General features: G+C 64.0%; 61 protein-coding genes and 2 pseudogenes. 14 read left to right on the top strand and 49 right to left on the bottom strand.

The window, feature by feature from the left end; translation table 11 throughout:
- Positions 1-99: 99 nt before the first annotated feature.
- From EDF69_RS18225 to EDF69_RS18205, 5 genes are read right to left on the bottom strand one after another with little or no spacing between them, the layout of a single operon-like run.
- Positions 100-294, bottom strand: a complete 195-nt coding sequence (locus EDF69_RS18225; protein ID WP_010409232.1) for a hypothetical protein — start codon at positions 292-294, stop codon at positions 100-102.
- Positions 269-421 (bottom strand): hypothetical protein, encoded by a 153-nt coding sequence (locus EDF69_RS18220; protein WP_007406311.1) that lies wholly within the window; start codon positions 419-421, stop codon positions 269-271. The genes EDF69_RS18225 and EDF69_RS18220 overlap by 26 nt, the downstream gene beginning before the upstream one ends.
- 47 nt (positions 422-468) lie before the next feature.
- On the bottom strand, positions 469-750 hold the full coding sequence (locus EDF69_RS18215) for an HU family DNA-binding protein (protein WP_010409234.1): 282 nt from the start codon (positions 748-750) through the stop codon (positions 469-471).
- 44 nt (positions 751-794) lie between these two features.
- Complete coding sequence (locus EDF69_RS18210) at positions 795-1,460, bottom strand: SOS response-associated peptidase (protein ID WP_269747821.1); 666 nt, start codon at positions 1,458-1,460, stop codon at positions 795-797.
- Between the two features lie 26 nt (positions 1,461-1,486).
- Positions 1,487-1,852 carry a hypothetical protein gene (locus EDF69_RS18205; RefSeq protein ID WP_241231411.1) on the bottom strand — a complete coding sequence of 122 codons (366 nt, stop codon included), beginning with the start codon at positions 1,850-1,852 and terminating at the stop codon, positions 1,487-1,489.
- A gap of 107 nt (positions 1,853-1,959) precedes the next feature.
- Between EDF69_RS18205 and EDF69_RS18200 the strand changes: the two genes are divergently transcribed.
- A complete protein-coding gene (locus EDF69_RS18200) occupies positions 1,960-2,214 on the top strand; it encodes a hypothetical protein (protein WP_029623254.1) in 255 nt (84 codons plus the stop codon).
- Here the strand turns inward: EDF69_RS18200 and EDF69_RS18195 are convergent.
- Genes EDF69_RS18195 through EDF69_RS18095 form a run of 21 tightly spaced genes read right to left on the bottom strand, consistent with a single transcriptional unit; the run spans position 2,195 to position 22,619 of the window.
- Positions 2,195-5,452, bottom strand: a complete 3,258-nt coding sequence (locus EDF69_RS18195; protein ID WP_010409239.1) for a conjugal transfer protein TraG N-terminal domain-containing protein — start codon at positions 5,450-5,452, stop codon at positions 2,195-2,197. The two genes, EDF69_RS18200 and EDF69_RS18195, sit on opposite strands and share 20 nt — an antisense overlap.
- A 24-nt stretch (positions 5,453-5,476) precedes the next feature.
- Complete coding sequence (locus tag EDF69_RS18190) at positions 5,477-6,919, bottom strand: conjugal transfer protein TraH (RefSeq protein ID WP_132884331.1); 1,443 nt, start codon at positions 6,917-6,919, stop codon at positions 5,477-5,479.
- Positions 6,919-7,827, bottom strand: a complete 909-nt coding sequence (gene traF, locus EDF69_RS18185; RefSeq protein ID WP_010409241.1) for a conjugal transfer protein TraF — start codon at positions 7,825-7,827, stop codon at positions 6,919-6,921. The genes EDF69_RS18190 and traF overlap by 1 nt, the downstream gene beginning before the upstream one ends.
- A gap of 1 nt (position 7,828) precedes the next feature.
- Positions 7,829-8,236 carry a hypothetical protein gene (locus tag EDF69_RS18180; protein WP_007406345.1) on the bottom strand — a complete coding sequence of 136 codons (408 nt, stop codon included), beginning with the start codon at positions 8,234-8,236 and terminating at the stop codon, positions 7,829-7,831.
- A complete protein-coding gene (locus EDF69_RS18175) occupies positions 8,233-10,368 on the bottom strand; it encodes a conjugal transfer protein TraN (protein WP_010409243.1) in 2,136 nt (711 codons plus the stop codon). Before EDF69_RS18175 ends, EDF69_RS18180 begins: the two co-directional genes overlap by 4 nt.
- A 3-nt stretch (positions 10,369-10,371) precedes the next feature.
- The gene (gene trbC, locus EDF69_RS18170) at positions 10,372-11,115 is read right to left on the bottom strand and encodes a type-F conjugative transfer system pilin assembly protein TrbC (protein WP_010409245.1); all 744 of its coding nucleotides are present in this window, start codon (positions 11,113-11,115) and stop codon (positions 10,372-10,374) included.
- 9 nt (positions 11,116-11,124) lie between these two features.
- Entirely contained in the window at positions 11,125-12,138 is a 1,014-nt protein-coding gene (traU, locus tag EDF69_RS18165) for a conjugal transfer pilus assembly protein TraU (RefSeq protein WP_010409247.1), read from the bottom strand.
- Positions 12,135-12,581 (bottom strand): hypothetical protein, encoded by a 447-nt coding sequence (locus tag EDF69_RS18160; RefSeq protein WP_007406338.1) that lies wholly within the window; start codon positions 12,579-12,581, stop codon positions 12,135-12,137. The genes traU and EDF69_RS18160 overlap by 4 nt, the downstream gene beginning before the upstream one ends.
- A complete protein-coding gene (locus EDF69_RS18155; RefSeq protein WP_007406328.1) occupies positions 12,578-12,865 on the bottom strand; it encodes a hypothetical protein in 288 nt (95 codons plus the stop codon). Before EDF69_RS18155 ends, EDF69_RS18160 begins: the two co-directional genes overlap by 4 nt.
- Positions 12,862-13,521 carry a type-F conjugative transfer system protein TraW gene (gene traW, locus EDF69_RS18150; RefSeq protein ID WP_024310619.1) on the bottom strand — a complete coding sequence of 220 codons (660 nt, stop codon included), beginning with the start codon at positions 13,519-13,521 and terminating at the stop codon, positions 12,862-12,864. The genes EDF69_RS18155 and traW overlap by 4 nt, the downstream gene beginning before the upstream one ends.
- Complete coding sequence (locus tag EDF69_RS18145; protein ID WP_024310620.1) at positions 13,518-14,111, bottom strand: S26 family signal peptidase; 594 nt, start codon at positions 14,109-14,111, stop codon at positions 13,518-13,520. Before EDF69_RS18145 ends, traW begins: the two co-directional genes overlap by 4 nt.
- Positions 14,095-14,775, bottom strand: a complete 681-nt coding sequence (locus EDF69_RS18140; RefSeq protein ID WP_024310621.1) for a TrbI F-type domain-containing protein — start codon at positions 14,773-14,775, stop codon at positions 14,095-14,097. The genes EDF69_RS18145 and EDF69_RS18140 overlap by 17 nt, the downstream gene beginning before the upstream one ends.
- Positions 14,768-15,142 carry a hypothetical protein gene (locus tag EDF69_RS18135; RefSeq protein WP_024310622.1) on the bottom strand — a complete coding sequence of 125 codons (375 nt, stop codon included), beginning with the start codon at positions 15,140-15,142 and terminating at the stop codon, positions 14,768-14,770. The genes EDF69_RS18140 and EDF69_RS18135 overlap by 8 nt, the downstream gene beginning before the upstream one ends.
- The gene (traC, locus tag EDF69_RS18130; RefSeq protein ID WP_132884330.1) at positions 15,139-17,703 is read right to left on the bottom strand and encodes a type IV secretion system protein TraC; all 2,565 of its coding nucleotides are present in this window, start codon (positions 17,701-17,703) and stop codon (positions 15,139-15,141) included. The genes EDF69_RS18135 and traC overlap by 4 nt, the downstream gene beginning before the upstream one ends.
- A 5-nt stretch (positions 17,704-17,708) precedes the next feature.
- Complete coding sequence (locus EDF69_RS18125) at positions 17,709-18,494, bottom strand: conjugation transfer protein (protein ID WP_010409254.1); 786 nt, start codon at positions 18,492-18,494, stop codon at positions 17,709-17,711.
- Positions 18,491-19,303 (bottom strand): DsbC family protein, encoded by an 813-nt coding sequence (locus tag EDF69_RS18120; RefSeq protein ID WP_132884329.1) that lies wholly within the window; start codon positions 19,301-19,303, stop codon positions 18,491-18,493. Before EDF69_RS18120 ends, EDF69_RS18125 begins: the two co-directional genes overlap by 4 nt.
- Positions 19,304-19,323: 20 nt before the next feature.
- Positions 19,324-20,646 (bottom strand): TraB/VirB10 family protein, encoded by a 1,323-nt coding sequence (locus EDF69_RS18115; RefSeq protein WP_007406327.1) that lies wholly within the window; start codon positions 20,644-20,646, stop codon positions 19,324-19,326.
- Positions 20,643-21,455, bottom strand: coding sequence for a type-F conjugative transfer system secretin TraK (locus tag EDF69_RS18110; protein WP_007406304.1), 813 nt, complete (start codon positions 21,453-21,455; stop codon positions 20,643-20,645). Before EDF69_RS18110 ends, EDF69_RS18115 begins: the two co-directional genes overlap by 4 nt.
- A complete protein-coding gene (locus EDF69_RS18105) occupies positions 21,452-22,039 on the bottom strand; it encodes a type IV conjugative transfer system protein TraE (RefSeq protein WP_064312054.1) in 588 nt (195 codons plus the stop codon). The genes EDF69_RS18110 and EDF69_RS18105 overlap by 4 nt, the downstream gene beginning before the upstream one ends.
- Complete coding sequence (gene traL, locus EDF69_RS18100; RefSeq protein ID WP_007406330.1) at positions 22,040-22,324, bottom strand: type IV conjugative transfer system protein TraL; 285 nt, start codon at positions 22,322-22,324, stop codon at positions 22,040-22,042. It lies immediately after the preceding gene.
- Positions 22,325-22,364: 40 nt separating this feature from the next.
- On the bottom strand, positions 22,365-22,619 hold the full coding sequence (locus EDF69_RS18095) for a hypothetical protein (RefSeq protein WP_425336694.1): 255 nt from the start codon (positions 22,617-22,619) through the stop codon (positions 22,365-22,367).
- Positions 22,620-23,010: 391 nt separating this feature from the next.
- On the opposite strand from EDF69_RS18095, the gene EDF69_RS18090 reads away from it, so the two are divergent.
- The 4 genes from EDF69_RS18090 to EDF69_RS18075 all read left to right on the top strand — a co-directional run bounded on the left by EDF69_RS18090 (position 23,011) and on the right by EDF69_RS18075 (position 25,199).
- On the top strand, positions 23,011-23,382 hold the full coding sequence (locus tag EDF69_RS18090) for a hypothetical protein (protein WP_064312052.1): 372 nt from the start codon (positions 23,011-23,013) through the stop codon (positions 23,380-23,382).
- 59 nt (positions 23,383-23,441) lie between these two features.
- Positions 23,442-23,897: a helix-turn-helix domain-containing protein gene (locus tag EDF69_RS18085; RefSeq protein ID WP_064312051.1), complete on the top strand. Its 456-nt coding sequence runs from the start codon at positions 23,442-23,444 to the stop codon at positions 23,895-23,897.
- A gap of 114 nt (positions 23,898-24,011) precedes the next feature.
- Complete coding sequence (locus EDF69_RS18080; protein WP_010409268.1) at positions 24,012-24,215, top strand: hypothetical protein; 204 nt, start codon at positions 24,012-24,014, stop codon at positions 24,213-24,215.
- Between the two features lie 9 nt (positions 24,216-24,224).
- On the top strand, positions 24,225-25,199 hold the full coding sequence (locus EDF69_RS18075) for a GGDEF domain-containing protein (protein ID WP_064312050.1): 975 nt from the start codon (positions 24,225-24,227) through the stop codon (positions 25,197-25,199).
- Positions 25,200-25,224: 25 nt separating this feature from the next.
- Here the strand turns inward: EDF69_RS18075 and EDF69_RS18070 are convergent, their stop codons facing one another.
- Complete coding sequence (locus EDF69_RS18070; RefSeq protein ID WP_024310630.1) at positions 25,225-25,773, bottom strand: recombinase family protein; 549 nt, start codon at positions 25,771-25,773, stop codon at positions 25,225-25,227.
- A 232-nt stretch (positions 25,774-26,005) separates the two neighbouring features.
- On the opposite strand from EDF69_RS18070, the gene EDF69_RS18065 reads away from it, so the two are divergent.
- Positions 26,006-27,349, top strand: a complete 1,344-nt coding sequence (locus EDF69_RS18065; protein ID WP_132884327.1) for a transposase — start codon at positions 26,006-26,008, stop codon at positions 27,347-27,349.
- Positions 27,350-27,818: 469 nt separating this feature from the next.
- Here EDF69_RS18065 and EDF69_RS18060 read toward each other — a convergent pair whose 3' ends face one another.
- The 9 genes from EDF69_RS18060 to EDF69_RS18025 form a co-directional block, all read right to left on the bottom strand.
- Positions 27,819-28,064, bottom strand: a complete 246-nt coding sequence (locus EDF69_RS18060) for a hypothetical protein (protein WP_165890077.1) — start codon at positions 28,062-28,064, stop codon at positions 27,819-27,821.
- A 377-nt stretch (positions 28,065-28,441) separates the two neighbouring features.
- On the bottom strand, positions 28,442-28,981 hold the full coding sequence (locus EDF69_RS18055; RefSeq protein ID WP_010339434.1) for a nucleotide exchange factor GrpE: 540 nt from the start codon (positions 28,979-28,981) through the stop codon (positions 28,442-28,444).
- Positions 28,982-29,055: 74 nt separating this feature from the next.
- Positions 29,056-30,930 (bottom strand): molecular chaperone DnaK, encoded by a 1,875-nt coding sequence (dnaK, locus tag EDF69_RS18050; protein WP_132884326.1) that lies wholly within the window; start codon positions 30,928-30,930, stop codon positions 29,056-29,058.
- Between the two features lie 91 nt (positions 30,931-31,021).
- Entirely contained in the window at positions 31,022-31,966 is a 945-nt protein-coding gene (locus EDF69_RS18045; protein ID WP_132884325.1) for a DnaJ C-terminal domain-containing protein, read from the bottom strand.
- A 150-nt stretch (positions 31,967-32,116) separates the two neighbouring features.
- Positions 32,117-32,863, bottom strand: coding sequence for an HAD-IIB family hydrolase (locus EDF69_RS18040; protein ID WP_075153420.1), 747 nt, complete (start codon positions 32,861-32,863; stop codon positions 32,117-32,119).
- 46 nt (positions 32,864-32,909) lie between these two features.
- Positions 32,910-33,119: a hypothetical protein gene (locus EDF69_RS18035; RefSeq protein WP_132884324.1), complete on the bottom strand. Its 210-nt coding sequence runs from the start codon at positions 33,117-33,119 to the stop codon at positions 32,910-32,912.
- A gap of 137 nt (positions 33,120-33,256) precedes the next feature.
- Positions 33,257-33,688, bottom strand: a complete 432-nt coding sequence (locus EDF69_RS19735) for a universal stress protein (protein ID WP_239556210.1) — start codon at positions 33,686-33,688, stop codon at positions 33,257-33,259.
- On the bottom strand, positions 33,642-34,070 hold the full coding sequence (locus EDF69_RS19730) for a hypothetical protein (RefSeq protein WP_239556208.1): 429 nt from the start codon (positions 34,068-34,070) through the stop codon (positions 33,642-33,644). The genes EDF69_RS19735 and EDF69_RS19730 overlap by 47 nt, the downstream gene beginning before the upstream one ends.
- A 148-nt stretch (positions 34,071-34,218) precedes the next feature.
- Positions 34,219-34,692 (bottom strand): Dps family protein, encoded by a 474-nt coding sequence (locus EDF69_RS18025; RefSeq protein WP_107525133.1) that lies wholly within the window; start codon positions 34,690-34,692, stop codon positions 34,219-34,221.
- Between the two features lie 292 nt (positions 34,693-34,984).
- On the opposite strand from EDF69_RS18025, the gene EDF69_RS18020 reads away from it, so the two are divergent.
- Positions 34,985-35,647, top strand: coding sequence for a BON domain-containing protein (locus tag EDF69_RS18020; RefSeq protein ID WP_132884323.1), 663 nt, complete (start codon positions 34,985-34,987; stop codon positions 35,645-35,647).
- Between the two features lie 115 nt (positions 35,648-35,762).
- On the opposite strand, the gene EDF69_RS18015 is transcribed toward EDF69_RS18020, so the two are convergent.
- Positions 35,763-36,086: a hypothetical protein gene (locus EDF69_RS18015; RefSeq protein WP_239556206.1), complete on the bottom strand. Its 324-nt coding sequence runs from the start codon at positions 36,084-36,086 to the stop codon at positions 35,763-35,765.
- Between the two features lie 427 nt (positions 36,087-36,513).
- Here EDF69_RS18015 and EDF69_RS18010 point away from each other — a divergent pair, with 427 nt between their 5' ends.
- Complete coding sequence (locus EDF69_RS18010; protein WP_239556205.1) at positions 36,514-37,218, top strand: redoxin domain-containing protein; 705 nt, start codon at positions 36,514-36,516, stop codon at positions 37,216-37,218.
- Positions 37,202-37,498, top strand: a complete 297-nt coding sequence (locus tag EDF69_RS18005) for a glutaredoxin family protein (protein ID WP_239556204.1) — start codon at positions 37,202-37,204, stop codon at positions 37,496-37,498. Before EDF69_RS18010 ends, EDF69_RS18005 begins: the two co-directional genes overlap by 17 nt.
- Before the next feature lie 278 nt (positions 37,499-37,776).
- Here EDF69_RS18005 and EDF69_RS18000 read toward each other — a convergent pair whose 3' ends face one another.
- Positions 37,777-38,427, bottom strand: a complete 651-nt coding sequence (locus EDF69_RS18000) for a hypothetical protein (RefSeq protein ID WP_132884320.1) — start codon at positions 38,425-38,427, stop codon at positions 37,777-37,779.
- A gap of 113 nt (positions 38,428-38,540) precedes the next feature.
- Here EDF69_RS18000 and EDF69_RS19985 point away from each other — a divergent pair, with 113 nt between their 5' ends.
- The gene (locus tag EDF69_RS19985; RefSeq protein WP_132884319.1) at positions 38,541-39,059 is read left to right on the top strand and encodes an NADH dehydrogenase ubiquinone Fe-S protein 4; all 519 of its coding nucleotides are present in this window, start codon (positions 38,541-38,543) and stop codon (positions 39,057-39,059) included.
- An 80-nt stretch (positions 39,060-39,139) separates the two neighbouring features.
- On the opposite strand, the gene trxC is transcribed toward EDF69_RS19985, so the two are convergent.
- The 10 genes and pseudogenes from trxC to EDF69_RS17945 all read right to left on the bottom strand — a co-directional run bounded on the left by trxC (position 39,140) and on the right by EDF69_RS17945 (position 49,268).
- Positions 39,140-39,577 (bottom strand): thioredoxin TrxC, encoded by a 438-nt coding sequence (trxC, locus tag EDF69_RS17990; protein ID WP_010339445.1) that lies wholly within the window; start codon positions 39,575-39,577, stop codon positions 39,140-39,142.
- A 60-nt stretch (positions 39,578-39,637) separates the two neighbouring features.
- Positions 39,638-42,247: an ATP-dependent chaperone ClpB gene (gene clpB, locus EDF69_RS17985; protein WP_075153425.1), complete on the bottom strand. Its 2,610-nt coding sequence runs from the start codon at positions 42,245-42,247 to the stop codon at positions 39,638-39,640.
- Entirely contained in the window at positions 42,244-42,678 is a 435-nt protein-coding gene (locus tag EDF69_RS17980; RefSeq protein WP_239556203.1) for a S1C family serine protease, read from the bottom strand. Before EDF69_RS17980 ends, clpB begins: the two co-directional genes overlap by 4 nt.
- A gap of 457 nt (positions 42,679-43,135) precedes the next feature.
- Positions 43,136-43,798, bottom strand: coding sequence for a 6-phosphogluconolactonase (locus tag EDF69_RS17975; protein ID WP_239556202.1), 663 nt, complete (start codon positions 43,796-43,798; stop codon positions 43,136-43,138).
- A gap of 69 nt (positions 43,799-43,867) precedes the next feature.
- Positions 43,868-44,293 (bottom strand): glycine zipper 2TM domain-containing protein, encoded by a 426-nt coding sequence (locus EDF69_RS17970; RefSeq protein WP_047867081.1) that lies wholly within the window; start codon positions 44,291-44,293, stop codon positions 43,868-43,870.
- Positions 44,294-44,615: 322 nt separating this feature from the next.
- Positions 44,616-45,467, bottom strand: a complete 852-nt coding sequence (locus tag EDF69_RS17965) for a class I mannose-6-phosphate isomerase (protein WP_075153426.1) — start codon at positions 45,465-45,467, stop codon at positions 44,616-44,618.
- A 486-nt stretch (positions 45,468-45,953) separates the two neighbouring features.
- Complete coding sequence (locus EDF69_RS17960) at positions 45,954-46,862, bottom strand: YfdX family protein (protein WP_047867079.1); 909 nt, start codon at positions 46,860-46,862, stop codon at positions 45,954-45,956.
- 31 nt (positions 46,863-46,893) lie between these two features.
- The gene (locus EDF69_RS17955) at positions 46,894-47,229 is read right to left on the bottom strand and encodes a DUF5335 domain-containing protein (protein WP_010339455.1); all 336 of its coding nucleotides are present in this window, start codon (positions 47,227-47,229) and stop codon (positions 46,894-46,896) included.
- 640 nt (positions 47,230-47,869) lie between these two features.
- A pseudogene (locus EDF69_RS17950) lies at positions 47,870-48,007 on the bottom strand (transposase); the annotation flags it as partial.
- Between the two features lie 61 nt (positions 48,008-48,068).
- Positions 48,069-49,268 carry an IS256 family transposase gene (locus tag EDF69_RS17945; protein WP_062127390.1) on the bottom strand — a complete coding sequence of 400 codons (1,200 nt, stop codon included), beginning with the start codon at positions 49,266-49,268 and terminating at the stop codon, positions 48,069-48,071.
- Between the two features lie 222 nt (positions 49,269-49,490).
- Between EDF69_RS17945 and EDF69_RS17940 the strand changes: the two genes are divergently transcribed.
- From EDF69_RS17940 to EDF69_RS17925, 4 genes are all read left to right on the top strand, one after another.
- Entirely contained in the window at positions 49,491-50,594 is a 1,104-nt protein-coding gene (locus EDF69_RS17940) for an IS630 family transposase (protein WP_132884640.1), read from the top strand.
- Positions 50,595-50,785: 191 nt separating this feature from the next.
- Positions 50,786-52,273, top strand: coding sequence for an IS21 family transposase (gene istA / locus EDF69_RS17935; protein WP_132884630.1), 1,488 nt, complete (start codon positions 50,786-50,788; stop codon positions 52,271-52,273).
- Between the two features lie 14 nt (positions 52,274-52,287).
- A complete protein-coding gene (istB, locus tag EDF69_RS17930) occupies positions 52,288-53,121 on the top strand; it encodes an IS21-like element helper ATPase IstB (protein ID WP_204991410.1) in 834 nt (277 codons plus the stop codon).
- Between the two features lie 184 nt (positions 53,122-53,305).
- Positions 53,306-54,037, top strand: coding sequence for a helix-turn-helix domain-containing protein (locus EDF69_RS17925; RefSeq protein WP_204991464.1), 732 nt, complete (start codon positions 53,306-53,308; stop codon positions 54,035-54,037).
- 112 nt (positions 54,038-54,149) lie between these two features.
- Here the strand turns inward: EDF69_RS17925 and EDF69_RS17920 are convergent.
- Positions 54,150-54,662, bottom strand: a pseudogene (locus EDF69_RS17920) (Hsp20/alpha crystallin family protein).
- Positions 54,663-54,732: the final 70 nt, after the last annotated feature.

Raw genomic sequence — 54,732 nt, 5'->3', positions numbered from 1 at the left:
CGAAGAACGTGTCTTCTCTAACTGACAGGAACAACAGGAACGTGGCTTGTGCCGGCTTGGCAACAGCGGCTTAACCAGCGGCCGAACTCTTAACTTGGCTCAATAGTCGAGGTTGCGTTTTTCCATCTGTGCGGCCGCGAGGTCCGCGACCGGACCAGCGCCTTCGGCCAGCTCGTAGATCGCTATCACAGCCCTGTCGTCGAGACGCTCGACCATTGCCTGGACCGCTGACCAGTTAGCCACGTCGAGCGCGACCGTCGTGCTTTCGTTACCGGACACGGCGATCGGCCGCATCAGCCATCTTCGACCAGCGATCGGCCGAATGCAGCATACGGTCCCTAGCATGGGGCAGAACGAGCTGCTGGGCCTCGGCAAGGTCGGCCGCTGCCCTCGCGCGGTAGTCGGCTGCGGTATCGGCCATGAAGTCCCCTCAGTTTAGGCCAGCGTTCTAAAACCCTGGCCCGTTTATCACTTGCCGTTCATCCGATCGCGGACCGCCTTCGCCGGCGCGAACGTCAGCTTGCGTGACGCCGCGATCGTGATCGCCTCGCCCGTCGACGGGTTGCGCCCCTGGCGCTCTGGGGTGTCCTTCAGCTTGAACTTGCCGAACCCGTTGAGGCTGACTTCCTCGCCGGTCGCGACAGCCGCGGTGATGTTCGCAAGGATCGCATCGATGACCTTCCTGGCGTCCGCCTTTGCGAGGCCATGGGTATTGGAGAGCTGTTCGGCCAGATCGGATGTCGTCGTCATGAACACGTCCCGGTGGTGAATGATTGGACCGGCCTTAGCCCGGTTCACGTCGCGCCGCCATCGGGAGTTGCCTCCTGCGCGCTCATCTCGCCCTCATAGGGGCGGACGAGCTTCAGGGCGTCTTCATAGCTGCCGTCGAGCCATGCCGTGAAATCGCGAGGGTGAAGGATCGCCGGCATTGCCTTGGGATGCCAGGGATCGACGGTGGCGTTGGGAGAGGTGGTGCAGAAGGCATAGGCATCGCCGCGCTCGGTCGGCCGCCACAGACCGGCGAAGAAGGCGATGGGCTGGTCGGGCAGCGAAAACCACATCTGGCGGGGTTTGCCATCGTCGCCCGTCCCGCCGTCGGGATGCGGCTCGGCGAAGTGCGTGAACGGGACCAGGCAGCGCCGATCGGGATTCGCGATCGACGGCTTCCACATCGACGATGCGAGATTCCGCGCATTGGTGACGAACTTGTCCAGCTTGACCGCCGGGTCGCGCTTGCTCGCTACCTTGGTCGGGAAGCCCCATTCCATCGCGACCGGTTCGAGCGGACGGTTACCCTCCCCTGCCCGCCTGACGACCAGTCCGTAGCGCGCTGTCTTCTTGCCCGTCGGGAAGATCTCGCGCGGCACCGGGTAGGTCTCGTCCTCGGGATAAGGCGGCTCGAATCCGACCGCCCGCATCACCGCGGCCTGTTTGGCGCTCAGGCGATATCGGTTGCAGATCGATCGGCTCCTTCATCGTGCCCAGGTTAGAAGAACTCCCGGCCACCACGATACTCGCGCCAGGCATTATCCCATTTCGTGCCGACGTCGCCACTCACCGGCCGCGCGCCGACGTCGAATCCGGCCATCACGTCGTCGATATGCGGTGCCGGCGCCGGCGTGTTGAACGGCGCGATCCCGCGCGCCTTCAGGTGCCAGACATAGGCGCACTCGTGATCGGTGACCGGCGCGGCCTTCCCCCACGCCACGTCCTGGAACTGGCGCTGCGCCGCGCTCCTCGGCCGGCGCTCGCGCAGACGCAGCGCATCGTAGAACAGCAGATGCTCGCGCAGCAGCGCCTCGTAGCGTTCGATCGTGCGCGGGTTTTCGCCGTCCTGCTCCACCGTGCCCACTCCGTCAGTACGGGTGAAAATCCTCGCCAAACTCAATCCGATATGCTAGGCTTTGCAAGCCTAATTCTGACCAGCACGGTCAGCCACGGATTGAGGAAGGAGCGGCCATGTTGAACCACGAACCTGGCCAGATGGACTGGGATCGGTTCCCAATCGGTGGCTCGTCTTCAAACGGATATATCAATCCTAGCAACATGTACGATCAAATGACGCATGTAGGCCGGGAGGCATTGGCTGAAGCCACTAGACACGATGAATTTGAGCCACCCGAAGTGAGCGACAACTCACATGCAAAGCTTTTCTTTGTGTTTATTGCAATAGTAATGGCTTTCGCCTTCATCTTCACTCCCGGCCATTCCTAAGCTGGAACCGCCTCGGATCGACCGGAGCGCCATCCTTCCATAATTCATAATGAAGGTGCGAACCGGTCGATTTCCCGGTGCTGCCAACACGCCCGATCACCGCCCCAGCTTCGACCGTGCTGCCGACCTGGAAGCCAGACCGATCCTGCATGTGGAAGTATTTGCTCTGCGACCCGTCGCCGTGCTGCAGGACCACATAATTGCCGGCCCCGTTGGCCTGGAAGTCGTTTCGGATGACCTGGCCCGATGCAGGTGCGCGGATCTCCGTCCCTGCTGGCGCGGCAATATCCACCCCTCGGTGATGCCGTCCGGGCTCGCCAGTGACCGGGTCGATCCGACCACCCATTCCCGAACTCAGCCGCCCCGAAATCGGCAGCATCGCACGTTCACCGCGCGGGACTTCGTAAACATGGCTGGTGCCAGCTCCGATCCCGAGATTGTCACGGACCCAGTTGCGCGCGCCCTCAACACCGGGAAGTGTCGTCGTGATCCACGCATCATTGCGCTCTTGGACATGGTCACCTAGCTGACCCGCCGTCCCTCTCGCCTCGTCGACACCGTTGCCGACCTCGAATGCACCACGGGTGATGCGCGCTGACGCATTCGGGATCGCGTCTGCGACATTGCCGGCCAAGTCGAGATCGCGCGAACTTTCGCGGATCGACACGTCCGGTCCTTGTGCCCTGACACCGGCTGCGCGCTGGTTGCCCCATTGGTTTACCGCACCCGGGGTCGCCGATGCGGGGCCATGCAACTGCCCCGACAGACGCTCAGGCACGCTTACACCCAGTTCGTCGCGGACCGATGCGACGCGGCGCTCCATGAATTCGCCAAGCAGGATATCGCGCACCTGTTCCTGTTGCGGCGTGCGCGGCATGACCATGCCTGGCGTCCACCCGAACTGCGACAGCGTGTCGTCGCCGAGAAGCCGCTCCTGGGCATACACGACAAACTCCTGGCTCTCGTTCCGATTGAGCGACCAGCCCCGCGCCGAGGCCTCCCTGACATCGTTGCTGACCCGCTGGAACGTCTCTTCGGCTCGAGTTGCTTCCAACGACGCCGACCGCGATTCCCCGACGCTGACGCCCAGCTTCTGCGACAGCGACCGAACCTCGCTATCTCCGCTCGTGCTAGATTCACGCATGAATTCGTCGCGTGCTGCCCGGGCCTGCGTCGAGTTAGTTTCCTTTGTAATGTAGTCTTGTAATTCCCCGTAGGCGTTATCGGCCGACAGCGTCCTGTTCGTATTTTCGGTCGCGATCGATGCGATTTTACCGCTGAGGCCAGCCCTTCCGGTGACGCCCCACAACTTCTTAAGAACTTCTATGCCGGCGTTCGCGTCGCCTGTGGTCTGCGAAGCACGGGCGACTTGCTGTGCATCGGACTCACTAAGACCAAAGCGATTGCTCAGTCCGGTGGAAAGGCTCCGAGATGCCTCCGTCATTCTGGTGATGCTGTTATTGAACCCCGACCCCGTCTCGGTCGAACTACCACGCCGATGCTCAGCGGCCGTCAACAGATCCGTCGCCGTCGTCGCCGTAGCGTTCCAGGATTGCGATGCCGCGCTGCGGAGCGACTGGGTGTGCGTCTGCCCGTCCGAGAGCGCCCGGCTCATGCTGCTGTCGAACCCGGCGGTCCGCGTCGGCGTGAATGCGAGGTTCGAGATGCCCTGGCGGGTATCGAACGCGTTGGTCCCGTCCGCGAAGCCGTACGTCACGCCACCGTCGGCGTTGGTGAACGTGCCGACCGAATAGCCCGAATTGAACTTGGGCTGATCGTCGAACTTGTTCGCCTGGGTCATGCCCGACGTGAGGTTCTGGAACGAGGTGTTGCCATACGAATAGTTGCCGGTGGTGCGCTCGGTCGCCGCCTGCTCGGCCGCGCTGTGCGCCGGCTGCAGCATCGAGGTCGCATGCCCCGCGATCGCCATCGCGCCGCGCGCCATTCCGCCCGCGATGAACGGCACGCTCATCATCAGGAAGCCGGCGAGAGTCGAGATCGATTCATTGACGCTCGCCATGCCGTCCGAGACCAGCAGCGTCGGCCCGATCGGCGCCGCCGCGTGATAAAGGCTCGCCGCCCTGCTCATCACGAACATGTGCAGGATGACGTAGAGCGGCCCCCAGGAGGCGAGATAGAAGAACCCGGTCGCATATCCCTTGAGCGTCTGCAGGCCGGTCCTGGGAAACAGGAACAGCGGGAAGAGCACCGGGAACATTGCGTAGAACACGACCGTCAGGACGATGCCGAGGAGCGGCACCCAGGTCATCGCCTGCGTCGCGATCGAGGTGTAGGTGTTCTTGGCCTGAGCGTCCGCGCGCTGCGACGCATAGGCGTCCCACCCGGCGTCGGAGAAGCTCTCGCGCGCGGCCAGGAACGCGTCGATCATCGAAATCTGCTTGAGGTACGAATAGGCATCGGTCGAGGTGCCGTGCATCTGGGCGGCGACCACCGGCAGGTCATCGCGGATGCGCTGGGCCGCGATCGTGTCGGCGATGCCGGGATAGGCGTTCCTGGCGAACGGGATCAGATCCTTGTCGTACGCCGTCTGCCACTGACCATCCATCCGCGAATAGGCTTCGTTGCACGGGATGATCGAATTTTCGGTGGTGCCGGGGCCTGTCGAGGTGATCCACCGCTGGCTGCGCGCCGGCGACCCCGGCCCGATCGATTCCCACAGATTGCCGGTCTTGGTGAGATCGTCCATCGCCTTGAAGCCGAGCAGCACGTCATAGAAGGTGCATTGCTTGAGATGCTCGTCGAGGTTCGCGCGGAAGACGCTGTCGGTGATCTGGAACGTGCGCGCCTTGTCCATCAGCCGCGCACCGTAGATCATGCCGTTGTTGGTCAGCGCGAGCGCGTTGGGCATGACGAACACGGTCTCGGCCGAGCGCGTCATCCAGTCGCCGACCTGGCTGGTGAAGGAGGCCATCACTCCCAGACCCAGCGGCACATTGTCCACCACCGCCGGCGCGAGCGCGGGGTTGATCCGGTCGGTCACCTTCACCGTGACGGTCGGGACCATCAGCATCATGTAGATGAGCGTCGACTGCAGGAACCAGTTGAACCACGCCCGCCAGTCGAGCGAGAAGGCGACGACGAACAGCGAGTAGATGAAGCCCATCACCATCACAACCTGGAGCATCGAGCGATAGCCCCCGCCCCCGGTCCATGCCGCGACCGCGTTGAAGACGTTGACGATATATTCGCCCCCGCCGATCGTGAAGACTTCGAGCATCGCCGTCGCTCCCTTGCCGCCGCGTTACCGCAAGCCCTGAGCGCTGAGCCCGCGTCCGAACCGGAGCGATGCCGACAGCTGCGGGCTCATCGTGTTCTTGAGGGTGGATTCCATGAACTGGGTGTATTGGATCACCCGGTAGGTATTGGAGATCTGCCCGGCCATCTTCTCGCTGCGCCGCGACAGCTCGGTCTTCACGCTGTCGACCTGGGCGCGCCACGCCTTGAATTCGTCGGTCGAGACGAACTTCGCGCCCGCCTGCGCCTGCGAGATCGTGTCCAGCATCCGGTCGAGCATCGACATCAGCATGTCGATCGCGACCATCTCGGCGAGCGTCGCGCGATCGCCGCCCGACAGGCCCATGTGCGCCGCCTCGTTGACGACAAGGATCTTGTAGAGCGGGATCGAGGTCATTCCGAGCAGGGCGATCTCATCGCCCGACAGCGCGGCATTTGACCGGATCTTGCCCGACATGCTGTCCATCGCCTTGAGGACGCGCGTACGCAGCGCCTCGTTGGTCGAGATGCTCAGCTTGGTAGGCGTGGGCTTCAGACACCCCTTGTCGTCAGTGGTGTCGCACTGCCACACGTCAGTCGGCGCCGAGGCGGTGCCGTCGAGCAGCGCCTGATAGGTGTCCCAGCTGGCCGGCGCGATGAACTGGAACGCGCCCATGCTGTCCTTGGCCTTGGTCGCATCGTAGATGATCGTACCGACCATCGTCATGAGGAACTCGGCATATTCGCGGGACGGCTTGGTCGCGCTCTTGGCGTTCAGCGCATACCAGGTGTAGTTCTTCGACTGGACCAGCTCGGCATCGTCACCGGCCTTGGCGATCGTCGACTCCCGCTCGCCCTTGTTGGTGCAGCCGTGACGCGCCGCGGCCGCGTCGGAGAAGAAGCCCTTCGCCCCGCCGACCTGCTGACAGATCGTCGAGGACGCCCCGTCCATCGCCGGCCACAGCGAGCCGATCGCCTGCTGCGCCGCCTCGCAAGAGGACATGTTGAACGCGTTCAGCTGCTGCACGCGCTGGCTCATGTCCTTCATCACCCCGCCGATCTGCGCGGAGATGCTGTCGATCGCGAGCTGGAACGCGAAGCCGATCGCGTTGTTGGCGGTCGCCTTCAGCATCGCCACGATCTCATCGGCGTTGATGAACGAGAACGACCCCGCGAACAGGTCGATGCCGCCACAGCCGCCACGCGCGCTGGGAAGCGCGACTCTGACCGGGTTGATCGACTTCTGCGGAAAGCGGCTCCACAGCGAACCACCCGAATAATAGCCCGCCGACTGACCCTGGAAAGCGGTCGGGCCGGTCACGTTCGCGGCCGCGCCCGACTTGTTGAAATAGCTGTTCATCTCGCCCTGGACGTCGGCCATCGCCGGCGTAGCGACGAGACCTCCAATCGCGAGGATCATGCTGGCCTGCGCGAGAACCGCGGCGCAGAAGCGGACGATCGAGCGGACCATCAGAAGTCACTCCCGGGCTTGACGCTGGTCAGTGTGAAGATGCGGTTCATCACTTCGTCGGCCGCCATCACGCCGTAGCCGATCGGCATGGGCTGCTTGGTGACAGTGTCGAACAGCACAAGCGCGGGCACCTGCTGGCCGCGCATGCCCATCGCCTTGTACTGGCCGGTGTCGACCGTATAGTTCGGGAAGGCGCGGGTCGGCCCGCCATCGAGCGAGATTGCCATGACGGTCAGGCCGAAGCGATCCGACACACTGCGCATGATCGGCCCGAAGGTTTCGCACGCAGCACAGGCCGACGAGTAGAAATAGAACACGCCGTACCGCTTCGAGATCTGCGACAGCACGCGCTCTCGATCCGCATTACGGCTATCGAGCCAGGTCCGCTTGCCCAGCTGGTTGACCGGGCGCTGGAGCGTGTAGTCGAGGTCCGGGTTCTGCCAGATCGTACGCTGCCACATGTCCGCGAAAGAGGAGGCACGATCAAGCTGCTCGCGCTGGAAAGCGATATAATGGCTGATGTTCTCGGGCGTCGGCTCGAGGATCGCCCGCGCCTTCAGTTCCTCCAGCTGCTTCGAGATCGCCGCAAGCTGCTCGGCCGAGGACCGCGCGGGCTGCGCCGATCGCTGCTCGGCGGGCTTGGCCTTCGGCTTGTCGCAATAGAACCAGGTGCCGAGCCGCCGCTCGCGGCAGTAGAAGTCGTCCCCGGTCTGCGCCGCGACGCGGTCGGCCGATCCCAGATCGTCCGCGCTGCCATAGCTGTCCTGACCGCCATCGCGGCCGTCGTCACCGGCATCGCGGGTGGAGGACACCGAATCCGGCAGCGGCGTCAGGTCCTGCGCCGTCGCCGGCGTCAGCACGGGCGACGCGACCGAGAGGATGAGAGCGAGGGTCAGGGCCTTGCGCATGTCAGTCGTCCTTCTGTTTCTGCTTTTCGCGATCTTCCTGTTCGCGGCGGGTGAGGTAGGATTTGAGCGTCCCGAGGAGCGACGGCTCCTGAAGCGACACGAGCTGCGCCATGTCGTCTGCGAGGATGCGGAACAGGTTGCCGTACACCCCGATGATGAGGTTGCGGGCGTGCCGGCGGGGATACAGCGTCTCGCCCCGGCGCAGGATGAGGTTGGCGCGGATCAGCCGCGCGATCGTCGGTTCGAGGTCGGCGACGCAGAGCTTCGTATCGAACCAGCTGTCGAGCGTCGGGATGAGGAACCCGGCCGGGTGCGGTCCGGCGCGCAGGAGCGCGATCAGCACCGCGAATTCCGCGACCGAGAGGTCGGGAAACGGACGATGGTCCGACAGTTGCGTCACGCCGGTCATTGGCTTTTCTTCGCCTCGTAATAGGCCTTGATCCGTTCCTGGATCTGGCGCGAGGTTTCGATCTCGTCGGGCAGCTTCGCGGCGTCGACGAACTCGGCATAGACCTCTGTGAAATCCATCACCGACAGGTCGAGGCGCGAGAATTCATCGAGCGTGAACCCCTTGCAGGTTTCCTTCTTGGCGCTGCCCCACGGCTTGTTGATCTGCGGGCGGCCCTGTTCCTGCAGGATGCGCGACAGCTTGCTCTCGAAGCAGCAATAGGCCGTCTTCTTGGAGGTGCAGATGCCCAGCACCTTGTCCGAGCAATATTCGCCCAACTTGTGGCACATCCCCATCCGGTCCTGCACGTCGAGCAGCTTCTCGTCGTTCGAGCACATGAACATCGTGAGGAACGGCGTCGCGAGCGCGGCGATCGCCACCGGCCCGCCCGCGATCGCGGCCGCGCCGGCAGCGGTCGTGATGAGGCCCGAGGCCTTGCCCGCGCAGCAGTTGACCAGTCCGAACACCGGCTTGTGGCAGGTCTGCCGCTTGCCCGAGAACAGGGTAAGCGTATCGGGATCGAACTCGGCATTGGCCTGGCCCAGCGCGTGCAGCCCGACCACGGCGTCCTTGAACTCGGTCGACGCCTCGCGCTCGACCGGTTCGCATTCGCCGTCGATGCAATAGACGTCATCACCGCAGATATATTGCTTGGGATCGGTCGAAGGCGGCGTCGGGACCGGGCATTTGTAGACCTTCGTCGTGACCTGGCACGGACCGGACTGCGGATCGTCGAGGCACTCGTCACGCAGGAAGGTGCATTTCCCGCCGTTCTCCAGATCGCTGCAATCGGACGCCTGGGTGATGCGCTGACAGGTGAACGGGCGCGACCACGCCCAGCACGATGCCGTGACCGACACACCGTCGATGATCCGCGTCTCAGGCCCCTCGGTGCAGACCTCCGGGCCGGTCGCGATGCAGGCGGTGTCGGACACCAGCGCCGGACAGCTTCCCTCATTGCGCGTCAGCGTGACCTCGCGCGTGCCCTCCTTCCTGAGGTACACCGTGCCGGTCGCGTAATTCTGGTGCGCCGGGATCTCGGCCTGGGGGATTTCGGCCGAGCAGGAGTAAAGCTGCGCCGTGGTATTCATCGACGACTGCTTCTTGCACCACTTGCGATAGGCCTCGACGTTGCCGCCGCCCGCCCCCAGTTCGATCTGCGCATCGCAGATATGCGGCGTGCCCGCCTCGACCCGGCACAGACCGGCGCCGACCTTGGCCTGCATCACGCTGTTGCGCGCGAACCCGCCGCCTTCGTTCTGGTCGCGCACGCCATAATAGAAGTACCTGAGCGTATCGACGATTACCGGGTCCATCCTGCCGGTGCAGGTCGCCGGGGTTTCCTCGAGCTTCGCGCCCTTGTTGCAGGTCGCCTCGTAATAATCGGTGGTGCCATTGGGAGGCAGCGGCTTGCAGCTACCGTCGGCGCCGCCCACCGACTGACCGGCGAGATAGCTGTTCGGGTCCTTCTCGACGTCCTGCGCGCGCGTGAGATCGCCGGCAGGCACGGTCACGACCTTGCGGCCCGGATCGGTGACGAGCTGCCACGCCTCGTTCGCGCCAGCGGCAGACCCGCCCGCCGCGATCAGCGCGTCGGGATCGTCGGCATAGGCTTCGCCGGGCTGGGTGCCGCTGCTGAAGCCCGGGATGGTCGAGGGCAGATCGGTCGAGGAGATGATGCCGCCCGAAGCCTGGCGTGCCGGGGTCGCCAGTGCCTTCGCCGCGGCGCGTGCCGCCGCCATGTCCCCTTTGGGATAGGTGTAGGTCGAACTGCTCGACTGCGCGCTCGGCTCGGCCGCGACCGCATTACTCGCTGCCGCAGGCTGAACCGTGCGGGCCATGCTGGCGGTGGTCCGCGCGGGAGCCGCGCTCGGCTCGGCGACGCTGGTCACCGTCGTCTTTGCGACCGGCGCGGATGAGGGTGTGGGGGTCGGGGTGGGTTTGGGGGTCGTGTCGCTGAAGTAGGTGTAATCGCCCAGGCCGTAGAAATCGCCGACGCCCTGCTGGCCCTGCTGGGTCGACTGGACCTGGGCGAGCGCCTGCGCTGCCAGGACCGGCGCCAGAAGACCGATCAGGATACGGCCCCCCCGCATGGTTCAGGGATTCCGGCCGAGGTTGGCGAGCGCGGTCCGTGCGACCAGCGCGCCAGGGCCATTCTCGCCCGCGAACGTCTCCAGCGCGTAGCGCACCGTGACGTTGCCCTCGATGCGATCGAACGGAGGCGGCGTCGTCTTGCAGGTGAGGCCGTCGCACGGCGTGAAGTCGCTCGACGAGACCACCATCGTCGGAACCGCGGTCACATCGAACGCGCGGAACAGGCGCGGGTCGATCCCGATCGAGGCGAACTGCTGGTCCTTCTCGACCACCTTGGAGAGCGCGGCGATGAACGCCTTCCCCGAATTGCCGGGGAAGCCCCGGAACACCACGACGCCGCCAGCGGCCGAGGTATCGGCAATGATCCGCTTCAGCGCCTGTTCGGGCATCGAGGTGGACACGAACACCATGAACTGCGGCGCGGTGCCCTGGTTCTCCTTGAGGTTGGCCGAGGCGGCCTGGATCATCTCGTCGAAGTCGATCGCGCCCGCCGGTCCCCTGGGCAGGCTCGCCTTGTCGATCGTGCGCATCTGCTCCAGCGCGACCGCCTGCACGGTCTGCGCATCCTTGCGGAACGCGTCGCCGCGCCGCTCGACCTCGTTCACGAGCGCGGTCGCGTCCTGTTCGGACTTCGCCGATCGCGCGCGGATCGCGTCGAGGTCGAGCCCCTCGACGGTCTGCGCGAGAACCGCGCAGCCGGTGCCGACCGAGGCGATAGCGAGCGCGGAAAGGAGGAACTTCTTCATGTCAGGTCCTCACAGCATGCAGCAGTTGCGCTTGCGCCAGAGCAGGTAGCCGAAGTCCTCGCCCTTGACGGGGAAGGCCCGGCCCGCGTCGGGCGGGAGCGTCGTCGCGCCGATCGGCGAGCAGGCATATTTGCCGCTCACCGTGGGCGTCGGATTGGTCATCTGGATGCGGTATTGCGACTTCTTCAGGATCGGCATGACGTACTTGTTGCAGAGCGCCTTCGATCCAGCGGTGCCCCAGGCCAGCCCTTGCCGGTGCATCTTGAACAGGAGTCGCTCGGCCGCGAGACGCGACGACTGGACCGGCGAATTGTGCGCCGCGATGTTGCCGTTCATCGGAAACATCGAGCCGTTGCAGCCTGAGCACCAGAACATCGGGTCGATCGGCAGCTTCGCGCTCGCCGCGACGCAGTCAGCCGCGCAGGCGGCGACCGCGATCGGATTGTTGAACAAGGCGACCTCGGGATTGATGAGCGTGGTCAGCACGTCATCGTTCCAGAGCGGATCGATCTCGGTCATGTAGGCTACGTCGAACGAGGCCTGCTCGAAGCACAGGAAGTCGGTCAGGATCTCCATCCAGTAGAGCAAGGGATAGACGTAGTAATGCGCCTGCCAGTTCGCGCTGGCCTGGGTCGAACCGCCCTTGATGAGCGGGCCGGTATACTGCCCCTGCCCGATATCGAGCCCCGGATTGAGGCGAAGCCCGCCCAGGTTCGGGAAGCACCACGGCTTGGTGGTCACATCGACGAGCCGCGCCGGCTCCCAGAAGCCGATCGAGATGCCGATGCGCGGGATCGGTGAACCGCACGCACAGACCGGCAGGCTCGGGTTCTTGGTGTCGGGTCGGCTTCCCGGCCAGATATGCGCGCCGCCCACCGACAGCGGGAACAGGCAAGACCAGCAGACGTCGGTGATCGGGTTGACGAACTTGCCGGTGCAGTTGGCCGGGAGCGCGCTCGCCGGCGCCGGCAGCAGCGCGAACGCGGCGATCATGCCGAGCAGGGTGAGCAGGCGGCGGATCATGCGCCGGGCTCCTCGGAGAAAGCGATGACCAGGGGCACCATCCGGGCGCGGTCGCGTCCATCGAAGCTTATCGACTGATCGGCCAGCGCGCGCACCAGCGCACGGCGTTTGCCAACCGATATCGTCCGCCCGCTTTCGGCAAGGACGACATCGATTTCGTTTCCGATCGACGCGGCGGTCACCGGATCGGCACGGCCCCCGAGAAGCCTTCGTACGAGGGACTCGATCTCGCAATGCACGCGGGACAGGAACAGCAGCGCAGGGACGCTCGAGAGCAACGCCACGGTCGCGATCGATACGACCATCGACAAGGCGACGACGGGAAAGAACATCCAGGCCGGGAACAGCGCGAATATGGCGAGAACATATGTCCACCCGAAGCCGACTGCCGCGACACACAGAAGCGCGTAGCGCGCGATCAGGCTGATGCGCTCAGTCGTCATGCCCTGCCCTCCCCGTCCGGCTGCGCCGCGAGGCTTGCGTCAAGGAAAGCGTTATCGGCCCGGTTCTTGGCGATCACATACACCGGCACCAGCACGACCAGCGCCAGCACCAGTCCGGCAAGCGCGCCCCCTGCCCCGGCGCCGAGCACCGCGCGCAGCGGCTGCAACGCGCAGATGGCGATCGCCAGCCCGATCGCCGACCACAGGATCGCGAGCCGCATCGCCTTGAGGGCCGGCGTCTCGGGCGCGGCCATCGGCGTCCTGAGAATATCGAGCCACATCATGCGCCCGCTCCCGACATCTCGATCTCGCTGATCTTGAGCACCTGGCCCGCCGGTTCGACCACGGCGGGGACGCGCGCGATCCCGAAATGGCTGGTGAGCTTGCCCTGCTGGTCGAAGAAGAAGCGGCGCTTCTTCTCGCCCATGCGGTTGAACGGCGAGCCGGCGACGAAGATGATCTTGGCATTCTGCGCGGTCCACCGCTTCAGCGCCCAGTCGACCTGCGCATCGTCGCGGCCGTCGATAAACACGAGGTCGGTCTTCATCGCGACGAACGACAGCGGATTGACCCGCTGCCCGGCGCGCGCGACGAGCCGGCCCTTCTGGTCCTGGATGTCCTGATCGAGCACGATCGTCGGGTCGAACGTCCAGCTGCGGCTCTCGCGCACCGCGCCGATGCCGGCGACGGGGATCGGGTTGCGGACACGTTCCTCGGTTTTTTCACGCAGCGCCGTCTGCATGCGCTCGATGCCGCCATTGGCCTGCAGCGTCTTCAGCCGGGTATCGATCGTCGCCAGCAGATCCGGCTCGGCGATCGCCCAGGTCTGGCCCATCACGCCGTGATCCTTTGCGAGCGCGCCCTGCACGATCGGCCAGGACGACGAGGCGACCAGCGCCACGCCCAGGGTTCCGCCGAAAAGGCCCGCGCGCCGGATCACAGGATCGGCGTCCCGGTGCCGATGATCTGCTTCGCGCAGGCAAAGCCGATCTCGCCGTAGCGGCTGTCGAACCCGTCGGGGTGTGCGGTGCCGACATAATAGCAGCCCTCGGGAACGCGCCCGACCGGTCCCGGCGTCAGCACCTCGCCGAAGCGCGAGCGCGGCTTCATGTGCGCGACGCGGACGCCGTCGACATAGACCCATTTCCCGCGATGCTCGACCAGCGCCCCGGCCTCGCCGATCACGCGCTTGCCGAACGGTCCCGAATCCGGTCCGAAGTGGCGGCGCACCAGCTCGCCCTCGGGCGGCGCGAAGAACACATAGTCGCCCTTGGCGGGCACGCGGCCGCGCTGGATGAAGAACGCCCAGTTGGGGAGGCTCTCGCTCGCGTTTATCATGAAGGCGTGCGTCTCGCGCCACGCGGCGATCGAGTTGTAGCCGCCCCACACGATCCCGAGCAGCGCGACCGCGCTCCACTGGCGGACCCGCTTGACGATCAGCGCCTTGCGGGCCGCGCGGTCCCCGGCGACGTCAACCGCCGTGGGAGCCGCATGACCGACCCGCGCCAGCGCCTCAGTTGCCGCTGCCATCGACCCCTCCCGGCGCGGACTGGGTGACCGTCGCCTCGACCGGCGAGACCGGCGCAGGCCCGAACGGCGAAGCGGTCGGGACCGCCGCCCCTGGCGCGGCCGGCGCGACGTTCCCGGAGGCTTGGGGAAGCATCGCACCGACCGCGGGACCGGCCGGGGTGTTCGGCGCGGCCGCGGGGAGCGGCACGCGCGCGAAGACCGCGCGGCGGATCTGGTCGGTGATATCGGGGACGTTCTTCGAGAGGACCGCCTCGCCGACGAGGACGGTGGTGCCGCTCGCGCCGACCTTCTTCATCTCGTCGTCGAGCGCGGACATGAAGGCCTGGGTCTGCGCGGCCACCTGTTGGGGCTGGCCGTTACTGTGGCTCTGCGCCTGGACATATTCCGAGACGATGCCTTCGAGCCGGACGCTCGCCATCGGCACGGTCGCGGGCGGGGCAAGGAGATGCTTGGTCACCCACGCCCCCCAGAGCAGTACCGCGACCGCCAGCGCGACCGCGACATAGGCGATGACGGGCAGGCCCTGCGGCTTGCGGCGATCCACCTTGTCCGCGACCGGACGGCGCGGTGCCGCACCGGCAGCGTCATCACGGGGTGCCGGGGCCGGAGCGGACGGTTGCACCGCCGCGGACGCGACCTCGGGACGATCGAGAACATCAACCATGACGGGGGCCTTTCGTGGAAGTGATGATCGCGCCGAGCAGGCGCACGCGGGTCACGGCGACGATGCCGAACGCGACCAGCCACACGACGAACAGCTGGTCGCCGAACGCCGCGCGGCGTGCCTGGTCGGCCGCGACGAAGCGCGTGCCGAGGTTGGCGACCTGCGAGAAGAAGCCGAGCGCGGTGAAGTCGCCTAGCATCAGGAAGAACAGGATCGCGACGCCGAAGGTCGCGAGCAGCGTCATCGCCATCCAGCCCGACACCCGCAACAGGATGTAGCAGGCGTCGCCGATCGCGCGCGTGCCCGTGCGTTTCCAGTCGGTCGCGGTCGGCGTACGCCAGTCGCGCTCGTGCGTGAAGGCGTTCATTCCGCCGCCTCCACCCAGGGCTCGCCCGGAGGATTGTCGCGATATTCCTCGGGGAAGGCGACGCGTTCGATCGCCTCGTCCATCGAACAGCCGAGGTCGATCAGATGCTCGATATCGGCGAAGGTCTGCGGGCTGGAGGAATAGAGCGTCGCCGAATATTTATCGAGGACGAGCCGCCCGACCGCCATCGATTCCGGCCCCTTGATGAGGATGTCGGAATATTCCGCGCCGTTGCGCTTCAGCGAACGCAGCAGGCTTTCGGTGTAGGGGTCCATGTCGAAGCGGCCGTGCTTCTGGAAGTCCGAGATCGTGTCGGGCTTCTGCATCAGGATGACCGACCAGTCGGAGTTCTCCAGCGCCGCGAGGCTCCCTTCCGACTTGTAATAGTCGTTGAGGCTCTGCGTCGCGGTGATGAGCGAGGCGCCATATTTGCGGCAGGTTCGGCTGTAGGTCTCGACGAAATCGGCCATCGACCCACCGCGCAGCATCTGCCACGCCTCGTCGATCAGCAGCGCCTTGGGGATCTGGCGGTCCATCCGGCGCATCGTCTGCGACGACATGAACATGATCGCGGTCAGCACGACCGAGCGCAGTTCCTCGCGGCTCGACAGGTCCGAGAGTTCGAACACCGTTAGCGCGTTCGACATGTCCACCGACGCCTCACCGGTGAAGAAGCTGCCGTAGGTGCCCTTTCCCGAGAACGGGAACATCGCGATCGCGAGATCCGTCCCCTGCACAGAGCCGTCGGAGCCGAGCGCCTCGATCACGTCGTCGACGCACCCTCCCCTGCCCTTGGCCTCCCACACCTGGTTGACCGCACGATCGATCAGACCGCGCTCGGTGTCGTTGAGCTTGTCGATGTGACGGCCCATCTGCCCGATGATCGACTTGAGCATCGCCAGCGCGTCGACGAGATAATCCTCGTCCTGCGCCACCAGCGTCTCGTCGATCATCGAGAACGGATTGAGGCTGAACCCGTCGCGCAGGCGAAACTCGACGAAGTTGCCGCCCAGGCTCTTGGCCATATGCTCGAACGAGCGGCCGTCATCGATCACGATGATCTTGGCGCCCACGCCGGCGAACGCCGCGCACAGCTCTTGCAGCGCGACCGACTTGCCCGAGCCGGACTTGCCGAACACCGCGACATTGTGGTTGCCGGCCTTGTTCTCGAACGGCGACCAGAAGAAGGGCTGGCCGCGCCGCCCGATGAACATCAGGTGCGGCAGATGCCCGCCGAGATACTCGCCCTGGATCGGCAGCATATTCGCCGCGGTCGAGGTCAGCATCGTGCGCAGCCGCTTCATGCGCTTCAGGTCGCTGTCGAGCCCGTTGCCGAGCGTCATCGGCAGACACGACATGAACGCCATGATCTGGAGGAACCGCTCGTCGAGCAGGTCCCACCCGGCCGCCTTGTACATCGACTTGACGGTGCGCTCGTTAGCGTCCCCCTGCCCCTTCGGGCTGATGATGCCTACCGCATAATAGGCCTGCACCAGCTTCTTGCCGAGACGCAGCTCCTGGGTGACATGCTCCCATTCGCGGCTCTGGTCCTTCAGCTGCGGGAGCAGCCGCGCCGACTTCGAGTCCGCCAGGCTCGACGTACGCATGAACTTGTAACCGGCCTTAGACGAGGCGGCCTGTTCGTCCTGGTAGCACAGGCATAGCGACGTGAGAGTCGGGCACCCCGGGCGCAGCTTGTCGGAGAACATGTCGCCGATCAGCTTCTGCACGTCCCACGGCGCCCAGCGGTTCGGCAGGTTCCTGACCGAGAAGAAGCGATAGTCGAACGTGTCGGGCCGGATCTCCTGATACTGCGTCTCGCCCGACAGGTTCGTCACCGCGCGCAGCGGCTCGGCCGATACCAGCAGGCGGTCGGCCTGGACGACGGTCTGGACGTCGCGCCGCACGCATTGGTCGGCGATCGGATCGAGTTCTGAATATTCCGAGACGTGGTCGGAGACGTCGAACGCCGGCGCGGTGATGTCGTCGATCAGCGCGATCAGATCGACCGGCTTCAGCCGGGTTGCCGGCATGTCGATCGACTGCAGCGTCGAGACGATGCTGTCGCGGACGCCGGTCAGCTCCTCCGGTGTCGCCTTCCCGCTACGGATCGAGACCGACAGGAAGATGCGATGGTTGCGGACGTGGAACGGTCCGTCCTTCGACATCGATACCCATGCGCCGTGACGCAGGAACGCCGACCGCCGCTCGGCGATCTTGCGATGGATGCCGCCCGCCTTGTAGCGCGGCAGCGCATATTGCGCGATCAGCGCGCCCACACGCGGGCTCTGGAATGCGAGCAGCTGGACCCGCGCGCTGGGCGGGACGCTCTCGGACAGCATCTGCGCGATGATCTCCCCGGTGCGCTCGTCCGCACCCATGAGCGGCGCGAGTTCCAGCGCGAACGCGATGCTGTCGGTCTGGTAGAACAGGTCGTGCCGCGCGTCGTAGCTGCGATACGGCAGCCACTGCGACAGCATCGGCGCGCCATGCGAGGGTGTTCCCTGGTCGGGTGCGCGCGTATCGCCGAGCAGGCGGGCTATGAAGCCGGTCTTCGCCATGACGATCAGTCCTCCACGCGCGGCGAGAAGGTCGCTGGGCGGTTACCCGGCGTGCTCGACGCGAGTTCGGGCGAAGCCGGCTTCTGCGTCGCGGCGATCGGCACACCCTTGCCAGCAGCCGCGTCGCGCGCCCTGGCCCGCGCGGCCGCGACCGCTGCCGCACTTGGTGCGCCGACCGCGCTCGCCGCACCTGCGGCCGCTGCCGGGGCGGCGACCTGCGCGACCTCGGCGGGCACCGGGGGAAGCGCGGCGATCGGCGCGCCGAGCTGCGAGAGGATCTCGGGGCTGACGTTGAGCGTCTGCGTCGCGGCAAGCGCCGAACCGTGGCCGTCGGTCGCCGCCAGCCACTGGCCGTTGTCGACCACCGCCTGCACGACCGCGGTCTCGTGGAAGCGCCCAGCCGCGTCGACATGCGAGGGGAACACGATCCGCAACACCTTCTGCGGCCCGACCCCCGCCGCCTGCGCCGGCACCGGCGTCGAGGCATAGGCGATCCGCTGCGTTCCCCCGCTGTTGCGCGCGGGTGCCTGGTACGGGCCTGCCGGATGATAGCCGCTGTCGCCGGTGATCTCGGCCAGCGCCTTGTCATCGATGACGGTCGCCGGCGAGCAGCTGCCGCCCTCGGGCGCGCCGCACGCGAACTTGCCCGAGATGTTGGTCCCCAGCGTGGTGCAGCTGGCGAGCAGTCCCAGGCTCGCGGTCGTCGCCAGCGCCGCAATACGCTTCGCGCGGGCGTGCGGGCGATAGTCGGAAACCGGGCAGGCCGGCAGGCGGATCACGGATCGGGTCACGACTTGGCTCCCTTCAACCATTCGACGAGCTGGGCCTTGGGCCTGAAACCCTCGATCACCGCCCCGTCGGAGCGGACGATGACGGGCGTCCCGTTGATGCCGTGCGCCTTGGCGAACGCCTCGTTCTCATCGAGACCGCTGGTGTCGCACTTCGGGCCTGCCGGGACCGGGTTCTGCGCATAGGCCGCGCGGACCGCCGCATGACGATCGCGGGCGCACAGCACCTGCTCGGCGATCTCGCGGCTTCCCAGCACCGAGATCGGGCGCTCGATGACGCGCACGTTCATCGTCTCGAGCGCCTGACTGAGCGCGCGGCAGTAGCCGCAGTGGAAATCGGAGAAGACGGTGACCGTCTGCGTGCCCGAACCCCACACGATCGCACCCTTGCTCGACAGCCGCGTCACATCGAGCGTGCGGGCGACGGCGGGCTGGGTCGTGACTCGCGCACCCGCCCGCGCCGCGCCGGCCTCGGGCGCATCGGGCGTGGCATTGGCCTTCGCCGCGCCGCCCACCAGCATATCGGGATTGAGCGCGAGCAGCTTGGCGGCGGTCAGATCCTGCCGCGTCTCCATGTCATAGACGCGGCCGATGACGAGATAGCGCGCCGACTTGTCGACGTAGAACAAGTTCGCACCCGCCACGACCTCGCACAGCCCGTCGACCTTGGAGCAGTCGATCGCATCGACCTTGGTCTTGGGAAGCCGCTTCTGCAGCGCGACCTGGACCTGCGCGCCGATCGGCGCTTCGGCCGAGCCGGTCAGCAGCATCGCCGCCCCCGCCATCGCGCCGATCATGATAGTATTTGCCATGTGACCGCCTCCTTCCGGGCTCAGTTCTGGATGAAGACGCCTTCGAGGAAGACGATCTCGACATCGATGCCGGTCGGCATCTCGATGATGGGCTGGTACTGTTCGGCGCGCTCGATCAGGTATTTGGAAACTGTTCGACCGCTCTCGTCGGCGCCGCCGCCCAAAGCGCGCAAACCGACGTTGCCGATGCTCGGGGTGCGATTGATCCCTCCTTTGCCGTCTGTCTCGAAGGTTGCGAGTGGCTGGTTGAAGGCAGTGTTCAGCGCATTGCCTGCACCACCTACAAGCCCGGCAAAGAAAGCTTGCATCGCCAAGGAGCCCTCGCGACTGACGACACGGCCGCGCACGCCGGTCTTGCCGGCGAAGCTGATGAAGCCCTTCACGTCCGACACCGCGAACCGGCCATTGGCCTGCGGACAGGTCATCCGCTGCAGCTTCACATAGACCTTCTCGGAAGAGAGATCGCCGCGCGCCGCGCCGTTGATGACGCAGCCTTCGATCCGCGTCGTGAGCAGCTTGCCGTTCTGGTAGACCGAGCGCGCCGGGCCGGTGATGCGCAGGATCACCGGCAGCGGATCGGTCTGCGACTGCACCCCCGCCGAGGCGTCGACGCCGACGATGACCTTCGCCTTCGCGATCGAGTTGGGCGGCAGGTAATTGGGGCTGTCGGTGTAGCTGGTCGTGCCACCCGAGATCCGAGTCGCGGTGCCCGAGGGGCCGCCCTCGAACGACACCAGCTTGATCGAGCGCGACTGCGACACCGCAGCCGCTGCCGCCTCGCCCGCCGTCATCGGCGCGCCGGGAGTGCGGTAATTGGGCTGGCCGGGGCCATACATCTGCGTCGGAGCCGGCGCGGCCGGCGCGGCGTTACGCTGCGCGATCTGCTGGCGAAGCTGGTCGTTCTCCTGCTGATAGGCGCTCATGACCCGCTGGCCATCGCTCGCCATCGACTGCTTCTCGCCCTGGAGCGCGGCGATCTGCGCCTGCAACTGCTCCATCTGCGCGCGCTGGCCGTCGACGCCCTTCAGCTGATTGTTGATCGACTGCATCTGCGCTTCGGATGCGGCCTGCCATTCACGCTGCGACATGTTCCGGTTGACCATGTCGTCGGTGGTGATCTTCACCTCCTTCCCGTCGGTGCCGACCGGCTTCAGCTTGGCATCGTCGCCCATGACGTACCAGGAGCCCAGCACCAGCGCGACGGCGCCACCACAGCCGAGGTAGAGCAGCTGCTTCTTGCGGACGGCATCGTTGCCGGCCATCAGCTCGCTGTCCCCGCCCTCCTCCGGCTCGGTATCGAGCTGCTTGGCACGGTTACGCTGGAAGATGTCCTTGAGGCTCATGGCCGCACTCCGTTGGCGAGGCCCGAAGGCGTGACGATATAGGCGGTGGTGGCTTCACCGGGCTTGAGGTTGGGGTTGGCGACCGAGACCGCGATCGCGTTCGACGGTGCGATCGTTCCCTCGCCCAGCGCGACCGGAACCTTGCCCCGGTTCTCGATCCTGAGCGTGCGGCCTGCGAGGCTGGCGCCGCGATACTCGGCGACCATCTGGACCTTGAGCGAGCCAATCATCACCGGGTCGGTGACCGCGGGCCTGACCTCGAACCCTTCGAGCGGCGCGGACTGGAACATCGCCTGGACCAGCGTGGCGGACGCCTCCTGCGGCGATGCCGCGACGGCCGCGACCTGCGTTTCCGCGGCGCCACCGATATCCTTGTTCTCGACGAACACCTGCTGCGCGTCGTCGCCGGCGAGCCGGCACGAGAATTTGTACACATAACCCTTCGACGTCGTGCCGAAGAACGACACGTTCGGCCGCGAATAGGCTTCCGGGACCGACACATAGATGTCGCCCCGGGTCGGTTCATTGACCACGGTGAAATCGTCGGTATCGACCCCGGTGGTCAGCTTCGAGACGCTGGCGAAGCGATCGTCCTTGAGGCTGACGCGGGTCAGCCCCGACTTCGACATCGTGCAGGCGACCTCGCTGTTGTCCTTTGCCAGCACATGCTCGTCGGCGAAGGCCGGCGCGGCGAGGACCACGCCGCCCGCCACGATCATCCCCGCCCCGATCAGGCGCGATAGCGAACACAGGCGCGATGCGAAGGCGGTCCCGCCCCCGATCAGCCCGACTGCGACCCAGGCGGTCATGCGTCGTCTCCGATGGTTGCCGCGGCGTCCTTGTCGGCCTTGGTGACCATCCCGAAGCCCTTGAGCTGGAGGGTCAGGCCGCGATACGCCCAATAGAAGCGGAAGGTCTTCGGCTCGGCGGTGACCGACTTCGAGCCGACGACGGTGTGCAGCGTGCCGGTCACTTCCGAGGTCAGTTTCTCGGTGTCGACCTTCATGCCGGCGAGCGTGAAATACTGGCTGATGCTCGATCCGCGCTGCTCGTTGAGGATCTTCATCAGGTCGCGCTTGAGCGAACCATGTGCTTCCGGCGTGGCGATCGCCAGGATCGAGTCCATCCAGTATTCGAGATTTTCGGGCGAGCGGTTGAGCGTCATCAGCGCGGTGTCGCGCGTGACCATCTCCAGATACTGCTCGCTGACCCCGCTCGACGACAGCGTCAGCGGGGAGCGGACGATCGGCTGCAGGACGATCTCCCGGTCACGGGTCGCGCCGACCAGGAACAGCAGCACCACGAGGCCCGCGAGGACCAGCGCGACGATGCCGAGCATGTTGCGCTGCTTGAGGACGCGCTGCGACTGCGCGAGACCGACAGAATAATCCATTTAGCCCACCATCACGCGAAGGTGGGAGGGCGGTGTCGCCTTCAGCCCGGTAAAACTCGACGGCAGGTGCCAGTAGGCCATGTGGAGAATCCACGACGTGGCCTTGCCGGCTTTGAGTTTCCGAAAACCCCACCAGCCGAGCAACGAGACCATCAGTCCGATCACGACGTGCTGCGACAGGATCCCCCAGATGAAGGGGATCGCCATCGCGAGGAACTCGTCCAGCGTCCAGAAGCCGATCAGCTCCGGGTCGTCGAGATGCGAAGGGATGGTGTACCGGTCCATAAGCTAAGCCGCCCTCCCAGCGGTTGATCCAGCCGACGCCTCAGATCGTCGCGGTGACGGTCGAGGTGACGATCGGGATACCCGTGCCCGCGCCGACGCCGACGGCGACGGGAACGGCCACCTGGCCCAGGCTGAAGCGGCCCGACGCCAGCGCGACGATGCCGCCCGCGAGGCTCATGACGGTGATGATCTTGCCGCCCGAGCCCTCGAGGAAGTCCGTGAACTTCGTCAGCGCGGTATTGAACGTCGTGTCGGTGCCGGCGAACGCCGCCGACGCGCCCAGGACCATCAACATCGCGATGATCGCCAGGCCGAGAAGGACACCATTGATCTGGCCACCCTTCGGCATTGAAAGTGCAGACATGCTCTTTCCCCTTGGAAGACGAAGCACAAGCGCGTCGTCTCCCTAAGGATCTCGCAAGTATTGACCCTCGACAAGACGGAAAAAAATTACCGTATCGACTTTGACTGCGGGAAAGCCCGACTACGCATTTCCGCCAAAAAACTGACGCGATGGGTCTGCAGACAAACATAGAGCAGGTAATTCTTTTACCACCTGCGGAATTTTTTTACCGCCTTCGTTGCGAAACTGGAATGACCATCCCCGGTCGTGCGGCAATGATTGATTCGAGAAACTATCAATCCAGATGGTATGCGCTCGTCCGCACTCGGGTTATCCGTTCCCCATGTCGAATGTGATCTACGCCTTCCGGGTCAGCGATGAGCTGTTCCGTCTCACAACAGAAGCGATCAGAACCCGGTCGCTGGCAACGCGACGGTTTGAGACCGTTTCCTCTACCGCCCTGTATGGACTGGAGAAATTCCTGGATATGCCGGATTTCGAACTGATGCTCGAACGCGCCTCGACGATCGAGGACAATGGTGAAAACCGGGTCGGTTTCCGCATTCAGATCGATCAGAAGGCGCTTTTCCAGGCCGCGCGGGACAGGGCCACTACCGACCCCACCACCCCTGCCACAGCGCGTTTCCTGCTCACCGTGTCGATGCTGTGCGTCTTCGATTGTGCAATTCGTCGAAAAGTTCCGACTAACGCTTAAAAAAATATTGACAGCCTCTCGGGCTATAACCGTATATAGCGCCCAGAAGGGGGGTCGTCATGACTGACCAGAGGGATGCAGCAAGCCGACAGACCGAGACAGACTTCTACTATCCGCTTATCATCGAGCAGTGGAATCGCCGTGGCGTAACCAATGTCGAAATGGCCCGGAGACTCGGGAAAAGCGTCAGTCTCATCGGAAAGGTCAAATCCGGTCGCGCCAGCTTTACGGCCGCGATGCAGATAAGGGTCATGGAGATCCTGGAGATCGACCGGCAACGTGCGTTTCTTGCCGCAGTCTGGATGAAGACGCCCCTCGCCTATTTCGATGACAGCTTCGACAAGATCTACCTCGTCGCGTGCCGCTTCGTCGAAGCTTCCTGCCCCCAGTTACTGTCGCTCGCCGAGCAGGTGAAAGGCGATGGGCTTGCTCCCGAAGCGATCGAGCGGGTTTTGCAATCCATCCTGATGAACATGCTCAATTCGGTTCCCCCGCCCCGGACCGGAGCAAACTGAACCAATTCCGGTGGTGAACTCCGTTCCCATCAAACGAGCTTTGGAGAGTGACACCTGTTTCGCTTAGAGGGCGATATGGACTCTCAGCCGAAACCCGCGCGGTCGACCCTGTCGATGCGCCGCAAAAAAGAACGCGAGGATGCTGCGGGTTACAAGCGGTCCACCTATGCGCTCTCCCCTGCATCGCTGCGAGTCGCGGACGAGATCCAGCGTCGCTATCAACTTGGCTCCCGCGAGGCCGCTATCAACGCACTTCTCGAACTCATCGACCGCGATCTGTTCCTGTGGCACGACATCCTTGTGTCGGAACGGCGATAGAGGCCTCTGATGGATCTGCGCACCAGTCCGCCAGCCGACGAATCGGGTCATGCCATTGTCGATTTTCTCGACGAGCATCGACTGCCGCACAGCCCCGAGAATTACGGCTTCGCTCACACCTATTTCGAAGGTGCTGACGAGGCCCATTTCATGGCCGTCGCCAATCTGATCGACGGCGGTTATCGCCTCAGACAGGAAGACGTGCGAGCGATTTCGGCACCAGCGGATCTCCATGGCACCGCGACGACGATCGGTGAGCTTTCCACGGAGGTCATGCACATCATCGGGGCAACCGCCCAGGAAGCCAATGCCTTCGTCAAATCGCTCACGCTCACCGCGGCCGAACTGGTCTCGACAGACGGCAACATTCACAGCGCGGTCGCTCGGATGACTGCCCAGGCCGAGCGCGCCGAAGAGCGGTTGAAGCAGATGAGCCTTCAGACGGCGCTAGTCCGCGAGCGCCTACGCTCGCTGGGCGTCGATACCGACATCGATCCTGCTACCTCGCTCCTCAACCGCATCGCGATCGACTCGGTGCTCACCGCCGCACTCGAGCGGGAAGGCCCTACCCTTCTTGCGCTGGTTGCGCTCGATCAGGTCACCTCGATCGGGGCGGCTCATGGGATCGGCGTCGTCGAGCGGGTCCTGCGCGCGCTGGGCCAGACATTGCGGGATCATTGCATGCCGCACCGGGTCGGCCGCTGGGAGGCAAAGCGGATCGCCATCGTGTTCGACAACTGCGACCCCGAAGCCGCCCGCGATATGCTGAACGCAGCCCGCAAGGCATTCTCGAGGCGAAAGCTGCAGCGCGTCGAGAATGAGACGCCGATCGGCGAGGTGACATGCTCGGCGGGTCTCGTACTCGCCCCCAACGCTGTCTCCGAGGATCTGATTGCAGACGCAGCCGATGCGCTGGCACGGGCTTCGAATGGCTTGGGCAACCGGGTTATTCTTGAGCAGCCAGCTGCGCGCCCATTCCCGTGATACGCCGCACGCGTCGGCACCGCAGCTATCGCGCGGGAAAATGCCTGTAAAAGGTCGAGATCGAGACGCCGATCGCGCGCGCGATCTCGCGCGACGACATCTCCGTCTTGAGCAGCTTGGTGGCCGCGTTCCGGCGCTCTTCGGTCATCATCGTCTTTCGCCCGCCGAACCGGCCCTTGCGCCGTGCGACGGCCAGCGCAGCAGTGGTCCGCTCGCGGACCAGCTCGCGTTCCATCTGGGCCATCGCCGCCAGGATGTTGAAGACGAGCCGCCCCGCCGTTCCCGAAGTGTCGATTCCATCGGTGATCGAACGCAGCCCGATCCCCTTCTCGTCGAGGTCGGCCGACAAATCGACCAGCCCCTTCATGGTGCGGCCGAGGCGGTCCAGCTTCCACACGACCAGCACGTCACCCGATCGCGCATAGGCAATCGCTTCGGCGAGGCCAGGACGATTCACTTTCGCGCCGCTGGCCTTGTCGGAATAGAGCCGCTCGCAGCCGGCTTGCTTCAATGCCTCGATCTGGGGCGTCAGATCCTGGTCGGCCGTCGACACCCGCGCATAACCGATCAACATGCAATTTTCCCGAAACTCATCGACAACGGCCCTGCCACTGAGTTACTAACGGAAATGGGTTTTGAGAAGTGCGCTTTGTTGACAACTTCCAACGGGATCGGCCGATCGCGGTCACGAGCGGCGGTATTCCCATGAGGGCGTCGCAAATCAGGTCGAGACTGTTGAAAAACGGCTGCTTGCGAGGACGATGAAGGCGTGATTCACTGCGGCATAGCAGCGGGGGATGATGGGCATGATGGGTCGACAGGTCGCGCAGGGCGCGTTGTTCTACGGCTTCCGGCTCGACGACCATGTGCCTCCCGACCATCTGCTCCGACGTATCGACGCCGTGCTGGACCTCGGCTTCGTGCGCGAGGCGCTGGCGGCGAGCTATAGTGCGAGCGGGCGCCCTTCGATCGATCCGGAACTGATGCTCAGGATGCTGCTGGTCGGCTACCTGTTCGGCATCCGGTCGGAACGGCGCCTTTGCGATGAGGTGCATCTCAATCTCGCCTATCGCTGGTTCTGTCGGCTCGATCTGGCGGACCGGGTGCCCGACCACTCCACCTTCTCCAAGAACCGCCACGGCCGGTTCCGCGTCTGCGACCTGCATCGCCTGCTGTTTGAGCAGGTGGTCGCACAGTGCGCGGCGGCCGGACTGGTGGCGGGGCGCGATGTGGCAGTGGACGGCAGTACGATCATGGCTGACGCCAGTCGCGAGAAGAGACTGAAGGGCGCCGGCGCCGCGGATGAGCTTCGTAGTAGGGACACCGTGTCGCGGCCTGTCGCCGAATATTTGGCAGCGCTCGATGCCGCACTGCCGCCAGGTCCCGACGAACCAGCACCCGTCGAGCCCGCCAGCATTTCGCCGACCGACCCGCAGGCGGCACTCACCTGCAAGCACGGTCCCGCACGCTATGCCTACGCCATCAATCCGCTGCTCGATCTCGATACCGACTGCATCCTCGACGTTGAGGCGACACCGGCACGCTTCGCGGCCGAAGTGGCGGCGACCCGGACGCTGGTGTCACGCGCCGGAACCAAGCTGGGCATCGCGCCTGCGAGCCTCTCGGCCGACAAGGCATATGGCAGTGGTCCGCTGCTTGGCTGGCTGGTCGAGCGGAACATCACGCCGTATATCCCGGTCATCGACCGCGGCCGCCAGCGCGACGCCTTCTTCACCCGCGATGCCTTCAGCTATGACCGGGAGGGCGACACCTATCGCTGCCCGGCAGACAAGCCCCTCAGCTACTGCGGCACCAACCGGGCAAGCCAGGTCCGCGTCTATCGAAGCCGGCCGGCCGATTGCGCCGCCTGCGAACTGAAGCCGCAATGCACGATCGGCAGGAAACGCGGCGTTACCCGCCTCGTGAGCGAGGATGCTCGCGACGGCGTCCGCGCCCTTGCCGGCACCGATGCTTACGTGCGGGCTCATCGTCGCCGAAAACGGATCGAGCGCGTCTTCGGCCACTTGAAACGCAACCTCGGGCTACGAACGCTCAAGCTACGGGGCCTCGCCGGAGCTGCCGAAGAGTTCACCATGGCGGCTACGGCCTATAACCTCCAGCTGCTCGTGCGGCAGGCAACGCCCGCCTGATAGGAAGCGCGACCGCGGCCCCAACAGCCATCCGTTAGGCCGATCACACACAGGCCTTTTTCAACAGCCTCGGTAGTCTGTCGTCGGTCATCGGGAAAAACTCCTCGGGTGTTGGTGAAGCTCGACACTTCCACCTTAACCGATGAGCCCGGTGGCCACCGAGACGCCGACGCCGGGGTGGGGCCTCGGCCCCACCCCGGCATACACCGTCATCTACACCGGGAAATTACACCACGACCGCGGACGCTACCCGTTTTCTGGAGGCGGCCGGTCGGGGAAACGTTCAGCCCAGGTGCCGTTCACGTAGGACAAAAGCGTGGACCAGGCGATTGCATGATTCGGATGCGTCGAAAGGAAGACCTTTCCGAGGTGCTCGATCATCAGGACGACAACGGACATACGCCTACTCCGCCACCTTGCCTCGCGAGAACATCTGCAAAGACGAGGTCGCGGAGAGAGGATCAGACCATCAACGGCTTCCGGCTGGGTCGGAAGTGCGAATGCCTGACAAAATCTGCTCCACTTCGAAGAGATCGCCCGACGTCTCCACACCAGGTCCGCAGAGGCGAATGATCATTCGCCCCTCGATTACCTTGCTTCCTATTCGAGGTGCGGATCCGAGGCCAATATGAACGCCGGGCTTATCGAACACATGCTGATAAAGCCGCCAGTAGCGGCGCCATTCAGCCACGCTTCCACTCATCGAAATGGTCATATGACCGGATCGGAGCGGCACATACGACACATCGCGGCTTAACTGTGCGCGTTCGATCGCAAAGCAGCGCGCCCCACGGCCTGCAGCGACTTGCGCCGCTTTCCTCAACAACCCCGTCCGCACCGACCGGTCAGGCCAGCGTGTCGGGGCGAGGATTGCGATTTCATAGCTCGGCGGATCGCCGCTCCCGACCTCGTGGACTTCGTAAGTTGGGAGCTGGGGCCCGCTCTGCGCAGGCGCCGAGTCGGCATGCGCGGCCGAGACTAGGGCGAGCACGCCGCACCACCAGTAGCCCCTTGTGGACCGGGCCGAGCATTGCCGTGGTCCGAAGGCGTCAGCGGCGGAGGCGAACTGTACCATCGGATCCATCTCCCCGCTCAGCTCGCCCTTGCAATCACGACGCGCGCGGGCCGCACAAGTCGGCTTGCAACCCTGTATCCGGGCTGGAGGGTCTCCAGGACCAGCCCGTCACCTGTCTCGTCATCAGATCGCGATGCGATCGCATCATGGATGTTCGGGTCGAACGCCTCGCCCGTGCCGGGGCATATTCGCTCGACGCCCACCTTGATCAGCGCATCGAGAAACGCGCGACTGGTCGCCCGCAGCCCGTTTAGCAGGGCATCGACACTCGGCTGGGTTCCTTCCTCGGTTCGGCCGGCCGCCTCGATGGCGAGATCGAGGCTATCGAGAGCGGGAACGATTTTCGAGACCAGGTCTGCAATCCCGCTCTCGCGCCCCTCGGCACGCGCGCGATCGGCTCGCTTCCTGGCATTCTCGGCATCGGCCAGGGCACGCAGGAGCCGCTCCCGCAGCTCGTCGGCTTCCGATGCGGCCGCCTGCTTGGACTCGGGCTTCTCCACCTCCTGCTCCTGCGGCGCCGGAGACTGTCCTCCTTCAGCGATGTCGTCCTGGTTCATTTGACCGAGCCTTCATTCATCCGTGCAAGCGGCGGCGCCACTTCACCAAATTGTGATCAGCGGAACGGACCGGATCACTTCTTCGCGTCGTCCGCCTCCTCGAACTCGGCGTCCACGATCCCGTCATCAGCCGACGATGTGCTGCCCGGCTCGGCGCGCTGGGCGCTGGCGACCTTCTGGGTCGCAGACTGAAGATCCTCGCCGCGCGCGCGAATGTCCTCGATCTGGTCGCCCTGCATGGCCGTCTTCAGGTTCGAAACCGCGTCTTCGACGGCTTGCCGATCCGCGGCCGCAACGCGATCCCCTGCATCCGCAAGCGTCTTTTCGGAGAGGAAGATCAAAGCGTCGGACTGGTTCTTCGCTTCCGCCAGTTCGCGCCGCTTCCTGTCCTCGCTGGCATGCTCTTCGGCGTCCCTGACCGCACGCTTGATTTCCTCTTCGCTCAGTCCGCCCGACGACTGGATGGTGATCTTCTGCTCGCGCCCGGTCCCCTTGTCTGTCGCGGAAACGTTCACGATGCCGTTTGCATCGATATCGAACGTCACCTCGATCTGTGGCACGCCTCGGGTCGCCGGTGCGATGTTCTCAAGATTGAACTGGCCGAGGAGCTTGTTGTCCTCGGCCATTTCCCGCTCGCCCTGGAAGACCCTGATGGTAACAGCGGGCTGGTTGTCCTCCGCCGTCGAGAAGGTCTGGCTCTTCTTGGTAGGTATCGTCGTGTTCCGGTCGATGAGCTTGGTCATCACGCCGCCGAGCGTCTCGATGCCCAACGACAATGGCGTGACGTCGAGAAGCAGCACGTCTTCGACCTGGCCCTTCAGCACGCCCGCCTGGATCGCTGCGCCAAGTGCCACGACCTCGTCAGGGTTGACGCCCTGGTGCGGCTCGCGCCCGAAGATAGTCTTCACCGCCTCGACGACCTTCGGCATGCGGGTCATCCCGCCGACCAGCACAACTTCGTCGAGCTGATCGGCATTAAGCCCTGCATCCTCCAGCGCTGCCTTGCACGGCCCCATGGTGCGGGAGATGAGATCATCGACCAGCGCCTCGAGCTTGGCGCGCGTGAGGCTGATGTCGAGATGCTTCGGACCGGATTGATCCGCGGTAATGAAAGGCAGGTTGACACTCGTCTGCGATGCCGAACTGAGTTCGATCTTCGCTTTCTCGGCCGCCTCTTTCAGGCGCTGGAGCGCGAGCCGGTCCTGGCGCAGATCGATCCCCTGCTCCTTGCGGAACTCGTCCGCGAGAAAGTCGATGATCCGCTTGTCGAAATCCTCGCCGCCGAGAAAGGTGTCGCCGTTGGTCGACTTCACTTCGAACACGCCATCGCCGAGTTCGAGAATGGATACGTCGAACGTGCCGCCGCCAAGGTCATAAACCGCGATCGTGCCTGCCTTCTTCTTTTCCAGCCCATAGGCAAGGGCGGCAGCCGTTGGCTCATTGATGATGCGCAGAACCTCGAGACCGGCGATGGTCCCTGCATCCTTGGTCGCCTGCCGCTGGGCGTCGTTGAAATAGGCCGGAACGGTGATGACGGCTTCGGTGACCGGCTCGCCCAGATATTTCTCGGCAGTCTCCTTCATTTTGCGCAGGATGTGCGCGGAGATCTCGCTGGGGCTCGACTTCTTCCCGTTTACCTCTACCCAGGCGTCACCATTGGCACCGGGCACGATCTTGTAGGGCACCATGCCCTTGTCCTTCTGAACGATGGGGTCATCGTAGCGGCGTCCGATCAGGCGCTTGATCGCAAAGAGCGTCTGCTCGGGATTGGTAATGGCCTGACGCTTCGCGGCGGCTCCCACCAGTACCTCGCCATCGGGGCGGAAGGCCACCATGGATGGGGTGGTCCGGGCACCTTCGGCATTCTCGATGACCTTGGGCTCTTTGCCCTCCATCACCGCGACGCAGGAATTGGTGGTGCCGAGATCGATGCCGATTGCTTTCGCCATGCTAGCCTCCGAATTAGAAAATCGAACAACGACGATGAAGGGTCTCGCGCTCGTGAGTCCTGACCTGGATCAGTTGTCGCGTAAGGCCGCCTCAGACTCCCAAGGAGGCACGCGGATTTTCGTCATGACGCTGAGCCCAGGTCCGGGCGAACTCCTCAAGCTCAGCGTCGCCGGAAGGCAGATGCACCATCAGGCGGACCAACTGATTGCCGCGTGAACCGTCCCGCCGGTGGAATCCCTTGCCCTTGATCCGCAGCGTGCGCCCCGAGCTCGATCCCTTAGGGATCGTCAGCAACACCGGCCCGTCGACGGTCGGAACCCGCACTTTGGCGCCGAGCACGGCTTCGTCCCAGCGCACCGGCAACTCCAAACGGACATCGTCTCCATCCCTCGTGAAGAAGCGGTGCGGCTCTATCTCGAGAATCACGATGGCATCGCCGGGTCCGCCAGGGCCTTCCTCCCCCTGGCCACGCAGGCGCACTTGCGTCCCCGACTCGAAGCCAGCCGGCAGCTTCAGGTCGACCGCCTTCCCCCTTCTGAGCTCGACATGTTGCGGACGCAGCGCCGCTGCATCTTCGAAGCTGACGTTCTGGCGATAGGCGACATCAGCTCCCCGAGAGCGATATGATCGGCGCTGACCGCCCCCGGCGGTCTCCGCGCGGCCGAACATATCGCCAAATATGCTCGCGAAATCGGCTTCGTCCCCGCTGAATTCAAATGTCGTCCCGCCACCATCGGTACCGGCACGAAAGCCGCCACGGCGGGCAAAGGGTCCGGCACCATCGAAGTCGGAAAAACCATAGGGAGCCTTCGGATTGCCATTCTCATCGATTTCACCGCGATCATAGCGCGCGCGCTTTTCCTTGTCGGTAAGGAGGTCATAGGCGGCTGTAATCGCAGAAAAGCGTTCCGCCGCTCCCGGCTTATCCGCGTTGCGGTCCGGATGATATTCCTTGGCGAGCTTTCGATAGGCCTTCTTGATCGTGACGTCGTCAGCATCGCGCGGCACGTTCAAGGCCTGGTATGGATCGGCCATTCTGTTTTAGTCCCTATGTCGGTTGTTCATTATCTGCCGTTACGCCTCGGCGAAAATGAGATAACCAATCCTATTACCGGAAGCATCTTGCAAGGTGCGCGACTCCGAACTCCCCATCGGCATCCCGCTCCACGGCGCGTTCCAGCGAGATCATGCACCAAACCATAGGGTGAGAGCATGCAGGATGCTCTTTGTTTCCTGCACGTCGCGAACAGCGACTGTGTCGACGCCGGTCGTAACCGCAGGGTAGTCGTTGCCACCAGGGAATACTGCGTCGCCGAGGAACATCATGTCCTTCAAGGCGACGCCGCTAACCTCTGCCAGCTTGCGCAGTCCAAATCCCTTGTCGATCCCTTCCCGCGTAATGTCGACCGATGTGGTTCCTCCGATGTTAATCGACCAGCCAGGCAAGGATTGTTCTAGCATGGCTTGCAACTGCAGCCGCTTGCGACGATCCGGGTCCCAGGCCCGCTTGGCATCCAGCGGCGCTTTCTGCCCGATGCCTGAATAGGTTATCTGCGTTCCGCGATCCTCGACCCGTGGTCCCCACGCAGGATCGTCATTGAGGCCCGCCGCCGGTATCGCCCGTTCCAGTGCGCCCAGGATATGCGACTTCTCATCCGGCGTGATTGCCTGCGAGTAGACCAGCTGCCAGTCTTTGGTGAAGCGGAACAGCTTCGCGCCGGCAGTGGGCAATATCCAGAGCATGGCCAGCTCTGCATTGCTTGGCAGGCGATCAATCACCTGCTTCTTCAGTTGGGGCCAGTCACCCCCGGAAATCACTGCCACCTGGGCAAAGGTGAGGAGCGTTGCCAGCAGCCCGGCGATCTCGTCGTCGAGCGGGGCTTTGCTTTCGGCCAAGGTGCCGTCGAGATCGAAAGCGATCAGCTGCTTCACACCGTCACCGTTGGCTTTGGGTCGACACAAGAGTTATAAGAAGGGATCACCGAGTTCGGCTGACCACATTGGCCGTGCCATCGGCTTGAACGATGACGAGATGATAGGACTTGTCTTCGCACTGCGCCCGCCAAAGCGGTCCTTCCTTCTCGTCCGGCAGCCGCTCAGCCTGAATGACATTCTGGCACGCCAGACCGGCATCTCGGATCGCGCGGAAGAGCGCAGACCGCCTAGATGCGTCGTTCAGGTTGATCACCGCCTGTTGGTAGTTGTTGATCGAGGCGCTATGCGCGGTGATCGCCGCTAGGCTGCTCCGCCTTCTGCGTCCCACATCCAGCTAGAGCGACGCACAGCACTGCTGCGATGATGCCGCGCATCGATCGAACTCCTTCCTCAATGGGCCAGCAGCAGCGGCTTCGGGCACCGCAGCAACATCTCGCGCGTGACCCCACCGAGGATACGTTCGCGAATGCGCGAATGCCCATAGGCGCCGAGAACCGCGAAGCTCGACCGCGAGTCGATGATGACGTTCAGCAGTTCCTCTCCCACGCTGAGCTCACCGCGGGGCACCGAGAGCAACTCCGATTGGATGCCATGATGCGAGAGATAGGCGGCAGCGCCGGCGGCGGGAAACTCGGGAGCGTCCTCCCCGATCGTCACGATCTGGACGCGCGCCGCCCGGCTCAGGAGCGGAACCGCGAAACGCAGCGCCTGCGCGGCCTCGAACGAAGCGTTCCACGCGACGAGCGCAGCGCCCTCGAGGTCAAGGGTTCCGTTGTCATAAGGCACCGAGAGGATCGGAGCACGCGAATGGACTGCGGACATCGCCGACGAGGTCGAGTTCCGCGTCCCAGCCGCCTTCGTCGCTTTCGAGATGACTGAGGATGATCACGTCGCTCAGCCGCGATTGATCGAGAAGCACCGTCGCGGGAGAACCAACTCCGCGGAGCCAGTCGAACGCCACGCCCTCGTCGCGCAGTCTGGCCTCCACGGCCGCGCGCGTGGCATCCTGTCGTTTCTCATGCTCCGTGAAGAGCTTCACCGATGGGTAAACCCCGCCGAAGGGGTCGGCCATTGCGTAGGCCGACAGCGGCGCAGCCTGCGCGCCCGTCAGATGAAGGTCGAATGCCCGGGCAAGCTGGACTGCCGCGTCAAGCCGCGCGTCTCCGCCCCTGTCCTCGGCCACGTGGAGCAATCCTGTTTTCATCTACCGATCCTTTCGATTGGGTGGTCGGCCGAAGGCAATGCCCGCAACAGCAGAAGGGTAAGCAGCGGAAGGATCGCGGACGCTGACATAGGTCAGACGCGGCGCCCGCCGATCATTGCCGCCGAAAGCGTGGGCTGTGGAGGTAAGCTCACTCGTCGAGGAGCGCGCGGAGCATCCAGGCCGCCTTTTCGTGAACCGCCACGCGTTGCGTCGCGAGATCGGCGGTCGCCTGGTCGCCCGCTTCATCGGCCACAGGAAAGAGGCTGCGAGCCGATCGGGCAGTCGCCTGGTGTCCGTCGACCAGAATCTGGATCATCGCCTCGGCTCTGGGGGGAGTTTCGGGCGCGTCAGCGAGCGAGCTCAGCTTCGCAAACTGCGCATATGAACCAGGTGCTGGCTCAGCGAGCGAGCGAATTCTTTCGGCGATCGGATCAACCGCATTCCACAATTCAGTATACTGGACCATGAACATCGCATGGAGGCTGTTGAACATCCGCCCAGTGACGTTCCAGTGGAAATTATGGGTCGTCAGATATAGCGTGTAGGTGTCGGCCAACAGGCGCGACAGACCCTCGGCTATTTCTTTCCTCTTGGTATCGTCAATTCCGATCTCGATGGCCATTCCTGTCATCCTGTTAATCCGCCGCGCTAGGCGGGCGGAGGTCTGGTCGCGGGTTGCGCCTCGGCCGCAAGCGCGGTTGGTGAAGCACTGCGGAGGATAGCGCGGCACCGCGGCGATGAACTGACCCACATCAGACGGCAATGTAACGGTCGCAGACCGCGACCGGGCCGGGAACGGTCCCACCGGTTTTCGCCTGACCTAAGTCAGCGCGCATCGGCGACTCGCTGAATAGGAAAGCTGCGGCGGAGTGCCAACCTGGGCTGCTGGCCCGCAATGACTAGGAGGATCCACCATGGTTTCCCTTTTTCGCACCGATTCCACCATCAAGAGGGACGTCGAGGACGAGATCAAATACGACCCGTCGATCCAGCATGACGAGACGATCGCCGTCGCCGTGAAGGACGGGATCGTGACGCTGAGTGGCGTGACCAAGAGCTATTTGGACTCTTATTATGCCGAGAAGGCGGCGAAACGCGTCTCGGGGGTTAAGGCGGTCGCCAACGAGATCCAGGTCAAGCTGTCGACCGAGCGCCTTGATCCCGAGATTGCCGAAGACGCGGTAAAATCGCTGAAGCGCGAACTGCCCAGCAGCGCCGAAAAGGTCAAGGTCGTCGTCAAAAATGGCTGGCTTACGCTCGAGGGCCATGTCGAATGGAATTTTCAGAAGGAATGGGCCGAACGCGCCGTCCGGTCGATCAGCGGCGTAAAGGGCGTCACCAATTTGATCACGGTAGAGCCCAGGGTCAACCCTGGCGACGTCAAGAAGAAGATCGAGGACGCCCTCGTCCGCAGCGCCCAGGTCGACGCGCAACGCGTCGAGGTCATAGTCGACGGCGGCAAGGTCACGCTCAAGGGTACGGTCAGGAGCTGGGCCGAACGTCAGGAGGCCGAAAGATCGGCATGGGCCGCACCTGGCGTGACGAGCGTTGACAATCAAATCAGGATCCTGCCCTGATGCGATCGGCGGGGATGGCGATGGCTATCCCCGCCTTCGCCGGCTGCACAACATCCACCCGCACGAACCCATCGCCGGCCGGCGTAACCTTGCCGACCGAATTGAGCAAGAGCCGTCAGGTCGGCGGAAAGGTCGCGTCGATGATCGTCCCGCCCGGCAATTGGCAGCGTCCCTGCCCACCGCCAGCCATCCCTGCACTCGACCGCATCAGCCGGAAATGGCACCGCATCTGCCCGTCTGCGCCGGTAAGGTTGGCGAGCACCCTCCCGCTGTAATGGGTGAGCGTGCTCTGGCTTGGTCCCCAATACGTCCAACCACGCCACCTCCACCGATCGCCCCACCCGGTCCATAGCGGAGTAAGCTCCTCGATGGTTGTCTCGCTCGTGATCTGGAAGAACGGGCCTGCATAGGTGACGCCCGTGCTAAGCTTTGCGGTCATAATGCCCGATCGGGCACCGCTCGATTTCCACACGAACGTCGCTGTCGTCGTCCCGCTCCTCGCAACGCCGATGCTGGACCCCGTAGTGGTGCACCCGGCTATGCCAAGAAGCATTGCCGGCAGGAGAGCAAAACTGAATCCCATTTTCTTCATCTCAACCTAAGCCTCCACGGTTTTGATCGTTGCTCCTTCGTCGATGGTGCCCCGACCTCCTGCGGCCGGGGCACCTTGAGCGGCGGTCTCGGGTTAGTCGCAGAGCCGAGCCAAGCTCTGATCTATCTCAGCCCGCCGCCAAGCAACCCGATTAGGTTGGGTCGGCGACATCAGGAAGGTTCGTCGCGCCATTCCTCGCGAAGGCGGACCACGTGCAGCAAGGAGTCCCAACTTGGATAGAAACGCAGGCACACTGGCCCCCCAGCCAAGTCGATTGGAACAGCTCAGCACCGACTTTGCGGCGCTGGCGCCCAAGCTTCCGGACGGCCCGGAAAAGCAGGCTCTATCGCTGCTCCACGGCCTGATTCAGGAATTGTGGCGCTCCGCCGGCTCGGCCCGCCCTGCCTTCGAGGCACCGGCCGGCGCGACTCTGGATGATCTGAAAAGCCTCCACGAGCATGCGCCTGCGATGGAGGGAGATGCGATCAATTCTCCTCTCAGCGTGGGAGCGAAAGCGCCAGAGTTCGCCCTGCTGGACGCTAGCGGCCGGGAAGTCACCCTCTCATCCTATGCGGGACGGCCGATCGTCCTCGTCTTCTATCCGCTCGACTGGAGCCCGGGCTGCAGCAAGCAGTTGGACCTTTATCAGCAGGAATGGTGCGAGTTCGAGAAGCGCGAGGTGGAGATCGTCGGGATTTCCGTAGATAGCCTTTACAGCCACGGCGCCTGGGCCGCCGCCCGCGGACTCTCGATGCCTCTCCTCGCGGATTTCAATCCCAAGGGAGAAGTCGCGCGCCGCTATAACGTATGGCGCGACGCTGATGGCTTTTCCGAGCGCGCGCTCTACATTATCGATGGAGAGGGCGTCATCCGTTACGCCCACGTCTCGCCGAAGCTCCAGCATGTTCCCGACATCTATGAGCTCTTCGCCAAGCTCGACGAGATTGTTGGAACGCCAGCAAATGGGGGACGCGAATAATGGCGTCCGCATATCGAGCACGCGGCTCGGCTGCCGCTCCGATCGTCATCTATGGAAGCCGTGGTGCGGCATCACTATGATGGTCCGGCGGTATCTCGATCGAGCCGGCATCCCGTATCGCTTCGTCGACTGGGAAGCCCATCCGGAAGTGCGGTCGGAGCTCGAATGGCTGGCCGGAGGCAGGCTAGCCAGTCCGACGATCAAGCTCGGGGGACAGGTTCTCGTGCAGCCCTCGATGCGCGAACTCGAATGGGCGCTGGCCCGCGCCGGATACCGTTAGCTTTAGGAATACGGCTCGGACGGACCACTCGCCCCCCCGGCCGCCGAGCCGTTGCACCGGGCAGCGTGATACTATTACTCCGCCCGTCACGCTGTCCGGTGCCCTTACCTACCAACGAATCTACGGTGTACCGGTATCTCACACGCGATTGAGCATGATGCCGCGGCCGACACGCGAATGTTTATTGCAAAACGCCCGAGAAGCCACGCAATGGGATCAGGGTTAGATCGCGACCTGTTCTAACTTCTCGGCGTGCCGGGCCGCCAAGCCCGCGCTGATCAGGTGGCGAGCCATGGATCAGGTTGGATTGTGGCAAGCGGCAACTCGTCCAGCGTCTTCTTCAGCTCGATTTCGTGCACGTGCACGTTCAGCGCGCCGGATTTTCGCATGATGTCCTGAATCTGGGATTCGGGGGTGTCATCCCGCACTCGAACAAAGACGACTAATCCACCGGAACGAATATCGCTCTCAAGAGTATCGGCCCCGACGCCACCCAGGATGGCCCTGCGCACGACCTTCGCGATACCCGCTCCAATCGTTCCGCCTGCCGCAGTTGCGGCGAGTACCGCTGCCAAGGCGCCACCTGATGCCACGACGGGCAGGGCTGCGCCAAGCGCAGCCACCGAGATTAGCGTTCCGAAAACAACCCCGGTGACCGTCGCCCCTTCATCTCGGGTAACCAGCTCGCGCCGCGGCAGGTCGGGAATTTCCGCAAGATTTATCGGGTCGCCATAGATTGCGGGAAGTTCCGCAAGTACCGCCTCGCGGCTCGCCATCAAGTCGATGTCGCCCTTGTCGACTCCTGCCGCTCCGAGCGCAACAACCAATTCCTCGAGCATTTCGAGGTTGTGCACGGTGCCGACAACCTCCCTCACTCGTACCTGCTCAAGGACGTTCTGCTCGAATTTTTCTGGCACGTTGATCTCCATCAAGGGCTGGACGAACAGAATATCCGCAATTCAAGAAGCAGCATCCTGACATAGCTCAGTCCTATCGCCGATGAAATACCGCAAGCTCCGCATCGGCAAGGACAGATGTCAATATGGGCTCGCGTCTCTATAAAAAACGATCATGCTCGGCCGGTTATATCCGGAGCCGCCTGCGTCGCATTCGCTTGCGCAACATGCGACAGCAGAAGCTCGATCATAGGCATGCCACAATCTGTCGCGTCGCGCAGGATGGGCGATGGTGGCGCCGCTACCTAACTTCGCTGCCTGATGATGCTCGTGCAATCATCGAGCCTTATCCCAGCGCCTCCAACCATGGGCGAGGCGGCCGCGCGCATAAGAATGAGTGGAGGCTCAGGTTTGAGCCGAGAAAAAGGCCTTTTGTCGACTGGCTAACAGGTTGGACCGGCGGAGAAGATCCCCTGCTTCAGATCGATCTTCGCTTCGACAGTCGTGATGCTGCGGTGCGTTATTGCGAGCGGATTGACTTGCCGTATGAGGTACACGAGCCGCCCCGGGAAAGGGCTGCACCCCTTAACAAGCAGCGTTTTCAATTCGACGATGCTCCTATCCGGGGTTGGCCAGGCGACGCCTCGGGACAGAAAGGCTCGTGACATGGGGTCGGCCGGCATTCGATGCGCCGGCCGCTAACATTGCCACACCCGAGGCACCGATCAAGCTGCGATGCCGGTATTCAAGCACCGAACCGCTCGGCCCACCCTCTCAGCGTGCCTAGATCAGTGACGCCAGCCTGGCGCGCGACGACATTGCCATTCTTGAAGGCAAGCAACGCGGGGATCCCCTGGACGCCGTACTCGGATGCGATGTCGGGATTTGCGTCGACATCGACCTTGATGAAGCGCGCTTTCGGCTCGATCGAGCGCGCTGCCTGTTCGAAGATCGGCGCCATCGTCCGGCACGGGCCGCACCAGCTCGCCCAGAAATCGACGATCACCGGCAGATCCGAATTGCGGATATGCTTGCGCGCTCGCGCAGCGTCGAGAGCGGCAGGGACGCCCTCGAACAGCTTCTGATGACAACGACCGCATCTGGCGACCAGCGGCTCACGGTCGGTCGGCACCGCGTTCGTGGCATCGCAGTGGGGGCAGACGACCCCTCGCTTTTCAGCCATCGATAAATCCTCGTTCGCTGCAGGTCCTCGCGGCAGCGGATCGCCGCCGCGAAGTGCCTTTCAATCAGCCTGCCCTTCGGCGGGCCCCTTCATCCGGATCGTGAATGCCAGTTCGCCGTCCCCTTCATCAATGGTGACAGTGGAGCCATCCGGGACCTCGCCCCGCAGGAGGAGGTCCGCCAAAGGATCCTGAAGATACCGCTGTATTGCGCGCTTAAGCGGACGTGCGCCGTAGACCGGGTCATACCCCACGCGGCCGAGCCAGGCACGCGCGCGCTCGGTGAGGTCAAGGATGATCTTCCGATCCTGGAGGAGGTTCTGGACGCGCGAGACCTGAATGTCGACGATCGGACCCATGTCGGCCTGGCCGAGGCGGTGGAACAGAATGATCTCATCGAGCCGGTTGAGGAATTCCGGCCGGAAATGCGCGCGCACCACCTCCATCACCTGCGGCTCGACGCTCTCGACCGTCTCCCCTTCCGCCAGGTTGGATAGGTACTGGCTACCGAGATTGGACGTGAGGATGATCAGCGTGTTCTTGAAATCGACCGTGCGGCCCTGTCCGTCCGTCAGCCGGCCGTCGTCGAGCACCTGCAGGAGCACGTTGAAGACGTCGTTGTGCGCCTTTTCCACCTCGTCGAAGAGGATCACCTGATAGGGCCGCCGCCGCACCGCCTCAGTCAGCACGCCGCCTTCCTCATAGCCGACATAGCCCGGCGGGGCGCCGATAAGCCGCGCGACCGAGTGCTTCTCCATGAACTCCGACATGTCGATTCGGACCATCGCGCTGTCGTCGTCGAACAGGAAGCCCGCGAGCGCCTTGGTGAGCTCGGTCTTGCCGACGCCGGTCGGGCCGAGGAACAGGAACGAGCCCATCGGCCGGTCCGGATCCTGCAGGCCCGCGCGGGCACGGCGGATGGCGCGGCTGACCGCCGTGACCGCCTGCCGCTGGCCGATGACCCGCTTTCCGAGCGCCTCCTCCATATGGAGCAACTTTTCGCGCTCGCCTTCGAGCATCTTGTCCACCGGGATGCCCGTCCAGCGCGAGACGACCGCCGCGATGTCCTGGGCGGTGACCTCCTCGCGCAGCATCGCGCCCTGGCTCGCCGTCTGAGCGTCGGCCAGCTGCTTCTCCAAACCCGGTATGACGCCATAGCTCAGCTCGCCAGCGCGGGCGAGGTCGCCGCGTCGCTGCGCCTGGTCAAGCTCGAGGCGAGCCTGGTCGAGCTGCTCCTTGAGCTTGGCCTCGGCCTGGATCTTCTCCCGCTCCGCCTGCCAGCGCTGTGTAAGTTCCGCCGACTGCTGCTCAAGCTGCGCGAGATCATGCTCGAGGTGCGTCAGGCGATCCCTGGATGCGGCATCCGACTCCTTTCTGAGCGCTTCCCGCTCGATCTTCAGCTGGATGATGCGCCGGTCAAGCGTCTCGATCTCTTCCGGCTTGGATTCGACCTCCATGCGGATCCGGCTTGCCGCCTCATCCATCAGGTCGATCGCCTTGTCGGGCAGGAACCGGTCGGTGATGTAGCGGTTGGAGAGCGTCGCCGCCGCGACGATCGCCCCATCCGTGATCCGCACGCCGTGGTGCAGCTCGTACTTTTCCTTGAGACCCCGGAGGATGGAGATCGTGTCCTCCACCGTCGGCTCGCCGACGAACACTGGCTGGAACCGGCGCTGGAGCGCCGCGTCTTTCTCGACATACTTACGGTATTCGTCGAGCGTGGTCGCGCCGATACAGTGCAGCTCGCCGCGGGCAAGCGCGGGCTTCAAGAGGTTGCCCGCATCCATCGCGCCTTCCGTCTTACCTGCGCCGATCAGCGTGTGCATCTCGTCTATGAAGAGGATGATGTTGCCCTCGGCCCCCTTCACTTCGTCGAGCACGCCCTTGAGACGCTCCTCGAACTCGCCGCGATATTTCGCGCCGGCGATGAGCGCCCCCATGTCGAGCGCCATCAGCTTGCGATCCTTGAGCGTGTCGGGAACGTCGCCATTGGCGATGCGGAGCGCCAACCCTTCCACGATCGCGGTCTTACCAACGCCGGGATCGCCGATGAGCACGGGATTGTTCTTGGTCCGACGCGCCAGAATCTGAACCGTGCGTCGGATCTCCTCGTCCCGGCCGATCACCGGATCGAGCTTCCCGTCCCTCGCGGCCTGGGTGAGGTCGCGGGCGAATTTCTTCAGCGCATCGTAGCGATCCTCGGCGCTTGCCGTGTCCGCGGCGCGCCCGCCGCGAAGCTGGTTGATCGCTTCGTTCAGCGCCTCGGGCTTCACGCCCGCTCGCGCCAGAGCCTTGCCAGCCGCCGCGCCTGTCGCGAGGGTGAGCGCCAGCAGTAGCCGTTCGACCGTCACATAGCTGTCCCCGGACTTCTGGGCGATCTGCTCGGCTTGATCGAGGAGCCGGACGGCATCGTTGTCGAGTCCGGGAGGCTGAGACGCCCCGCTTCCGGTGACTGAAGGCAGCTTGGCAAGCGCAGCGTCCACTTCGCTAGCCGCCAGATCCGGATTGCCGCCGGCAGCGCGAATCAGGCCGGCTGCCATGCCCTGCTCGTCCTCGAGCAGGGCTTTGAGAATATGCTCCGTCGTGATGCGCTGATGATTAAGTCTTATCGCCACGGTCTGCGCGGCCTGAAGAAAGCCCTTTGCGCGGTCCGTATATTTCTCAAGGTTCATTCGAATTCCTCTCGTTCAACAGCCGGAGTCGACAAGTGGCGGCCGATCCCGGCCGTCACCGTGCCGCCAAGGCCATAGGGATTCCCGATTGCGAGGACCCAGTCGCCGGTGCGCGCGCCCGGCGAGTTACCAAAGCGCACAAAGGGCAAGTTATTAGCCTCGACTTTGAGGACAGCAAGGTCTGAGGCTTCGTCACGCCCGACCACGCGAGCTGGATATTCCTTCCCGCCGGTCAGCGTGACCTTGATCGCTTGGACCTGCACGCCCGAGCCGCGACCCGCGACGACGTGGTTGTTCGCGACGACGTAGCCATCTGTCGAAATGAGGAATCCGGATCCGCGCGACGTGGCATTAAGGGGAGCGGGCGGCCGGCCCAGTTCCGGAAAGGGAAACAGGCCGCCGAACGGAAGGCCGCCCGGAAAGTCGGGCATTCTCCGCACCTTTACACGCGACGTTGTCGAGCTGTTCACCACAGCCGGGGAGAGACGGGCGGCAAGATCGGCGAAGCTCGGGGGCGCGCCACGGGCCGACTCCAGGCGACCGGAACCGTCCGCATTCAGCGGTGCCGTCGGGCGTGACTACGCGTATCGCAAGCGACTGCCAGCAGCAACGCGGGAACGAAAACGAGCCTCAGCATCCAGGATCTCCCGTCGTTCAGCTCGACCAGCCTTCCGGCGAGCCGATCGAGCACCAAAGACCTGGGCAAGCTAAGCGTGGCGGCTCGGCGAAACGCTGATCTTTGTCAGTGCTCTGAAGGAGCGGGCTCGCTCCTGCATCTTCTACGCGTTTGCCAGCCTTCGCTCCCATGCCCCTTCGCAAAGAGCTTGCTGCGTCGGCCCTGCCCGAGAGACGTCGCGAAGCGAGCCGATCCAGCGACAAAGTTCGAAGCTATCGGCTCCAGAATAGTTCGGGCTGGCACTTTGCTTTAGCTAAGACGATGCCGAGCGGCATCTGCGACTCCGCACCCTCTTCCAGAGCCCGTTCGACGACCTTCAGCTTGTCCTGGCCGCTGCCGAAAATAAGCAGTCGCTTTGCCGAGAGAATGGCGCTCAGCGTCAACGTCACTCTGGGCACCGGCGCCTCGGCCGGAAGCGGCACGGGCCTGATGCCGGCGACGCGCCTCCAGTCAGGATAACGCATCGCAACGGCAAGGTCCGGTCCCGGGAGGAGCGAGGCAACATGCCCGTCCAGACCGAACCCTAGCCAGACCAGATCCAGCGGCCAAGCCAGGTCCGAAAGCCTCAGCTCGGCTGCGTCCGCCGCTGCGGCAGGATCATCGAATGGTGGTCTTGCGAGAGGGATGAGCTGTGCTTGCCCCGCGGCGAAACATCTCTCCAGCAGACCATAGTTGGACAGCCGGTCGCCCGGCGGCACGAGGCGGTCGTCGGTGGGGATGATCGTGACCCCACGCCACCCGCTCGCTCGCGGGGCAAGGAATTCGAACGCGCGCACAGGCGACCGGCCACCTGGAAAGGCGACGAAGGCGGCGCCTTCCGTTTCCAGACGATCGGTGATGATGCCCGACACCTCTCGGACCAGGCTCTCGGCCAAATGCTCCGGAGTGGCAAACCCATGCCATAGCGGCTCGGGCACACCAAGGACTTCCGGCTCCTCCGGCACTTAGCGGCGTCGCCAGTGGCGCTTGTACCAGTATCGGTGATAGGGATAGGGCCTGTAGATCCAGTGGCCCCCGTACCATACCCAGGGATCATACCACGGCGGCGCCACATAGACGTGCGGATAGACGGGTGGCGGATAGAAAGGCTCGGGCGCTGCCTTGACCACGAACCCGGGCGGACAGTCGGGGCTGGCGTTCCTCGCGATGGCGCTGCCCGCGACCGCGCCTGCACCCGCGCCAAGGACGGTGGCCGGGGCTCTATCGTAGCGACCGGCGAGCCCTGAACCGGCAAGCGCTCCAATCAGCCCGCCGATCACCGCGCCTGCAGCGATGTTGCTCCGACGGTCCGCTATGCAATTTTCTGCCGCCCACCGTTCGGCTTCGCGGCTGTAGCGATCATCCTCCTCGCGCTCGCGATCCGACTGCACGAACCGGCCAGGAGGCGGCTTGTAGCCAGGCGGCGGCGGTACGTTGTACTGCTCGCTGCGGCCTTCGGTTGGGCTTGAAGACGAAGGGGTGGAAGTTTGCGCAATCGCGGGATTCCCGCAGGCCAGAAGCAATGTCAGGATTGTGGTGCAGCGAACCGGGCTAGCAGGCATTTCAAGGCCCATCCTTGGAGAAACCCACCGAGGCGGGATCATCGGCTTCGCTATGCGCAGCACCTCCGTCCGGCACTGATCTAGCTCACTTCAACAAGCCATTTTCGGTTCGATCGGGAGCCCGCTTCAGGGTTGCCGGTCCACTTCAAGATCAGCCGATGAGCGCCTCGTGCACCGCTCGGCCCGAATAGGCGACGAGAAGATCGCACGAGCCGGTGAAGTTGACGCCGGCATCGCCAGCGACGATCCACACGCCGCCGGGCTCAATCGGCTCCGATCCCACGACCGCTTCGCCCCGGAGGGGTATCAGCCAAACCGGCTCGCCTCGCCGCGGCGCCAGAATGCCGGTAAAAGCGTCGGCCCAGCGTTCCACCACGAACGGCCCTCCGGCGGCAAGCACCCGCCTGCCCCGCGCCAACTCGAATGGGGCGAATGGAGCCTCGTAGGGCGCCGGGCGGGCAGCCTCCACCGCCTCGTCCAGATGGAGCTCGCGATTGCTACCATAGTCATAGAGCCGATAGGTGACGTCCACATTCTGCTGGATTTCGATCAGGCTGAGACCGGCGCCTATGGCGTGGATCGTGCCTGCCGGCGCGTACCAGAAGTCACCCGCCCGCGCTGGCTTCCAGTCGAGCAGGCCGACGATCGAGCCATCCCTGGCCGCGGCGCGCAACCGCTCCCTGGTAACCCATGTCCGCAGTCCCAGCGCGACGCTCGCCCCCGGCTCGGCCTCGAGGATCTGCCAGGCTTCGCTCTTGCCCCGGGGGAGCCCATACGCCTTCGCGGTAGCGTCGTCAGGATGAACCTGGACCGAGAGCCGTCTGCTCGTGAACAGGTACTTGACCAGCAGCTCGGGGTCATCAAGCCCGCTTCCCGGCGGCAGCTCGAACCAGATCTCGCCGACGGGCTCCTCACGCGCGGCCACGTCATCGAACCAGGGTCCAGTCGACCATCGGCCCCAGGGTTTGGCGACCGTTTTGGTTTCCAATCGTATGACCGGCATGTCGCCCTCCTCTTGGATGCTCGAACGGTCAGGTCGGACATAATGCGGCCCTCCGAGGAGGCATCGCCACCATCGGAAGCATCGATGACGAACATCACTCGCACGGCGTGGGCCCGCCTGCGAATCCCGCACTCCTCCGCAGCCCGGCAAGACGCGACCGTGAGCGGGAGAGCGCTCCGGCTGGCTGACTCATGTCATTTGCGGTGCGGCGGACCGCGGCATTGTCCGCCTCGGCTTCCGTCTATTCCATCGCCGAACCCGTCCGACAATCCGTTCGGCCCGCCCCGGATCCCACCCCGATGCGTTTGGCGAGCGAGGGGCATGAACGATCATATAACCGTCCTTCGGCAGTCGGGCTTGAGGAGTGCGGACTTTGCAGGATCGCAAAGTCCGCACTCCTCGTCCTATGGTCTCAGTAGCTATCCACCCGCAGCCACATCGAACCCGCGCGCGCCGGCACTGGCAGTGTTGTCAGATTGCGCTGACTCACTTCTTCTGAGCAGGCTGGCTCGATTGAGTTGCTTTCTTGAAGAAATCGCGAATCTTGTCGAAAATGCTCGTTGCCGCGCCCTTGTTCTTGGTGCCCTCCTCGATCTCGTCGACCGTTTTCAGCAGCTCCTTCATTTGGTCCTTGGTCGCATAGCCCAACGCCTGACCGAGCCGGAGCTGTTCACGCGCAGTGTTCAGAAGTTGCTTGATTCTCGCCTCATCCCCGGCGCCGCGCTGGGCATTCGCAGCCAGGTTGCGCGCCTCTTCGATCGCCGCGCTTGCCCGGATGAGCGGGAGCGGGTGGATCACGTCGCGGATCACGATCGTGCCGAGCGCAGCTTCGAGCGCCGCCTTTGCTGCGTCCAGCTTGCCTTGGGCGATGAGAGCCGCGGCGGCCTTGATCGCGTCCGGGTAGGTCGCGAGCGGGAGATTACTGGTCCGAACAACGGTTTCGCTCGCCAGCCCGTCGATGAGATGGCGCGCCTCCTGCAACCGTCCATCTTCGAGCGCCTCCTCGGCCGACTTCCGCAGTGCCTTCACGGCATCCACAGAACCCAGGACGTCGTAGCTGATCACACTGACATCGACCGGAGCGAGAGCAAGGCTGGGGTTGCGCGCGAGCACGATTTCGAGCTTGCCGGTGGCGCGCTCGAGCGCGGCGGTCGCGGCTTTGCCGTCCTTGTTGTCGAGCGCGGCAAGCGCATTCTGCGTCTCCTGCAGCGCCGAAACGGCGTCCTGGAGCAGTTCTGCGCGGTCGACGGGCGGGGCCGGCGTCGCCGCCACCGGGGCGCTGGCCGCCCCGGTGGCGGCATTCGTGGCGGCCTCGTTGTTGGCGTCCTGCTTGGAACAGCCCGCCGTCAGAATGAGGGCCGAGGCCGCGGTCGCGGCTAAAAAACTGCGTTTCATGATCTTCCCCTTGGTTGTTGAAGGTACGAGTTCATTGGTCGGGAGCGGGCAGCGCAAGCGGCCGCCTCAGCTTTACGAGGTGATTCGTCCCGTCGCCATCGATCACGGCGATCGCCGCAACGCCGTCGCCGCTTTCTTCGACGTAGATCGATTGCGGGTGGCGGATCATGTGATCCAGTCCCTCGAGCGTCACACCCACCAAGTCGTCCTTATGGTCATAGAAGATGCCGGCAATCGGCAGGTATTGCGCCTCGATCTGATCGCCGAGTTCGAGCGAGGCGACCTCAATCTCAGCTCGCAACCCAACCATGCCCCGGGAAACCCGATCGAGATACTTTCCCCACTCTGGCTTAGGAACCAGATTCATCAGTCGACTCCTTTGAAAAGGCATCGCGGCCCAAGGTTCATAGTCCACAAAAACATCGACCGTCCACATTGCGTCGCCGGTCCGCGGAGCACGATTCTGCCAAAGGCCTCTGCTCTTCGAAGGCAGGCGAGTGTTTGAACGCCTTGGTAAAGGCTGGTGCACGGACTCCCCCGGCGCGGCCCACCCGCCCGAACGCCCAATCTTGAAGCGCCCCGCCGCCTTCCGACTTGGCTGCCACGGGCGGCGGTACTGCGATCTTTGCCGATGTCCTGATCAATGTGGGCATCAATATTCTCCGGTCGGCCGTGGAATTGCAGGCCCGCGCCCCTGCCGTCCTGACATAGCTCAGCTTTCAGCTGGTCAAACCATGCGTCGGAACGGTCATCTTCGGGCACTGAGGAGCAAAGTTCCGTCACGCTCGGCGTAACCCGGGATGGATGCATGTTCCCGTGGCGCGCCGATGCAAGGCGATGCAAGGCGATGGAGGCGGAAACGCGAAGCCGACAATGGTATTTTCGCTCTGCTCGCCCTGAGCCTCGAAGCCTGCGTCGTCCCGAATGACATCGCGGATGCGCTACTCCTTGCTTCGATGGCGATCACGATGCTCTTGCGGAGTGACGCGTTAAGGGCCGAGTTCGACGGTGTCGTCGCCGTAGCACTCGGGCACCTCGGCCCATGGGCAGCCGGTCCGAAGCCGCCAGAGGATGCTGTTCAGAACCCAACGATCATCTACACGGGCAACCCCACGCGGCTTGTTCAGCAGCAGCGGCTCGATGATCGAATTTAGTGTCTGTCAGTGGGACTGTCAGGAATTTTGTGCGGGAGGCCGGTTACCGTCATTAGATGACGAAGCGCTCACCGAAGATTACGGCGAACTGACTTTTGGCCTCACCCCATTCGCGCGGTGGGCGCTTCCATTCGTCCGCCGCGTGATTGAGCACGAGATATAACAGCTTCATCGCGGCATCGTCACCGGGGAAATGGCCGCGGGTACGGACGGCACGGCGAACCTTCGAATTCAGGGCCTCGATGGCGTTCGTAGTGTAGATGATCCGGCGGACGCCCTCGGGAAAGGCGAAGAACGGGATCACCTGGTCCCAGTGTCGCCGCCAGCTTATGGCGATGGCCGGGTGTTTCTGGCCCCAGGGGCCTGCCTCGAACGCCTCCAGCGCAGCCATGCCGGCCTCGGGCGTCTCGGCACGGTAGACGCCGCGCAACGCCTGGGCGATGAACTTGCGCTCCTTCCAGGACGCAAAGCTCATGCTGTTGCGGATCAGATGGACGATGCAGGTCTGGACGATGGCCTCGGGGAAGACAGCGTTGATCGCCTCCGGGAACCCCTTCAGGCCGTCGACGACGGCGATCAGGATGTCGGCGACGCCGCGGTTCCTGAGCTCGTTCATGACGCGCAGCCAGAATTTGGCCCCCTCGGTCTGCTCGATCCAGATGCCGAGCACCTCCTTGGTCCCGTCCGGCTGAATGCCCAGCGCGATGTAGACCGCCTTGTTGCGGACGAACCCTTCGTCGCGGATCTTCACCCGGATCGCGTCGAAAAACACCAGCGGATAGCAGGCGTCGAGCGGCCGACCCTGCCATTCGGCAACCGTCTCCAGCACCGCATCGGTGACGGTCGAGATCAGGTCCGGCGAGACGTCGATCCCGTACAGCTCCTCGAGGTGCCCGCGGATTTCGCGCACCGTCATCCCGCGCGCGTACATCGAGACGATCTTGTCGTCGAAGTCGGGGAAACGGCGCTGGTATTTGGCGATGAGCTTCGGGTCGAACGTCCCCGCCCGGTCGCGTGGCACGTCCAGCGTCACCTTCGATGTGCCCGTCAGCATCGTCTTCCTCGATGACCCGTTGCGCCGGTTGATGGTGCCTGCGGCGCCTTCGCTTTCCAGATGATCGTCGAGCTCAGCCGACAGCATCCGCTCCGACAACGCCTTCTTCAGCTCGTCGAGCAGACCGTCCTTTGCAAACAGCTCCTGCGGGTCACGACCAGCCAGAAGCTGGTCCAAAACGTCCTTGTCGATTGCCATATCGATGGTCCCTTCCATTCCATCCTATGGCCTCCCGCACAAAATTCCTGACAGTCCCTCTGTCAGTTCGTTTCGCCGCTGCCTCATCCAGCTTCTATCGCAATGGAGAGCCTGAATCACACAAGCAGGCAAACCTCAAGCCGATTAATGAGTTTACCGCCTAGTCACCTGGAACTGAAGTAAGTCGCATTGTATGCTGGCTCCGCTGATGAGGAGCTTGGCATGGCGAACGCGGGCGGCCGACCGACGATGCCTCTGGTGTTGGAGGCGGAGGAGCGGGACTATCTGGAGCGGCAGGTTCGCCGGCGGCGGGTGTCTCGCTCGATGTCGGAGCGGTGCCGTATTATCCTTCGCTGTGCGGACGGTATTCAGAGCAAGGTTGTCGCTGCTGAGTTGGGCGTGCACGAGCACACAGTCGGTAAGTGGCGACGGCGCTTCCTGAAGGACCGAGTTGAGGGACTGATGGACGAGGCTCGGCCCGGACGACCGAGAACGATCGACGATGATCAGGTTGCTGCCGTGATCGAGCGCACACTCCGCTCCACGCCAACTGACGCGACCCACTGGTCGATACGCTCGATGGCGGGTGCGACCGGCTTCTCCCACACGACGATCCGGCGCATCTGGTCGGCCTTTGGGCTGCAACCGCATCGGTCGGAGACGTTCAAGCTGTCGAGCGATCCCCTGTTCGTGGAAAAGGTCCGCGACATTGTCGGGCTCTATCTCTCCCCGCCTAACCGCGCGTTGGTGCTCAGCGTCGACGAGAAGAGCCAGATCCAGGCGCTCGATCGAGAGCAGCCGGTCCTGCCGATGATGCCAGGAGTACCCGAGCGGCGCACTCACAGTTACGTCCGTCACGGCACGACCTCGCTGTTCGCAGCGCTCGACATCGCTTCGGGGTTCGTGATCGGCAAATGCTACAAGCGTCATCGCGCCGCCGAGTTTCTGGACTTCCTTAAGCAGATCGACGCCCAGGTGCCGCCCGATCTCGATGTCCACATCATCATGGACAATTACGCGACCCACAAAACCGCGCTCGTCCGGGCCTGGCTCGCCCGCAGGCCGCACTATCATGTGCATTTCACGCCGACTTCGGCTTCGTGGATCAACCAGGTCGAGCGCTGGTTTGCCGAACTTACCCGCAAGCAACTGCGCCGCGGCGTCCATACCTCCACCAATCAGCTCGAGCAGGACATCCGTGCCTTCATCGAGCGCCACAACGAGAACCCGAAGCCCTACCGATGGACCAAGTCCGCCGACGAGATACTCGCCTCCGTAAAGCGCTTCTGCCAAGCCGCAGACCGTACGTTATGCGGCGAACTTTAGATTCAGGTGACTAGCACTACTGTGGCATCTCGATGCCGTCGGGAGGTGTCCCCCCCATGAGTCGACGGAAATAGTGCAGGGAATGTGAAGGGCGGTGACAAACCAGGCCACAGGACCGCCGGCGCAGTGCCGTCGGGGGCGGAGTAAAATCCGGCCAGTTGGTAAGCTGCTCCCTTTGCGGAGCGGCGGGGATGTTTGTCGTGGAGAGCTACGCAGCGGTCAGACGGTTTGTATTTGTCGAGGGGCATAGTCGCCGGGAAGCGGCGGAGGTGTTCGGGCTGAACCGGGATACGGTACGCAAGATGTGCCTGTATTCGGCGCCTCCTGGATACCGCCGGACGAAACCTCCGACCAAGCCGAAGCTCGGGACGCTGCTACCGGTTATCGACGCAATCCTGGCAGCCGACCGCGAGGCGCCGGGCAAGCAGCAGCACACGGCCAAGCGGATCTTTGAGCGGCTGCGCGACGAGCATGGCTATACGGGCGGCTACACGATGGTGAAGGACCATGTGCGGCTGTGCAGGGCCCGCGGGCGCGAGACCTTCGTGCCGCTGGCGCACCCGCCGGGGCATGCACAGGTCGACTTTGGCGAGGCGGTCGCGGTCGTCGGCGGGGAGCGGATGAAGATCCACTATTTCTGCATGTCGCTGCCGCAGTCGGATGCCTGCTTCTTCAAGGCGTATCCGCGCGAGACGACCGAGGCGTTTCTTGACGGGCACGTGTCGGCATTCGCGTTCTTCGGGGGCGTGCCGCTGTCCATCCTCTACGACAACACAACCATCGCCGTGGCAAAGATCTGCGGCGATGGAACGCGCGAGCGCACACGCGCCTTCACCGAGTTGGTCAGCCACTACCTGTTTCAGGACCGTTTTGCGCGTCCAGCGCGAGGCAACGACAAAGGCAAGGTCGAGGGGCTGGTGAAGTTTGCGCGCAACAACTTCATGGTGCCCGTGCCGGTCGCTGCCAATTTCGATGTCCTGAACGCCAGGTTCGAGGAGTCCTGCCGTACGCGCCAGGGCGAGCATGCCGGTCAGCACGCGCAGACCATTGCCGAGCGGCTGGCGGCAGACGTATCGGCATTGCGCACGCTGCCGTCCGTACCACTGGAGCCATGCGAGAAACGCGCGGCGCGCGTGTCGTCGACCGCGATGGTGCGCTACCGGACCAACGACTATTCGGTGCCGACCGCGTACGGCTACCGCGACGTGATGGTGAAGGGGTTCGTCGACGAGGTCGTCATCATATGCGCGGGCGAAGAGATTGCCCGGCACGCGCGTTGCTACGACGAAGGCGTATTCGTCTCCAACCCACTGCACTATCTCGCGCTCATCGAGACCAAGCCCGGTGCGCTCGACCAGGCGGCAGCCCTTCAGGACTGGAACCTGCCGGACATCTTCCAGCATCTGCGCCACCTGCTCGAGGCCCGGATGGGCAACAAGGGTAAACGCGAGTTCATCCAGGTGCTGCGGCTGCTCGAGGCGATGCCGCTTCCCATCGTCACGGATGCCGTGACCGAGGCAGTCCAGTTGGGCGCACCTGGTTTTGACGCGGTAAAACTCATCGCGCTGGCGCGTATCGAGCGCCGTCCGCCGCGCCTGGATTTAGCGGCGTATCCGCACGTGCCCAAGATGGACGTCAAAACGACGTGCGCGGCCGACTATGCGGTGCTGGCAGCATGACGGACAAGGACGCCATGCCGGTGGGCACGACCGCAGGTACGCCACAGGTGCTGCTCGCCCATCATCTCAAACAACTCAAACTGCCAACCGTTCTGCGCGAGTACGAAAAGGTCGCGCGCGAATGCGCGCAAGGCGGGGTCGACCACACGCGCTACCTGTTGCGGCTTATCGAGTTGGAGCTCATCGACCGCGAGCGCCGGACCATCGAACGACGGATCCGCGCAGCCCGTTTCCCGGCTGTGAAGAGCTTCGACACCTTCGAGTTCACCGCCATCCCCAGCCTGAACAAGATGATGGTGGTCGAGCTCGCACGGTGCGAATATATCCTGCGCCGCGAGAACGTCATTGCGCTCGGCAACAGCGGGACAGGCAAGACGCATGTAGCCCTCGCGCTCGGCCTGGCGGCTTGCCAGAAGGGCTTCACAGTCGCCTTCACTACCGCGGCCTCGCTGGTGAACCAGTTGATGGAGGCGCGAGACGAGCGACGGCTGCTCAAGCTCCAACGCGAGATGGCGGCCGTGAAGCTGCTCGTCGTCGATGAACTCGGCTACGTCCCGTTGTCCCCGACCGGCGCCGAACTGCTCTTCGAGGTGCTGTCGCAGCGCTACGAGCGCGGCTCGACCATCATCACCTCCAACCTGCCGTTCGAGGACTGGACGCAGGTGCTCGCCTCCGAGCGGCTGACCGGCGCACTGCTCGACCGGCTCACCCACCATGCCACCATCCTGACCATGAACGGCGACAGCTATCGCCTCAAGCAGTCCACCGGACGCAAACGTCGCGGGGCGGAGCAAAACCAGGCCAGTGCCCTGTCCGACCCGGACACCGGTGAGATATTATCTTCCTGACCATCAGGCCGAGGACGGCAACGATATGAAAAGGGCCCCGATCGGGGCCCTTTTCATATCGTCAGCGCGCGCCTCAAGTGGCCTGCTTTTACTCCGCCCCGCTGGCCTGGTTTTGCTCCGCCGTTGACAAGGGAACTTAGGGATGCTCAGTCCAGTCTAGCGGAGAGCTATGAGGGAGGTTCCAATGGTGGAAGCGCTTTCGCAATATACGCAACGTCGGAAATCGACATTTGCGGATCGCCTTGGACTTGATGAACCCACGCGCCGTCCAGCGATAAACCATCTGCGAGACGTTTCTGCTTCAACCCTCAGCGGTTGCCGCAACGGCAAGACGCTAGAGCTGAAGGACCGCCAGGAGCTCCCGATGGGGCCCGAGGCGGACGGTCTTTATCAGGTAGTCTCTGGCATGCTGCAATGCGGCGTCATTTCCGAAGATGGCCGCAGGTGGATAAGCGGTTTTATCCTGCCGAGAGAAGTCATGCTGTTCGAACATGGCGAGATCCAGAGCGAGATTGCGCAGGCGCTGTGCCCGACCACGCTCATCAAGATTCCTCGCAGTGTGTTCGTTAATCCGTCGTGCATGGATCCCCACCTGTACGCTATGATCACTTCCTCGCTTTTGCGCACACACAATGTGGCGCTCCGCTTCGGGTTGATGCTCGGCCGGGCGAATGCCGCGGAGCGTCTGGCCTTCTTCCTGCTCGACCTGATGAAGAGACTGGGCGGGCGCAGCAACGCCCGCCTGCTCATGTCCAGGGCGGATATCGGCGATCATCTGGGGCTGACGAGCGAGACGGTAACCCGGACCTTCACGCTACTGCAGCGGCACAATTATGCGCGGGTGAGCGGTAGGGATGTGGAGATCCTGAATCCGACCGCGCTGGAGCATCTTGCGGCTGCGATCCTAACCGCCTGACGGCATAACAGCCCTCCAGGCTGCCGCCCTGCCTGCCGCTGTCCATCTGGATCGCGCACGAGGCGGTAGCAATGGCTCCGCCCGTGGGCAGGCAGCCCACGGGCGGACGCCGTCATGCCTGCCCTGGATTGATGGCGATGCGACGGGTGCTCTCGGCGGCAGACGCCGACTTCGGCACCGTGATGGTGAGAACGCCGTTCTTGAACGTGGCACCTGCCTTGTCCCGCTCGATCCCCTTGGGAAGGCCAATGCGGCGCTCGAACCGCCCGTAGCTGCGTTCGGAATAGCCCCGGCCCTTGTCCTCGACCTCGGACTTCTTCTCGCCACGAAGCGTCAAGACGCCGTCTTCGACAATCACTTCCAGGTCCTATTCGTCGAGTCCGGGGAGTTCCGCAGTCACGCGGATCTCCTTGTCCGTTTCGGCCAGCTCGACGCTCGGGGTAATGAGTCCCCTGTCGACGCCAGCAAGCGTGGGTACGCCAAAGCCACGGAAAAGATCGTCGAACAGGCGGTTTACGTCGCGTTGCAGAGACAACACCGGGTCACGTGCAGCACCCGCAGCGCTGACCTGAGCAGGAACCCTGTTCTCCTGACGGCTCCAGGGGATCAGATCACGAATGGACATGGCCTTTAACTCCTTTTCGAATGACATCATCGCGAAACCGCCGACATGCTTGGCACTCCGACCGCGAGCT

Origin of the sequence: Sphingomonas sp. JUb134 (genome assembly GCF_004341505.2) — a bacterium.
GTDB lineage: Bacteria > Pseudomonadota > Alphaproteobacteria > Sphingomonadales > Sphingomonadaceae > Sphingomonas.
The sequence above is the reverse complement of the archived record's forward strand: the minus strand, read 5'-3'. Positions and strand labels throughout refer to the sequence as shown.

Excerpts from the sequence above, each read along its gene's own strand:
- EDF69_RS18105 (WP_064312054.1), bottom strand. The coding sequence starts at position 22,039 with ATGGATTATTCTGTCGGTCTCGCGCAGTCGCAGCGCGTCCTCAAGCAG.
- EDF69_RS18175 (WP_010409243.1), bottom strand. The coding sequence starts at position 10,368 with ATGCGGGGGGGCCGTATCCTGATCGGTCTTCTGGCGCCGGTCCTGGCA.
- EDF69_RS18000 (WP_132884320.1), bottom strand. The coding sequence starts at position 38,427 with ATGGAGATCAACGTGCCAGAAAAATTCGAGCAGAACGTCCTTGAGCAG.
- EDF69_RS18055 (WP_010339434.1), bottom strand. The coding sequence starts at position 28,981 with ATGAACCAGGACGACATCGCTGAAGGAGGACAGTCTCCGGCGCCGCAG.
- EDF69_RS19735 (WP_239556210.1), bottom strand. The coding sequence starts at position 33,688 with ATGTCCGCAGTCCATTCGCGTGCTCCGATCCTCTCGGTGCCTTATGAC.
- istB (WP_204991410.1), top strand. The coding sequence starts at position 52,288 with ATGCCGGTGGGCACGACCGCAGGTACGCCACAGGTGCTGCTCGCCCAT.
- traU (WP_010409247.1), bottom strand. The coding sequence starts at position 12,138 with ATGATCCGCCGCCTGCTCACCCTGCTCGGCATGATCGCCGCGTTCGCG.
- traC (WP_132884330.1), bottom strand. The coding sequence starts at position 17,703 with ATGGCGAAGACCGGCTTCATAGCCCGCCTGCTCGGCGATACGCGCGCA.
- EDF69_RS19985 (WP_132884319.1), top strand. The coding sequence starts at position 38,541 with ATGGGCTCGCGTCTCTATAAAAAACGATCATGCTCGGCCGGTTATATC.
- EDF69_RS18135 (WP_024310622.1), bottom strand. The coding sequence starts at position 15,142 with ATGAACGCCTTCACGCACGAGCGCGACTGGCGTACGCCGACCGCGACC.
- EDF69_RS18095 (WP_425336694.1), bottom strand. The coding sequence starts at position 22,619 with ATGTTGATGGTCCTGGGCGCGTCGGCGGCGTTCGCCGGCACCGACACG.
- EDF69_RS18070 (WP_024310630.1), bottom strand. The coding sequence starts at position 25,773 with ATGTTGATCGGTTATGCGCGGGTGTCGACGGCCGACCAGGATCTGACG.
- EDF69_RS18215 (WP_010409234.1), bottom strand. The coding sequence starts at position 750 with ATGACGACGACATCCGATCTGGCCGAACAGCTCTCCAATACCCATGGC.
- EDF69_RS18145 (WP_024310620.1), bottom strand. The coding sequence starts at position 14,111 with ATGGCAGCGGCAACTGAGGCGCTGGCGCGGGTCGGTCATGCGGCTCCC.
- EDF69_RS17965 (WP_075153426.1), bottom strand. The coding sequence starts at position 45,467 with ATGCCGGTCATACGATTGGAAACCAAAACGGTCGCCAAACCCTGGGGC.
- EDF69_RS18115 (WP_007406327.1), bottom strand. The coding sequence starts at position 20,646 with ATGAGCCTCAAGGACATCTTCCAGCGTAACCGTGCCAAGCAGCTCGAT.
- EDF69_RS17955 (WP_010339455.1), bottom strand. The coding sequence starts at position 47,229 with ATGAATCTGGTTCCTAAGCCAGAGTGGGGAAAGTATCTCGATCGGGTT.
- trbC (WP_010409245.1), bottom strand. The coding sequence starts at position 11,115 with ATGAAGAAGTTCCTCCTTTCCGCGCTCGCTATCGCCTCGGTCGGCACC.
- EDF69_RS18015 (WP_239556206.1), bottom strand. The coding sequence starts at position 36,086 with ATGACCGCAAAGCTTAGCACGGGCGTCACCTATGCAGGCCCGTTCTTC.
- EDF69_RS17925 (WP_204991464.1), top strand. The coding sequence starts at position 53,306 with ATGGTGGAAGCGCTTTCGCAATATACGCAACGTCGGAAATCGACATTT.
- clpB (WP_075153425.1), bottom strand. The coding sequence starts at position 42,247 with ATGAACCTTGAGAAATATACGGACCGCGCAAAGGGCTTTCTTCAGGCC.
- EDF69_RS18110 (WP_007406304.1), bottom strand. The coding sequence starts at position 21,455 with ATGACCGCCTGGGTCGCAGTCGGGCTGATCGGGGGCGGGACCGCCTTC.
- EDF69_RS18160 (WP_007406338.1), bottom strand. The coding sequence starts at position 12,581 with ATGACGACTGAGCGCATCAGCCTGATCGCGCGCTACGCGCTTCTGTGT.
- EDF69_RS18195 (WP_010409239.1), bottom strand. The coding sequence starts at position 5,452 with ATGCTCGAAGTCTTCACGATCGGCGGGGGCGAATATATCGTCAACGTC.
- traL (WP_007406330.1), bottom strand. The coding sequence starts at position 22,324 with ATGGACCGGTACACCATCCCTTCGCATCTCGACGACCCGGAGCTGATC.
- dnaK (WP_132884326.1), bottom strand. The coding sequence starts at position 30,930 with ATGGCGAAAGCAATCGGCATCGATCTCGGCACCACCAATTCCTGCGTC.
- EDF69_RS18020 (WP_132884323.1), top strand. The coding sequence starts at position 34,985 with ATGGTTTCCCTTTTTCGCACCGATTCCACCATCAAGAGGGACGTCGAG.
- EDF69_RS18045 (WP_132884325.1), bottom strand. The coding sequence starts at position 31,966 with ATGGCCGATCCATACCAGGCCTTGAACGTGCCGCGCGATGCTGACGAC.
- EDF69_RS18190 (WP_132884331.1), bottom strand. The coding sequence starts at position 6,919 with ATGGTCCGCTCGATCGTCCGCTTCTGCGCCGCGGTTCTCGCGCAGGCC.
- EDF69_RS18060 (WP_165890077.1), bottom strand. The coding sequence starts at position 28,064 with ATGACCATTTCGATGAGTGGAAGCGTGGCTGAATGGCGCCGCTACTGG.
- EDF69_RS18005 (WP_239556204.1), top strand. The coding sequence starts at position 37,202 with ATGGGGGACGCGAATAATGGCGTCCGCATATCGAGCACGCGGCTCGGC.
- EDF69_RS18155 (WP_007406328.1), bottom strand. The coding sequence starts at position 12,865 with ATGATGTGGCTCGATATTCTCAGGACGCCGATGGCCGCGCCCGAGACG.
- EDF69_RS18085 (WP_064312051.1), top strand. The coding sequence starts at position 23,442 with ATGACTGACCAGAGGGATGCAGCAAGCCGACAGACCGAGACAGACTTC.
- EDF69_RS18075 (WP_064312050.1), top strand. The coding sequence starts at position 24,225 with ATGGATCTGCGCACCAGTCCGCCAGCCGACGAATCGGGTCATGCCATT.
- EDF69_RS18180 (WP_007406345.1), bottom strand. The coding sequence starts at position 8,236 with ATGACCGGCGTGACGCAACTGTCGGACCATCGTCCGTTTCCCGACCTC.
- EDF69_RS18080 (WP_010409268.1), top strand. The coding sequence starts at position 24,012 with ATGCGCCGCAAAAAAGAACGCGAGGATGCTGCGGGTTACAAGCGGTCC.
- EDF69_RS17960 (WP_047867079.1), bottom strand. The coding sequence starts at position 46,862 with ATGAAACGCAGTTTTTTAGCCGCGACCGCGGCCTCGGCCCTCATTCTG.
- EDF69_RS19730 (WP_239556208.1), bottom strand. The coding sequence starts at position 34,070 with ATGAAAACAGGATTGCTCCACGTGGCCGAGGACAGGGGCGGAGACGCG.
- EDF69_RS18140 (WP_024310621.1), bottom strand. The coding sequence starts at position 14,775 with ATGGTTGATGTTCTCGATCGTCCCGAGGTCGCGTCCGCGGCGGTGCAA.
- istA (WP_132884630.1), top strand. The coding sequence starts at position 50,786 with ATGTTTGTCGTGGAGAGCTACGCAGCGGTCAGACGGTTTGTATTTGTC.
- EDF69_RS17980 (WP_239556203.1), bottom strand. The coding sequence starts at position 42,678 with ATGCCCGACTTTCCGGGCGGCCTTCCGTTCGGCGGCCTGTTTCCCTTT.
- EDF69_RS18220 (WP_007406311.1), bottom strand. The coding sequence starts at position 421 with ATGGCCGATACCGCAGCCGACTACCGCGCGAGGGCAGCGGCCGACCTT.
- traF (WP_010409241.1), bottom strand. The coding sequence starts at position 7,827 with ATGCGCAAGGCCCTGACCCTCGCTCTCATCCTCTCGGTCGCGTCGCCC.
- EDF69_RS18025 (WP_107525133.1), bottom strand. The coding sequence starts at position 34,692 with ATGGCCATCGAGATCGGAATTGACGATACCAAGAGGAAAGAAATAGCC.
- trxC (WP_010339445.1), bottom strand. The coding sequence starts at position 39,577 with ATGGCTGAAAAGCGAGGGGTCGTCTGCCCCCACTGCGATGCCACGAAC.
- EDF69_RS18090 (WP_064312052.1), top strand. The coding sequence starts at position 23,011 with ATGTCGAATGTGATCTACGCCTTCCGGGTCAGCGATGAGCTGTTCCGT.
- EDF69_RS17940 (WP_132884640.1), top strand. The coding sequence starts at position 49,491 with ATGGCGAACGCGGGCGGCCGACCGACGATGCCTCTGGTGTTGGAGGCG.
- EDF69_RS18225 (WP_010409232.1), bottom strand. The coding sequence starts at position 294 with ATGCGGCCGATCGCCGTGTCCGGTAACGAAAGCACGACGGTCGCGCTC.
- EDF69_RS18120 (WP_132884329.1), bottom strand. The coding sequence starts at position 19,303 with ATGGCAAATACTATCATGATCGGCGCGATGGCGGGGGCGGCGATGCTG.
- EDF69_RS17945 (WP_062127390.1), bottom strand. The coding sequence starts at position 49,268 with ATGGCAATCGACAAGGACGTTTTGGACCAGCTTCTGGCTGGTCGTGAC.
- EDF69_RS18200 (WP_029623254.1), top strand. The coding sequence starts at position 1,960 with ATGTTGAACCACGAACCTGGCCAGATGGACTGGGATCGGTTCCCAATC.
- EDF69_RS18065 (WP_132884327.1), top strand. The coding sequence starts at position 26,006 with ATGATGGGTCGACAGGTCGCGCAGGGCGCGTTGTTCTACGGCTTCCGG.